57 protein-coding genes and 3 pseudogenes (1 of these 60 running past the window's edge) are annotated in these 57,671 nt (G+C 29.6%); 10 read left to right on the plus strand and 50 right to left on the minus strand.

Annotated elements, in window-relative coordinates:
- Positions 1-102: 102 nt before the first annotated feature.
- Positions 103-738, plus strand: a pseudogene (locus CQA75_RS02480) (glycosyltransferase); the annotation flags it as partial.
- Here CQA75_RS02480 and CQA75_RS02485 read toward each other — a convergent pair.
- The 4 genes and pseudogenes from CQA75_RS02485 to CQA75_RS09380 form a co-directional block, all read right to left on the minus strand.
- The gene (locus CQA75_RS02485; protein WP_137623482.1) at positions 727-1,956 is read right to left on the minus strand and encodes a glycosyltransferase family 8 protein; all 1,230 of its coding nucleotides are present in this window, start codon (positions 1,954-1,956) and stop codon (positions 727-729) included. The pseudogene CQA75_RS02480 and the gene CQA75_RS02485 sit on opposite strands and share 12 nt — an antisense overlap.
- A gap of 225 nt (positions 1,957-2,181) precedes the next feature.
- Positions 2,182-3,393 carry a glycosyltransferase family 2 protein gene (locus CQA75_RS02490; RefSeq protein ID WP_137623483.1) on the minus strand — a complete coding sequence of 404 codons (1,212 nt, stop codon included), beginning with the start codon at positions 3,391-3,393 and terminating at the stop codon, positions 2,182-2,184.
- Positions 3,393-3,803, minus strand: coding sequence for a hypothetical protein (locus CQA75_RS09375; protein ID WP_137623484.1), 411 nt, complete (start codon positions 3,801-3,803; stop codon positions 3,393-3,395). Before CQA75_RS09375 ends, CQA75_RS02490 begins: the two co-directional genes overlap by 1 nt.
- Positions 3,804-3,958: 155 nt before the next feature.
- Positions 3,959-4,267: pseudogene (locus CQA75_RS09380) on the minus strand (glycosyltransferase family 2 protein); the annotation flags it as partial.
- Positions 4,268-4,389: 122 nt separating this feature from the next.
- Between CQA75_RS09380 and CQA75_RS02505 the strand changes: the two are divergent.
- Positions 4,390-5,466 carry a glycosyltransferase family 4 protein gene (locus CQA75_RS02505; protein WP_137623486.1) on the plus strand — a complete coding sequence of 359 codons (1,077 nt, stop codon included), beginning with the start codon at positions 4,390-4,392 and terminating at the stop codon, positions 5,464-5,466.
- Here CQA75_RS02505 and CQA75_RS02510 read toward each other — a convergent pair.
- Genes CQA75_RS02510 through CQA75_RS02520 form a run of 3 tightly spaced genes read right to left on the minus strand, consistent with a single transcriptional unit; the run spans position 5,455 to position 8,057 of the window.
- Positions 5,455-6,378, minus strand: coding sequence for a glycosyltransferase family 2 protein (locus tag CQA75_RS02510; protein ID WP_137623487.1), 924 nt, complete (start codon positions 6,376-6,378; stop codon positions 5,455-5,457). The two genes, CQA75_RS02505 and CQA75_RS02510, sit on opposite strands and share 12 nt — an antisense overlap.
- A gap of 2 nt (positions 6,379-6,380) precedes the next feature.
- Complete coding sequence (locus CQA75_RS02515; RefSeq protein ID WP_137623488.1) at positions 6,381-7,253, minus strand: glycosyltransferase; 873 nt, start codon at positions 7,251-7,253, stop codon at positions 6,381-6,383.
- On the minus strand, positions 7,254-8,057 hold the full coding sequence (locus CQA75_RS02520; RefSeq protein WP_137623489.1) for a glycosyltransferase family 2 protein: 804 nt from the start codon (positions 8,055-8,057) through the stop codon (positions 7,254-7,256).
- Positions 8,058-8,115: 58 nt separating this feature from the next.
- Here CQA75_RS02520 and waaF point away from each other — a divergent pair, with 58 nt between their 5' ends.
- Positions 8,116-9,087 carry a lipopolysaccharide heptosyltransferase II gene (waaF, locus tag CQA75_RS02525; RefSeq protein WP_137623490.1) on the plus strand — a complete coding sequence of 324 codons (972 nt, stop codon included), beginning with the start codon at positions 8,116-8,118 and terminating at the stop codon, positions 9,085-9,087.
- Here the strand turns inward: waaF and gmhA are convergent.
- From gmhA to CQA75_RS02545, 4 genes and pseudogenes are all read right to left on the minus strand, one after another.
- A complete protein-coding gene (gene gmhA, locus CQA75_RS02530) occupies positions 9,043-9,603 on the minus strand; it encodes a D-sedoheptulose 7-phosphate isomerase (protein ID WP_137623491.1) in 561 nt (186 codons plus the stop codon). The genes waaF and gmhA overlap by 45 nt on opposite strands.
- A gap of 1 nt (position 9,604) precedes the next feature.
- Positions 9,605-10,984, minus strand: a complete 1,380-nt coding sequence (gene rfaE1 / locus CQA75_RS02535; RefSeq protein ID WP_137623492.1) for a D-glycero-beta-D-manno-heptose-7-phosphate kinase — start codon at positions 10,982-10,984, stop codon at positions 9,605-9,607.
- Positions 10,977-11,927 (minus strand): ADP-glyceromanno-heptose 6-epimerase, encoded by a 951-nt coding sequence (gene rfaD, locus CQA75_RS02540; protein WP_137623493.1) that lies wholly within the window; start codon positions 11,925-11,927, stop codon positions 10,977-10,979. The genes rfaE1 and rfaD overlap by 8 nt, the downstream gene beginning before the upstream one ends.
- Positions 11,924-12,461: pseudogene (locus CQA75_RS02545) on the minus strand (D-glycero-alpha-D-manno-heptose-1,7-bisphosphate 7-phosphatase). Before CQA75_RS02545 ends, rfaD begins: the two are co-directional and overlap by 4 nt.
- A gap of 137 nt (positions 12,462-12,598) precedes the next feature.
- Between CQA75_RS02545 and CQA75_RS02550 the strand changes: the two are divergent.
- Complete coding sequence (locus CQA75_RS02550) at positions 12,599-12,901, plus strand: c-type cytochrome (RefSeq protein WP_137623495.1); 303 nt, start codon at positions 12,599-12,601, stop codon at positions 12,899-12,901.
- 30 nt (positions 12,902-12,931) lie between these two features.
- On the opposite strand, the gene CQA75_RS02555 is transcribed toward CQA75_RS02550, so the two are convergent.
- Positions 12,932-13,135, minus strand: coding sequence for a cbb3-type cytochrome oxidase assembly protein (locus CQA75_RS02555; protein WP_137623496.1), 204 nt, complete (start codon positions 13,133-13,135; stop codon positions 12,932-12,934).
- Positions 13,128-15,488 carry a heavy metal translocating P-type ATPase gene (locus tag CQA75_RS02560; protein WP_137623497.1) on the minus strand — a complete coding sequence of 787 codons (2,361 nt, stop codon included), beginning with the start codon at positions 15,486-15,488 and terminating at the stop codon, positions 13,128-13,130. The genes CQA75_RS02555 and CQA75_RS02560 overlap by 8 nt, the downstream gene beginning before the upstream one ends.
- A gap of 137 nt (positions 15,489-15,625) precedes the next feature.
- Between CQA75_RS02560 and rho the strand changes: the two genes are divergently transcribed.
- Together rho and CQA75_RS02570 are read left to right on the plus strand one after the other, a co-directional pair.
- Positions 15,626-16,924 carry a transcription termination factor Rho gene (gene rho, locus CQA75_RS02565; RefSeq protein WP_137623498.1) on the plus strand — a complete coding sequence of 433 codons (1,299 nt, stop codon included), beginning with the start codon at positions 15,626-15,628 and terminating at the stop codon, positions 16,922-16,924.
- Between the two features lie 2 nt (positions 16,925-16,926).
- On the plus strand, positions 16,927-18,456 hold the full coding sequence (locus CQA75_RS02570; protein WP_137623499.1) for a DNA polymerase III subunit gamma/tau: 1,530 nt from the start codon (positions 16,927-16,929) through the stop codon (positions 18,454-18,456).
- Here CQA75_RS02570 and CQA75_RS02575 read toward each other — a convergent pair whose 3' ends face one another.
- The 9 genes from CQA75_RS02575 to CQA75_RS02615 all read right to left on the minus strand — a co-directional run bounded on the left by CQA75_RS02575 (position 18,457) and on the right by CQA75_RS02615 (position 26,116).
- A complete protein-coding gene (locus CQA75_RS02575) occupies positions 18,457-20,562 on the minus strand; it encodes a heavy metal translocating P-type ATPase (protein ID WP_137623500.1) in 2,106 nt (701 codons plus the stop codon).
- A gap of 2 nt (positions 20,563-20,564) precedes the next feature.
- Positions 20,565-20,759 (minus strand): heavy-metal-associated domain-containing protein, encoded by a 195-nt coding sequence (locus tag CQA75_RS02580; RefSeq protein WP_137623501.1) that lies wholly within the window; start codon positions 20,757-20,759, stop codon positions 20,565-20,567.
- On the minus strand, positions 20,756-21,700 hold the full coding sequence (locus CQA75_RS02585; protein WP_137623502.1) for a cation diffusion facilitator family transporter: 945 nt from the start codon (positions 21,698-21,700) through the stop codon (positions 20,756-20,758). Before CQA75_RS02585 ends, CQA75_RS02580 begins: the two co-directional genes overlap by 4 nt.
- Positions 21,701-21,782: 82 nt before the next feature.
- A complete protein-coding gene (locus tag CQA75_RS02590) occupies positions 21,783-22,277 on the minus strand; it encodes a threonine/serine exporter family protein (RefSeq protein ID WP_137623503.1) in 495 nt (164 codons plus the stop codon).
- Entirely contained in the window at positions 22,274-23,050 is a 777-nt protein-coding gene (locus CQA75_RS02595; protein ID WP_137623504.1) for a threonine/serine exporter family protein, read from the minus strand. The genes CQA75_RS02590 and CQA75_RS02595 overlap by 4 nt, the downstream gene beginning before the upstream one ends.
- A gap of 129 nt (positions 23,051-23,179) precedes the next feature.
- A complete protein-coding gene (locus CQA75_RS02600; RefSeq protein WP_137623505.1) occupies positions 23,180-23,407 on the minus strand; it encodes a hypothetical protein in 228 nt (75 codons plus the stop codon).
- A gap of 12 nt (positions 23,408-23,419) precedes the next feature.
- A complete protein-coding gene (gene omp50, locus CQA75_RS02605; RefSeq protein WP_137623506.1) occupies positions 23,420-24,835 on the minus strand; it encodes an outer membrane tyrosine kinase in 1,416 nt (471 codons plus the stop codon).
- 81 nt (positions 24,836-24,916) lie between these two features.
- Positions 24,917-25,399, minus strand: a complete 483-nt coding sequence (locus tag CQA75_RS02610; protein ID WP_137623507.1) for a peptidylprolyl isomerase — start codon at positions 25,397-25,399, stop codon at positions 24,917-24,919.
- A 9-nt stretch (positions 25,400-25,408) separates the two neighbouring features.
- Positions 25,409-26,116, minus strand: a complete 708-nt coding sequence (locus CQA75_RS02615) for a YebC/PmpR family DNA-binding transcriptional regulator (RefSeq protein WP_137623508.1) — start codon at positions 26,114-26,116, stop codon at positions 25,409-25,411.
- Between the two features lie 108 nt (positions 26,117-26,224).
- Here CQA75_RS02615 and CQA75_RS02620 point away from each other — a divergent pair, with 108 nt between their 5' ends.
- Together CQA75_RS02620 and CQA75_RS02625 are read left to right on the plus strand one after the other, a co-directional pair.
- Positions 26,225-26,566 (plus strand): DMT family transporter, encoded by a 342-nt coding sequence (locus CQA75_RS02620; protein ID WP_137623509.1) that lies wholly within the window; start codon positions 26,225-26,227, stop codon positions 26,564-26,566.
- The gene (locus CQA75_RS02625; protein ID WP_407920018.1) at positions 26,563-26,877 is read left to right on the plus strand and encodes a DMT family transporter; all 315 of its coding nucleotides are present in this window, start codon (positions 26,563-26,565) and stop codon (positions 26,875-26,877) included. Before CQA75_RS02620 ends, CQA75_RS02625 begins: the two co-directional genes overlap by 4 nt.
- Positions 26,878-26,884: 7 nt before the next feature.
- Here the strand turns inward: CQA75_RS02625 and argS are convergent, their stop codons facing one another.
- The 17 genes from argS to cetC form a co-directional block, all read right to left on the minus strand.
- Positions 26,885-28,477, minus strand: a complete 1,593-nt coding sequence (gene argS / locus CQA75_RS02630; RefSeq protein WP_137623510.1) for an arginine--tRNA ligase — start codon at positions 28,475-28,477, stop codon at positions 26,885-26,887.
- Positions 28,478-28,486: 9 nt separating this feature from the next.
- Positions 28,487-28,726, minus strand: a complete 240-nt coding sequence (locus CQA75_RS02635) for a Sec-independent protein translocase subunit TatA/TatB (RefSeq protein WP_137623511.1) — start codon at positions 28,724-28,726, stop codon at positions 28,487-28,489.
- A 1-nt stretch (position 28,727) separates the two neighbouring features.
- A complete protein-coding gene (gmk, locus tag CQA75_RS02640) occupies positions 28,728-29,345 on the minus strand; it encodes a guanylate kinase (protein WP_137623512.1) in 618 nt (205 codons plus the stop codon).
- Between the two features lie 3 nt (positions 29,346-29,348).
- A complete protein-coding gene (locus CQA75_RS02645; RefSeq protein ID WP_137623513.1) occupies positions 29,349-30,839 on the minus strand; it encodes a hypothetical protein in 1,491 nt (496 codons plus the stop codon).
- A gap of 53 nt (positions 30,840-30,892) precedes the next feature.
- Positions 30,893-31,660 carry a flagellar biosynthetic protein FliR gene (gene fliR / locus CQA75_RS02650; protein WP_137623514.1) on the minus strand — a complete coding sequence of 256 codons (768 nt, stop codon included), beginning with the start codon at positions 31,658-31,660 and terminating at the stop codon, positions 30,893-30,895.
- Complete coding sequence (locus CQA75_RS02655; RefSeq protein ID WP_137623515.1) at positions 31,647-32,282, minus strand: ABC transporter ATP-binding protein; 636 nt, start codon at positions 32,280-32,282, stop codon at positions 31,647-31,649. Before CQA75_RS02655 ends, fliR begins: the two co-directional genes overlap by 14 nt.
- Positions 32,283-32,293: 11 nt before the next feature.
- Positions 32,294-33,367 carry a translation elongation factor Ts gene (gene tsf / locus CQA75_RS02660; RefSeq protein ID WP_137623516.1) on the minus strand — a complete coding sequence of 358 codons (1,074 nt, stop codon included), beginning with the start codon at positions 33,365-33,367 and terminating at the stop codon, positions 32,294-32,296.
- Positions 33,367-34,158 carry a 30S ribosomal protein S2 gene (rpsB, locus tag CQA75_RS02665; protein WP_137623517.1) on the minus strand — a complete coding sequence of 264 codons (792 nt, stop codon included), beginning with the start codon at positions 34,156-34,158 and terminating at the stop codon, positions 33,367-33,369. The genes tsf and rpsB overlap by 1 nt, the downstream gene beginning before the upstream one ends.
- A gap of 115 nt (positions 34,159-34,273) precedes the next feature.
- On the minus strand, positions 34,274-35,437 hold the full coding sequence (locus tag CQA75_RS02670; protein WP_137623518.1) for an SAM-dependent methyltransferase: 1,164 nt from the start codon (positions 35,435-35,437) through the stop codon (positions 34,274-34,276).
- Between the two features lie 122 nt (positions 35,438-35,559).
- Positions 35,560-36,672 (minus strand): c-type cytochrome, encoded by a 1,113-nt coding sequence (locus CQA75_RS02675; protein ID WP_137623519.1) that lies wholly within the window; start codon positions 36,670-36,672, stop codon positions 35,560-35,562.
- Complete coding sequence (locus CQA75_RS02680) at positions 36,672-37,919, minus strand: cytochrome b (protein ID WP_137623520.1); 1,248 nt, start codon at positions 37,917-37,919, stop codon at positions 36,672-36,674. The genes CQA75_RS02675 and CQA75_RS02680 overlap by 1 nt, the downstream gene beginning before the upstream one ends.
- 2 nt (positions 37,920-37,921) lie before the next feature.
- The gene (gene petA / locus CQA75_RS02685; RefSeq protein ID WP_137623521.1) at positions 37,922-38,425 is read right to left on the minus strand and encodes a ubiquinol-cytochrome c reductase iron-sulfur subunit; all 504 of its coding nucleotides are present in this window, start codon (positions 38,423-38,425) and stop codon (positions 37,922-37,924) included.
- Between the two features lie 88 nt (positions 38,426-38,513).
- Positions 38,514-39,779: an arsenic transporter gene (locus tag CQA75_RS02690; RefSeq protein ID WP_137623522.1), complete on the minus strand. Its 1,266-nt coding sequence runs from the start codon at positions 39,777-39,779 to the stop codon at positions 38,514-38,516.
- Complete coding sequence (gene mnmG / locus CQA75_RS02695; RefSeq protein ID WP_137623523.1) at positions 39,779-41,638, minus strand: tRNA uridine-5-carboxymethylaminomethyl(34) synthesis enzyme MnmG; 1,860 nt, start codon at positions 41,636-41,638, stop codon at positions 39,779-39,781. The genes CQA75_RS02690 and mnmG overlap by 1 nt, the downstream gene beginning before the upstream one ends.
- Before the next feature lie 96 nt (positions 41,639-41,734).
- On the minus strand, positions 41,735-42,229 hold the full coding sequence (gene cetB / locus CQA75_RS02700; RefSeq protein WP_137623524.1) for a bipartate energy taxis response protein CetB: 495 nt from the start codon (positions 42,227-42,229) through the stop codon (positions 41,735-41,737).
- Between the two features lie 10 nt (positions 42,230-42,239).
- Positions 42,240-43,616 (minus strand): bipartate energy taxis response protein CetA, encoded by a 1,377-nt coding sequence (gene cetA / locus CQA75_RS02705; protein WP_137623525.1) that lies wholly within the window; start codon positions 43,614-43,616, stop codon positions 42,240-42,242.
- Positions 43,617-43,751: 135 nt separating this feature from the next.
- Positions 43,752-44,246 (minus strand): energy taxis response protein CetC, encoded by a 495-nt coding sequence (cetC, locus tag CQA75_RS02710; RefSeq protein ID WP_137623526.1) that lies wholly within the window; start codon positions 44,244-44,246, stop codon positions 43,752-43,754.
- Positions 44,247-44,491: 245 nt separating this feature from the next.
- Between cetC and CQA75_RS02715 the strand changes: the two genes are divergently transcribed.
- The gene (locus CQA75_RS02715) at positions 44,492-45,868 is read left to right on the plus strand and encodes a cation:dicarboxylate symporter family transporter (RefSeq protein ID WP_137623527.1); all 1,377 of its coding nucleotides are present in this window, start codon (positions 44,492-44,494) and stop codon (positions 45,866-45,868) included.
- On the opposite strand, the gene CQA75_RS02720 is transcribed toward CQA75_RS02715, so the two are convergent.
- A complete protein-coding gene (locus CQA75_RS02720) occupies positions 45,865-46,644 on the minus strand; it encodes an inverse autotransporter beta domain-containing protein (RefSeq protein ID WP_137623528.1) in 780 nt (259 codons plus the stop codon). The two genes, CQA75_RS02715 and CQA75_RS02720, sit on opposite strands and share 4 nt — an antisense overlap.
- A 150-nt stretch (positions 46,645-46,794) precedes the next feature.
- Between CQA75_RS02720 and CQA75_RS02725 the strand changes: the two genes are divergently transcribed.
- Positions 46,795-48,321 carry an inorganic phosphate transporter gene (locus CQA75_RS02725; RefSeq protein ID WP_137623529.1) on the plus strand — a complete coding sequence of 509 codons (1,527 nt, stop codon included), beginning with the start codon at positions 46,795-46,797 and terminating at the stop codon, positions 48,319-48,321.
- A 43-nt stretch (positions 48,322-48,364) separates the two neighbouring features.
- Here the strand turns inward: CQA75_RS02725 and CQA75_RS02730 are convergent, their stop codons facing one another.
- The 10 genes from CQA75_RS02730 to CQA75_RS02775 form a co-directional block, all read right to left on the minus strand.
- Entirely contained in the window at positions 48,365-49,534 is a 1,170-nt protein-coding gene (locus CQA75_RS02730) for a metal-dependent hydrolase (protein ID WP_137623530.1), read from the minus strand.
- A gap of 8 nt (positions 49,535-49,542) precedes the next feature.
- The gene (locus CQA75_RS02735; protein WP_137623531.1) at positions 49,543-50,439 is read right to left on the minus strand and encodes an NAD(P)H-dependent glycerol-3-phosphate dehydrogenase; all 897 of its coding nucleotides are present in this window, start codon (positions 50,437-50,439) and stop codon (positions 49,543-49,545) included.
- The gene (gene gatB / locus CQA75_RS02740) at positions 50,439-51,857 is read right to left on the minus strand and encodes an Asp-tRNA(Asn)/Glu-tRNA(Gln) amidotransferase subunit GatB (RefSeq protein ID WP_137623532.1); all 1,419 of its coding nucleotides are present in this window, start codon (positions 51,855-51,857) and stop codon (positions 50,439-50,441) included. Before gatB ends, CQA75_RS02735 begins: the two co-directional genes overlap by 1 nt.
- 92 nt (positions 51,858-51,949) lie before the next feature.
- Positions 51,950-52,147: a hypothetical protein gene (locus tag CQA75_RS02745; RefSeq protein WP_137623533.1), complete on the minus strand. Its 198-nt coding sequence runs from the start codon at positions 52,145-52,147 to the stop codon at positions 51,950-51,952.
- Positions 52,144-52,824 (minus strand): F0F1 ATP synthase subunit A, encoded by a 681-nt coding sequence (locus CQA75_RS02750; RefSeq protein WP_137623534.1) that lies wholly within the window; start codon positions 52,822-52,824, stop codon positions 52,144-52,146. The genes CQA75_RS02745 and CQA75_RS02750 overlap by 4 nt, the downstream gene beginning before the upstream one ends.
- Positions 52,825-52,912: 88 nt before the next feature.
- On the minus strand, positions 52,913-53,188 hold the full coding sequence (locus tag CQA75_RS02755) for a hypothetical protein (protein WP_137623535.1): 276 nt from the start codon (positions 53,186-53,188) through the stop codon (positions 52,913-52,915).
- Positions 53,172-53,555, minus strand: a complete 384-nt coding sequence (gene fliS / locus CQA75_RS02760) for a flagellar export chaperone FliS (protein WP_137623536.1) — start codon at positions 53,553-53,555, stop codon at positions 53,172-53,174. Before fliS ends, CQA75_RS02755 begins: the two co-directional genes overlap by 17 nt.
- 11 nt (positions 53,556-53,566) lie before the next feature.
- Positions 53,567-55,558 (minus strand): flagellar filament capping protein FliD, encoded by a 1,992-nt coding sequence (gene fliD / locus CQA75_RS02765; protein ID WP_137623537.1) that lies wholly within the window; start codon positions 55,556-55,558, stop codon positions 53,567-53,569.
- Between the two features lie 2 nt (positions 55,559-55,560).
- Positions 55,561-55,923 carry a FlaG family protein gene (locus tag CQA75_RS02770; protein WP_137623538.1) on the minus strand — a complete coding sequence of 121 codons (363 nt, stop codon included), beginning with the start codon at positions 55,921-55,923 and terminating at the stop codon, positions 55,561-55,563.
- A 154-nt stretch (positions 55,924-56,077) separates the two neighbouring features.
- Positions 56,078-57,671, minus strand: the 3' portion of a protein-coding gene (locus CQA75_RS02775) for a menaquinone biosynthesis decarboxylase (protein ID WP_137623539.1). The gene runs 212 nt beyond the window's last position; the window shows 1,594 of its 1,806 coding nt (coding positions 213-1,806); its start codon lies beyond the right edge, outside the window — the gene reads right to left on this strand; its stop codon occupies positions 56,078-56,080.

A 57,671-nucleotide genomic window follows, 5' to 3' on the forward strand; every position in this document is an offset into this window, starting at 1 on the left:
ACAAAATATACTCAAATTTTGCATTAGAAATCAAAGTCGTATTTTTTGACTTTGATTTTAAGTGTCAAATGACTTTGATTTGAAAAGCGGTTTTATACAAATAAACAAATCCATCTTTGGAAACAACATCATAAAAATGTTTTTACCATTCCTAATTTTTTACCTTTTATCTCATCAAAAAATAGCGATCTCTTTCAAAAAAATGTTCTTAGCGTGGGTAGATTTACTCCCAATGATGAGAAAGGATTTTTAAGACTTATAGAAATTTGGGAAATTGTTCAAAAAAATGACACTTATAAAGATTGGACTTTAACCCTAGTTGGCGATGGAGAGTTAAAAGAAAACATTAAAACCTTAATAAAAGAAAAAAATCTTGAAAATTCTATTATCTTAAAACCTTTTACTAAAGAAATTGAAAAAGAATATCTAAAAGCAAGTATTTACGTAATGACTAGCCATTGGGAAGGTTTTGGCATGGTTTTAATAGAAAGTGCAAATTATCAGATTCCTAGTATAGCTTTTGATATCAATACAGGACCTAGCGATATCATAGATAATGAAAAAAGTGGATTTTTGATTAAAGATGGAGATTTAAACGAATTTGCTAATAAACTTTGTCTTTTAATGGATGATGAAAATTTAAGAAAAGAATTTGGAAAAAATGCCAAAGCTAAAGTTGAAGAAAATTTCAGCAAAGAAAAAGTAATGGAACAATGGAATGAAATTTTAAATTCTTGATCTAAAATGATATTTTTTAAAATTATAAATCATCTTTAAGGCTTTTAAATAAACACTAAATAAGTTTTTTTTGTGAGATCTAGCATAAGAAATAGCAATTCCTAATATACAACAAATTCCAAAAAAATCATCTTCAATACTTTCTGCTCTTTGCATATATTTTTCATCATTACTTGTATTTTTAATCAAAAATTTAATTTTTGGAAAATTAAATTTTAAAGCAGCATTAAAAAGTTCTCTACCCAAACCGGCACACAATAAATGATTTGTTATATTTTTTTTACTTTTTAATAATTCTTCATTAAAAATAGGAGTTTTAATAGCCATATCCCACCAATATTCATTTATATTTGTACCCTTGTAATCAAAATAAGATTTTAAAAACCTCCAAGGTTTTTCTCCATAGTGAAGTATTTTTGGATTTTTAATACTTTTATTAAATTCATTTCTTGTGTAGTTTAATCTATTTTTATTTTCATCTTTACAAATTACATAGCAAAATGCAATAGTGCTAAAATTATAAGCAAAGTCTAATTTTAATTGATGTTTATAATGTATTGTAGCATTCAAAAGATCTTGATCGGCTGCTTTTATATAATAGCACTTGCTTGCTAGTTCTTCGCATTTTTGCTCGATACTATGCTTTTTGTATTCTTCTAAATTGATCAGCAATAATCCCGAATTAAAATAATTTTCATCAAAATAAAAAATTTTCTTTTTATCGTTTTCTTTAAATTTTATTTTTGATTTTTTAGAGCCAGGATCCCCTACAACCCCTACTATTTTATCTTTTAAATTTATAGAAAAAAGTTCCCTTATGTCGCACATGCAAAGCATGTCAGAGTCTAGATAAAGGCATTTTTTTATACTTTCATCAAAAATAGAACTCAATCTTAAGCGATAATAAGGCAATTTTAAACTATGTGCAGCACCACTCGTAGGAAAATTTTCAAAATCTTCATCATTTTTTATATGTATGATAATTTTACATGGAAAAATTTCATTTAAAGCATTTTGTAAATTTAAAAGTTTTTCTCTAGTTTTATCGCTTACAAAATTACTCAATATATGAAAAAAATACTTTTCATTTTTTATATTTGAATTTTTATCAAAATCTTGAATTTTTTTATTTTTGTCTGTATTTAAGATAATACTTGTTATCAAAACTGATGTGTATTTTATATAATTTTCATCTGCACTAAAGACTAGATGATACATTTTTTTCCTTTAAAATGCAATATATTTTCTTTTTCTTTAGTTTACCATCTTTCTTTCAATTTTCAATTTAAATTTATACAAAAAGTTTTTTTAAAATATTTATAAACTAATAAACTAAATCGAAATAATGTATATTTAGCTAATGAAATATAAATAAATAATAAAATAAAAATTTATTATCAATCTGATTATTATTATTTCTACTTGCATAATATAATTGAGATTTTAGGCATGATTATCCTTTTTAAAAAGTTTTTTTGGGTGACGAAAGTAAAATCTTATTTTTCTATATATCTTATAAAAAAATAATCTTTTTATAAAAATTTTTACAATCTCATTTACTCTTAAAGGATCGTTATAAAAATTTTGATCAAAATAAGGATTATAATATTCTTTTAAACTTTGACTGATTAATGTATTTTTAAAATTAACATTAAATAAAAATAATTTTTTTGCAATCATTAAAAAACTATAAACTATAAAATATCTTCTAAGTTCTTGATAATTATTAAAATATTTTCTTAAAGGTTCTAAATTTTTAGGCAATTTTTTAGGGACGCTAGTTTCCTTACAATTTATTATAGAATTATCTCTTATCCTATAAATCATTAAAGCTTTTTCCGTATAATATATTTTTTTTGCTAAACAAAATAGTATGGTTCCAAAATCATGATCTTCATGATAAATTCCATGAGTAAAACGAAGAACATAATTATTTAAAATAGCAATATCAAAAGCTCCTTGCCAAGCAAAATAAAAACTAAAAAAACTATTTTCTTGCAATAGTTCTATACCATTTTCATAAAAATCTTTTTTACTCTTACTCATCAAATTTGTGTCAGGATTTTTTATAAATTTGCAATCATTTTCATGAAATTCATCAAAATTATGTATGCAAATATCCAAATTCTTTTTAATCATATTTTCAACACATAATTCTATACAATCTTTTAAAAAATAATCATCAGAATCTAAAAAATGTATTATAGAGTTAGGCAATTCTTGTATTATAAAGTCATTGATATTTTCTAAATTGGTTTTAATATATCTTTTTTGAATTTGTTTAAAATTTGATTTTATATCTTCTTTTTTTATTATTTTTGTTGTTTTTTCAAAAGTATGAGTTTTCTCAAAAGAGATAATATCTTCTTCTTTATTATCTTCAAAAAAAGATCTAAGTTTGGTTCCTTTTATAAATTCTATCCCTACATTTCTAGCTGAACTCAATCCGCCATTTTCTTTTGAAATGAGAAAAATTCTTTCATCTTTTTGTAGATATTCTAAAGCTATTTCTAAACTTTCATCATTACTTCCATCATCAACTAAAATAATATCTAAGTTTTTATATGTTTGATGAATTACGCTCTCAATGCATTCTTTTAAATATGGTGCCACATTATAAATTGGGATAATAATACTTATTAAAGGATTATTCATTATAACTCTTTATTTTTTTTAATTTTAGACAATAGAATATAATATATTCTCTTTGCTTTTTCTTTCTTTTTTAAAAATTTATATTTCAAATAAGAAATTTTATGACTTTTATGTAAAAACCAATATATATTCATCTTAATAAAATAAGAATAATATCTTAAGATATTCTTTTTTAAATTCATTTTTTCAATCACCCTAAGAGCGAAATTTAAATCCTCTAAATAAATATCATATTTTTGATCATTTTCTTTACAAATAGAACTTTCGCAAATCATATAATTATAAAGACAATCTTCAATAAAAACCATTTTTTCATTAATCAAAGAAATGTAAACTAGCATATCTTCAGCATAAACAAATCTACGATCAATTTTTTGAATTCTTTCAATAAAAAAATCTTTTTTAATCATTAAAAAACATAAATTCCAAGGCATTTGACAAAAACAATTAATATTTTTTTAAATTCTTGATAATCTTTTACTCTTGGATTTAAAAAAGAGATTTCATTATTTTCATTTTTTTTGCAACCAAATTGCAATAAATTATTATCTTTTATGTTTATCAAACACACTTCGCAAGCATTTAATTCCAAATAATCATCCGGATCTAAAAACATGATATAAGATGAGTTTGAATTTAAAACTCCTATATTTCTACTTGCAAAGGTTCCTAAGTTTTTTTCATTATGAACAATTTTTATTCTCTCATCTTTTTTAGCATACTCTTTAGCTATATCTATGCTTTTATCATTGCCACAATCATCTACAACTATGATTTCTATATCTTTAAAGGTTTGATTAATGCAACTTTGTAAAGCTCTTTCTATATATGGTTCTACATTATAAGTGGGCAAGATGATTGAAATTTTAGGCATGATTGTCCTTAAAAATGCTTGTTAATAAAATATAAATTACTCTAATTGCAAACAAAATGACTTTTTTTAAGATTATATTTATATTTTTATTATAACATAGAAATAAAAATTCGGCATATATAATGAAAAAAAGTATTTTATTGACTATTTTTGATTTAAGTGTTTTTGGTGGGACAGAAAGAGCGGTTATTAATTTAGCCAAAATGTTTCAAACTTGCAATGTTAATATTACTATTTTAAGCTTTTATAAACAAAATGAAACATTATCTTTTCAAATCCCTGAAAATACACAAATTAAATATATCGGAAACACTCCTCCTTGTGAAAATTCTTTATTTTATAAAAATAAATATTTAAAATTTTTCAAATATGCCTGTTTAAGTTTAAAATGGTCTAAATTTATAAATTCTTTTGATGCGGTTATTTCAAATGATTATGACATTTTAATACCATTATTAAAAAATAAAAAAACTAAATATATTAAAATATTGCATGGAAATTACACAAATACTTATAAATCATGTAAAGCTTTAAACTTTTTTGATACTATTGTGATTTTATGTTCAAAAGAAATTGATTTTTATAAAAAATATTTTCATAAACAAATAGAAATAATTCCTAACTTTTTACAAAAAACCCCAAATATATCATCAAATCTTAATAATAAAATCGTTTTAGCTGTTGGCAGGTTTTCCCACGAAAAAGGTTTTTTAAGACTTATAGAAATTTGGGAGATTTTACAAAAAAAAGAATCTTATAAAGAATGGGCTCTTCACATTGTAGGGGATGGATATTTAAAAAAAGAAATTCAAAAAGAAATAAATAAAAAAAATCTACAAAAATCTATCATTTTAAAACCCTTTACCAAAGAAATTGAAAAAGAATACTTAAAAGCAAGTATTTATGTTATGACAAGTTACTATGAAGGTTTTCCTATGGTATTGCTAGAAAGTTCAAGTTATCAAATTCCCACTATAGCTTTTGATATCAATACAGGACCTAGCGATATCATAGATAATGAAAAAAGTGGATTTTTGATTAAAGATGGAGATTTAAACGAATTTGCTAATAAACTTTGTCTTTTAATGGATGATGAAAATTTAAGAAAAGAATTTGGAAAAAATGCCAAAGCTAAAGTTGAAGAAAATTTCAGCTCTCAACAAATTTTAAAACTTTGGAAATCGGTTTTAAAAATATAATTTTATTAAAATTTTCTTTGTCAAAGTTATCAATCTTCTTTTTATTTTAAACATTTTCTTTTTTACATAAAGCAAAAAAGTATTAGAAATATTTTGCTTATAAAAACTATAAAGATTTTCTTCCTTGTAAAGACATAAATCTAAAAAAATTATAAAATAAAACTTATCAACTAATCCTTTTTTTAAGGTTAAAAAATTTTCTTTTATAAAATTTAAAATTTTTATTTGCTCATTGTATTTTCTGTTATCATAGGATAGAGTCAAAGAGAAAATATTGAAACAATAATAATATCCATAATTTTGAGAGTATAAAAAATAAATTGTTTTTATAAATGATAACAAATAAAGAAAGATAAGCAAATCTTCTCCCATGTTGATTTTTCCAAAATGTTTGGCATGTTGATAAGCTTGTAAATATTTTTCTTTTTTAATAACTTTTCCGCATAAATTCCAATAACATTTTTTAGAATTAGCGCAATGGCTTAAATAATCATCTAAATTAAGTTTTTGAGAAATTTCTTCATCATTTTTAACAAATTGCATTTCTTTATCTTGTTTAAATAATGAATAACAAACCATATCATTTTCGCATAAAATTTCAACTATTTTTTCGCATAAATTCAATTCTAAATAATCATCAGGATCTAAAAACATAATATAAGAAGAATTGCTTGCTTTTACACCCTCATATCTTGCCCTTAATAAACCTAAGTTTTTTTCATTATGAACAATTTTTATTCTCTCATCTTTTTTAGCATACTCTTTAGCTATATCTATGCTTTTATCATTGCCACAATCATCTACAACTATGATTTCTATATCTTTAAAGGTTTGATTGATACAACTTTGCAAAGCTCTTTCTATGTATGGTTCTACATTATAAGTTGGTAAGATGATTGAGATTTTAGGCATGATTATATTTTTTTAAAAAGTTTTTTTGGATAGCGAAAATAAAATCTTATTTTTTTAAAAAATAAGATTTGATTATAAAAACGATCTTTTAGGGAAAATTTATAACCAACATCCAAAACAAGATTGACAATATCATGCTTTTTTAGCAAATCAGAATAAATTCCATTTTTATAAAAATAATTTTTATTCATTTCATATGTATTCCACATCTCTGAAAAAAGATGGATAAAAGGTTGATTTGCATCCAAAACAACGTTTTCTTGGATAAATTCTTTAGCTCTCTCCCAAGGAATTTGGCATGTTTTTTTATAATCCCAAGCATGATTTTTTAGCTGATTTTTTTCAACTTGCTCTGCTAAAAATGAAGGACCTATAACTCCCCAAGGAATTTGTTTTTTATAATCTATAATTTTTTCTGCTTCATTTATAAGAATTTTCCCAAATTCACAATTTTGAGGAAATTTTAAAAAAGAGGTTGTAATTCTTGGAAAATTTTCATCCTCATCAATCTCTTGAGAAAAGATATACTCTTGATCTAAATCAATATTTTTTAAACAAATCATATCAAGATCAACCCAAACTCCTCCTTTGATGTAAAGCATTTTATATCTAAAATAATCACTAAAGGCAGCTACACCAGCTCCTCTATCATCACTAAAATATTCATCAAAAGAAACGATTTCATTAGCATCTCTAAGCTCAAAATCATCAAATATTTCATTGAGTTTATTAAAAATTTTATCATCAAGATTGTAAGTATAGAGTATAAACTTATAGTTATTATCCAAAAAAGATTTTATAGATAATAATTCCATTAAGCCTATACCCTTATATAGGGGGGGGGTATACCAAAAACTACTCACTTCTTGTTTCATTTACAACCTTCCTTCTAAACCCTTAATTTCTTTTTCCAAATTCAAAAAAAACTTTTCGTTAAATTCCCAAAAATCATTTTTGATTGTTTTTAAGATCTCTAAGCTTTTCTTTTTATCTTGATAATTTTGCCATAAAATTTCTTTATTTTTATTTTCATACCTACCTTTTTCATTAAATTCATAATGATAAAGGCATTCTTTAAAAACAGCTATTTTTTCACACAACATAAAATAAAAATAGCAAAAAAGTACATCCTCTCCATAACAAAGTCTTTCAAAAATATCAATTTTTTCAAAAATTTTAAGGATCAGATCTTTTTTAAAAACCTTTGCCCAAACCGACCAACAATAATGCTTTTGATTGGTTAAAAACTCTAAAAATTGCTTTTTGGTAAAAATTTCATCTTTTTTAAAACGATAAAATTGCTTAGTTTTTACCCTATGAACAAAAGCATCAAAACAAAGCAAATCTAACTCAGACTTAATGCTACAAAAAGCCACCTCACAAGCTTTTAAAGGCAAAAAATCATCCGCATCTAAAAACATCACAAAATCAGCACTCGATTTTAAAACTCCTAAATTTCTACTTGCAAAAGTGCCTAAATTTTTATCATTTTTAAAAATTTTTATTCTTTGATCTTTTTTTGCGAATTCTAAGGCTATCTTTAAGCTTTCATCTTCACTTTTATCATCAATAATTATAATTTCTATGTCTTTAAAAGTTTGGTTGATGCAACTTTGTAAAGCTCTTGAAAGAAAATTTTGAGCATTGCATACAGGGATAATAAGACTGATTTTTGGCATAATTTTCCTAATTTTTTGTTAAAATTATAAAAAATTTTATCTAAATTTTAAGGTTTTCATGAAAATTTTCATCCATCTTCCCACTTGGTTAGGCGATGCTGTGATGGCTTCAGTAGCTTTATACGGCATAAAAGAATATTTTAAAGACGCTGAGTTTATCCTTTATGGATCTTTTGCTTCCACCCAGCTTTTTAAAAATTTTTCCCATTCTAAAATCATCATAGAGGATAGAAAAAAACGCTATAAACAAGCCTTAAAACTACGCAAAGAATTTAAAATAGACTTTGCCATCTCTTTTAGATCGGCCTTATCTTCTAAAATCATTTTAAATATATTAAGAGCGAAAAAAAGATATTTTTTTAACAAGCGTAATTTTAAAGAAGAACATCAAGTTTTAAAATACCTTTATTTTGTAGAAAATTCTTTTAATTTCAAAATTCATTCTAAAGAACTGCGACTCCCAATCAAAGCAAGATTTCCACATCCATTGATACTTAAAAATGGTAAAAAAATTCTAGGGATCAATCCAGGAGCTACTTTTGGAAGTGCTAAGCGTTGGGATGCTAAGTATTTTGCCGAGGTAGCAAAAGAATTTTCAAAAAGCCATGAAATTTTAATTTTTGGTGCAGGTAATGGCGAACAAATTCTTTGCGATGAGATCGAAAAGCTTTTAAAAAAATCAAACATTAAAGCTAAAAATCTTTGCAATAAAACAAGCATTCAAACCTTATGTCAAAATATAGCTTTTTGTGATCTTTTTATCACAAACGATAGCGGCCCTATGCACATAGCAGCTGCTTATAAAATCAAAACCATAGCTATCTTTGGTCCTACCAAATTTACTCAAACCTCGCCTTGGCAAAATCCTAACGCAAAATTAGTGCATTTAAATCTAGACTGTATGCCTTGTATGCAAAAAACTTGCCCTTTAAAACATCATAAATGCATGAAAGATTTAAAACCTGAATTGGTTTTAAATCTTTCATCAAAACTTCTCATCAACCATTTGACAAAGTGCATGGATGATTAAAATATGCATTTCTTGAATTCTTGCTGTATCATTACTTGGCACAACAAGATTGTAATCACAAATTTCATTCATTTTGCCACCACTTTTTCCACTTAGTCCTATGCAAAGCATTTTGAGTTCTTTCGCTTTTTTAAAAGCCTCTAAAACATTAGGACTATTTCCACTTGTTGATATTCCCACTAAGATATCTTTTTCATTTGCCAAAGCCTCAAGCTGTCTTGAAAATACAAACTCAAATCCGTAATCATTGCCTATAGCACTAAGTGCTGAAGTATCAGTAGTTAAAGCTATACCCGCTAAAGCCTTGCGTTCTTTTTTATAACGACCGCTAAGTTCAGCGGCAAAATGCTGAGAATCTGCAGCACTTCCACCATTTCCACAAATAAGAATTTTGCCGTGCTCTTTTAAGCACTGACATATCAATTCACCTACTTTTGCAATTTGTCCTTTAAGAATTTCACTCGCTTTTAATACTTCTTGATGCTCTTGCCATTCTTTTTCTATAAGATCAATCATTTTATTTCCTAATTTTTTCTATAATTTTACTCGTGCTAAAACCCTCTTCAAATTCGATCAATTCAACCCTTGAAACAAGATCAGCCCCTACAACTTCCTTACCTTGATAATCAGCACCCTTAACCAAGATATCAGGCTTTAAGTCCGCGATTAATTTTAAAGGTGTATCTTCATTAAAGATCACAACAAAATCCACAAAATAAAAAGCCGCCAACATACAAGCTCTTTGAAACTCTGAATTTATAGGTCTTTCACTTCCCTTTAAACGGCGCACACTCTCATCAGAATTTAGCCCTACTATTAACACATCACCTAGTTTTTTCGCTTTTTGAAGATACTTTATATGCCCAAAATGCACTATATCAAAACATCCATTAGTAAAAACGACTTTTTTATTTTTATCGCTTAAAATTTTCATAAGCTCATTTTTACTAACAATTTTTTTCTCCAAATCACTTCTTTTAAAGCTTTTTATCTCATCAAAACTCACACTCACACTACCCACTTTACTCACAACAACCGCTGCTGCCTCATTGGCAATTTCACAAGCTTTAAAAATATCCACTTTATTTGCTAAACAAAAAGCTAAAACCGCGATCACGCTATCCCCTGCTCCGGTAACATCATATACTTCCAAAGCCTTAGCTGGTGCAATGTGTAATTTTTGATCATACACTGCAATTCCCGCTTCTGAAAGAGTGATCATGGAATATTTTAAATTAAAATCATCTTTTAATTTTTTAATGCCTTTTTCTAAATTCTCTCCATCTAAATTTTCAAATTTTAAAGCCTCTAAAGCTTCTTTTTTGTTTGGAGTGAGTAAAGTTGCGCCACTATATTTGCTAAAATCACTCCCTTTTGGATCGATTAAAATAGGAATGTTTAATTCATTAGCTTTTTGTATAAATGCTTTGCATACCTTAGAAGTTAAAACCCCTTTAGCATAATCACTCAAAACCACTGCTTGAAAATCTTTAATGTATTTGCAAAATAAAGCGATGAGTTCTTCTTCTAAAACTATATCATTTACATCTTCTTCATCAAGCCTTAATACTTGCTGATTATGTGCCATAATACGATTTTTAAAAGGAGTTTTACGTCCCTTTTGGATTAAAAACTCGCCCTTTAAATTTTCTTTTAAAAATTCACTATTTCTATCATCGCCTATCACACCCAATGCAAAAACATCCGCTCCTAAGCTTTTTAAATTCGCATAAACATTTGCAGCTCCACCAAGTCTTTGATCTTGCTTTAAAGTTTTTGCCACTAAAACAGGGGCTTCAGGACTAATACGCGAACAATCACACCAAGTGTAATTATCCACCATAAAATCCCCAATAATAAGAATTTTAGGTCTTTGCTGACTTAAAAATTCAAGCATTCACTTCCTTTTCAAAAAGTCGTTTAATTTCATCTAAATAATCCTTAATTCCTGCCTCAAGACTAAATTTTGGCTGATAAGCCCAATCTTTAGAAAGATCAGCTTGAGTATGAAATTGATAAGCTTTAACATAAGGATTTGGAATATACTCGCAAGGTAAATTTGTGCCTAGTTCTTTTTGCAAAATATCAACTATATCTTGAAAAGTCCTTGCTACACCACTACCTACGTTATAAACACCGCATTTAGAATCAAGTGCAACCAAATTCGCATCAATAGCATCTTTAATATACACAAAATCTCTATAAATTTGATCACTCTTTTCAAATAAACGAGGATTTTTACCTGCTAAAATTTGATGGCCAAATTGCACTACCATAGAGGCGGTTTTATTTTTATAAAATTCACCTTTTCCATACACATTAAAATATCTAAGTCCGACAAGATGGGCTTTATCATAATATTTTCTTGCGATTTTATCCATCATAAGTTTTGAAAATGCATAAGGGTTTTTAGGATCTTCAACCCCAACTTTTTGAGGACTTGATTGATTACCATAAACTGAAGCAGAACTTGCATAAATCAATTTTGCATTGATATCTATACTCAATTCTATAAAATCTTTAAAAGTATTTAAATTTGTTGTTAAAACTTTATTTTGATTATAAACTGTAGTATCTGAAATAGCTGCTTTATGAAAAATCACATCGGGCTTAAAGTTTTTAATCTTTTGTAAAGTTTTTTCATCTTTAATATCCCCAACGTAAAGCTCACCATCAAAATCAAGCAAATTTTTAAAATGTCCAAAACATTCTAAATTTCCATTATCTAAAAGTTCATTGCTTGACATTTTATCAATGATTAAAATTTCATGATCTTTTTGCAATTCTAAAGCAAGTCCAGATCCTATAAAACCTGCTCCACCCGTAATGGCTATTTTCATTTATTTTTTCCTTTCTCAAAAAAACTTAAAACTTCTTTTAAATTTTCAAATTGCTTAAAAAAATTTCCTTCTTTTTTTTCTTGACTAACCAAAATCAAAGTTTTGATGTTTGCATTAAAACCCGCTTGCATATCGCTTAAATTATCCCCTATAAATACAGAATTTTCCATATCTATATCAAATTCTTTTTTAGCCTTTAAAAGCATACCAGGCTTAGGCTTTCTACAATCGCAATCTTGCAAATGCGGACAATGATAAATTTTAGAAAAATGAATTTTTTCCTTTTCAAATTCTTTCAAGAAAAAATCACAAAGCTTAGAAAAATCTTCCTCGCTATAATACCCTCTTGCGATACCTGATTGATTTGTAATGATAAAAAGCAAATAATCCTTTTTTAAAAAATAACGACACAAATCAAAAATACCTTCACAAAATTCAAAATCTTCGATTTTATAAACATATTTTTTGTCGATATTTATAACACCATCTCTATCTAAAAATAACGCTTTTTTCATAAAAAATATTATAGTATATTTTAAAAAAATATCAGCTTTTAAAATAAAAAATATTGCAAAAAATAAAAATATATTCTTTGAAATGATTAAGGAGATTATAAAAATATAAGATATATAATAGCTTTGACATTAAATTAAATTAAGGAGAAGTGTCAAATGAAAAAAATGTTAGTAATCTCTGCATTAGCATGTATCGGTGTTTCAGCTTTTGCTGCTGATGGTGCAACTATATTTAAAAAATGTGCGGTATGCCACGGTGCAAAAGCAGATAAAGTTTATTTAAATAAAGTTCCAGCTCTTAAAACTTTAAGCTTTGAAGAAAGAGCACAAGCACTTAAAGAATATAAAGCAGGCACAAGAAACAAATTTGGCCAAGGTGCTATTATGAAAGTTCAATTAAATAGCTTAAGCGAAGCTGATTTAGAAGCTGTTGATAAATATATTGAAACTTTAAAATAATTTCAAAGCTTTCATTTTTATAATGAAAGCTCAATCTTTTTTATCTTTTAAAGCCTTTTTTTTACGATTTTCAAGCTCTATAGCATCACGTAAAGACTCTTCATCATCATTTAAAGTAACAAATTTGTAATCATCATCAAATTGTTTAGTTTTTATTCCCCAAAGCAAGATAGCTAAAATCACACAAAAACCAAGAATTGAAACAGCTATCATCATCGTAATCACACTATTCATTTTTTATCCTTAAAGCATTTAAAACCACCATTATACTACTAAAAGACATAGAAATCGCTGCAATTAAAGGATTGATAAGTCCTAAAAAAGCCAAAGGTATAGTACAGGCATTATAAAGTAAAGAAAGAGCTAAATTTTGCTTGATGATTTTATAAGTATTTTTTGAAATTTGTATAGCATTTTTTAAAGAATTTAAATCATTTTTTAAAAGCAAAATATCACTATTTTCGATCGCCAAATCACTTCCTTCACGCAAACTTACAGAAACAGCAGCGTATTTTAATGCCAAAGCATCATTAACCCCATCACCCACAAACAAAACTTTTTTATTTTGACTTAGTTGCTCTATGGTTTGCATTTTTTCTTCAGGCAAACAAGCAGCTTTAAAATCTGAAATTTCAAGCTCATTAGCAATTTTTTCAACTGCTTTATAATTATCGCCGCTTAAAATCATCACTTGAGTTTTTATAGATTTAAGATAAGTGATCAAGTCTTTAGCTCCTTCTCTTAAAACACTTGAAAATTCAAAATAAGCCAAAACCTCATCATTTTTAGCAAAAATAAAATGAGAATTATTAAATTCTTTATCAAAAACTATGTTATTTTCTTGTAAAAATTTCAAATTTCCACCTAAAAAAACTTTATCGCTTATTACAGCCTTAATGCCCTTTGCTTGTATATTACTCACTTCTTTAAAATCCAAATTTAAACGTTTAGCGTTTTTATTTTTACTTAAAAATTGCGCGACACTTTTTGAAATCGGATGATTTGAAAGCGAAACAAAGGTATAAATTTCATCAATATTTAATTTTTCATGCAAGAAAAAATCTTTCACCTCTAAATTAGGCTTAGTTAAAACTCCTGTTTTATCAAATACAACCGTATTGCATTTTGAAAGATCTTCAACCACACTTGAACTCTTAAATAAAATTGCTTTTTTTAGTGCTCTACCAAGTGCTACAAGATTGCTAACTGGAGTAGCCAAAGCTAAAGCACAAGGACAAGCTATGATTAAAACTGAAATGGCATTGATTAAAGAAATTTCAATTCCAGCCTTATAATAAAAAAACCACACCAAAAAGCATATCAAAGCAAAACTTAAAACCACGCGAGAAAAATAAGAAGAAATTTGAGAAACCAAACTTTCAAGTTTTGCTTTTTTCATACTTGCAAATTCCAAAAGCTTTATGATTTGACTTAATTTGGAATCATTGTAAATTTTACTCGCCTCATATTCAATACTTCCATCTAAAACAATACAAGCAGAATTGATCACATCTCCTTGCTTAACCAAACAAGGCTCGTTTTCTCCACTTAAGGATGAAGTATCAATACTTGCTTCACCTTTTTTACAAATCCCATCGATTAAAATTTTATCTCCACTTTTGAGTAAAATCCTATCCCCTACACACACTTTTTGCACTTCTTTAGGACTAAAATCTTTTCCATTAAAAACCATAACCTCATTTTGCAAAAAATCATTCAAACCGTCTATAGTGTCTAGAGCGCGTTTTTTGCTAAACATTTCAAGATATTTTCCTATAAATACAAAGCAAATAATCATCGCAACCGAATCAAAATAAACCTCAGAAGATCTTGTAAACATAGCCCATAAAGAATAGCTATACGCCAAAGTAGCGCCGCTAATGACTAAAGTATCCATATTAAGGCTTTTAAGTTTTAAAGATCTCAAAGCACTTTTATAAAAATTAGATCCGGTATAAAAAAGAACAGGAGAGCAAAGAATGAATTCAAAAAAATTCAAAATATCTTTTGTATCTCTATCCATACCGCTAAAAAAACCAGCATATTTTGCCACTGCAATCCACATGATATTCATCACACAAGCAATACCCACTACAAGCTTAGAATAAAATTCCCTTTTCATCAAATCAGCTTTTTTCGAGCTTTTAGCAGGATTATACGCACTTGCTTTATAGCCTATGCTTTCGATTAAATTTAAAATTTGACTCAAAGAAATACTTTCTTTATCGAAAACTATCCTTGCTTTATGGCTTAAATGATTGATATCTAGTTCTAAAATTCCTTGCTGTTTGATTAAAATCTTTTCATTAAGCCACACACAAGCTGCACATTCAATACCATGAATCATAAGATAAATTTCACTAAAACCTTCCTTAGTTTGAGTGATAAATTCATCATAATTTTTATTTGAAAATTCTAAATTTACAGGCTTTAAAGATCGATCTCCTAATCTTTCATAAAATTCATCCAAGCCCGTTTCATGCAAGATTTTCCAAACACTCTCACATCCTTTACAACAAAAAAATTTATCTTTATAAAGAATCATTTGGGATTTTTGATAACTTAATCTACAATGTTCACATTTCATAATTAATCTTTAAAAAATATTTTTTTATAATTATAAACAAATATATGCAAATTATTTGACAAAAAGTATATTTTTTTATTAAAATCACAATTTTAATTTACTACTGCAAATGACTGCATAATTTCTTGCGAGGGCTTATGGAAAAAGAAAAAAAACAACATCAAAGAACCCATATTCCAGTTGAGGGTTATAAAATAGAAGACTTAAAATTACTTGATTTAGAAAATTTAGTCAAAATTGCAAACGAATGCGAAATAGAAAATCCACGCGAATTTCGTCGCCAAGAACTTATTTTTGAGATTTTAAAAGCACAAACTAAAAAAGGCGGCTTTATACTTTTTACCGGAATTTTAGAAATTTCAAGTGAAGGTTATGGCTTTTTAAGAGGTATGGATTCTAACTTAAGCGATAGTGTTAATGATGCTTATGTTTCTAATTCTCAAATCCGTAAATTTGCATTGCGTGTAGGCGATATCGTCACAGGACAAGTTAGAGAACCTAAAGATCAAGAAAAATATTACGCACTTTTAAAAATCGAAGCGATCAATTACATGCCTTTACAAGAAGCTAAAGAAAGGCCATTATTTGACAATCTAACTCCGATTTTCCCTACTGAAAAAATCAAACTCGAATACGATCCTATGAAATTAACAGGACGCGTTTTAGATCTTTTTACCCCTATAGGAAAAGGGCAACGTGGGCTTATTGTAGCGCCGCCTAGAACAGGTAAAACAGAACTCATGAAAGAATTAGCAGCTGCAATTGCTAGAAATCACCCAGAAATGCATTTAATCGTTCTTTTGGTTGATGAAAGACCTGAAGAAGTAACCGATATGCAACGTTGTGTTAAGGGTGAAGTTTTTAGCTCCACTTTTGATTTACCTGCTTATAATCACGTTCGCGTTGCAGAACTTGTTATAGAAAAAGCAAAAAGAATGGTTGAAACAGGCAAGGATGTCATCATTTTACTTGATAGCATCACAAGACTTGCTAGAGCTTACAATACAGCAACTCCTAGCAGTGGAAAAGTTTTAAGTGGTGGTGTAGATGCAAACGCACTCCATAAACCAAAACGCTTTTTTGGCGCCGCTAGAAATATAGAAAATGGTGGATCTTTAACCATCATAGCTACAGCATTAATCGACACCGGTTCTAGAATGGATGATGTGATTTTTGAAGAATTCAAAGGAACAGGAAATAGTGAAATCGTACTTGATAGAAATATTTCTGATAGAAGAATTTATCCTGCAATCAATATCATCAAATCAGGAACAAGAAAAGAAGAACTTTTACAAGGTGTTGGGGAACTTCAAAAAATTTGGGCAATACGCTCGGCTATTTCTCAAATGGATGATGTTGAAGCACTTAAATTTTTATATTCTAAAATGCTAAAAACTAAAGACAATGTCGAACTTTTATCTATAATGAATGAGTAAAAATGCTTCAAGCACTAGCCGTTAAATATAGACCAAAAACCTTTGATGAGCTTATAGGGCAAAAAACTGTTAGCACAAGTTTAAAATACGCACTCAATAACAACCGCCTAGCCCATGCTTATCTTTTTTCAGGTTTAAGAGGTAGTGGAAAAACCTCTAGTGCTAGAATTTTTTCTCGAGCTTTGGTTTGCGATCAAGGGCCTAGCGATACTCCTTGTGGAACTTGTAAGCAGTGTATCGCGGCTTTAGAGGGAAAACACATCGATATCATAGAAATGGATGCGGCAAGTAATCGTGGTCTTGAAGATATACAAGCTTTGATCGAACAAACTAAATACGCTCCTTCTATGGCTCGTTTTAAAATTTTCATTATCGATGAAGTGCATATGCTTACCCCTCAAGCTGCAAACGCACTTTTAAAAACCCTAGAAGAACCGCCAAGCTATGTAAAATTTATACTTGCAACCACCGATCCTTTAAAACTTCCCGCTACGGTTTTATCAAGGACTCAACATTTTCGCTTTAAGCAAATTCCACAAAGCGAAATTCAAAATCATCTTAAAGAGATTCTCATCAAAGAAAATGTTCGTTTTGAAGAAGAAGCTTTAAAATTTCTTGCAAGAAGTGGCAATGGATCTTTAAGAGATACGCTGACTTTGCTTGATCAAGCTATTATTTTTTGTCAAAATGATATTAGCGTACTTAAAATCACTGATATGTTAGGCTTTTTAGATCCAAATAAAATCAAAGAATTTTACCATGCTATTTTGACTAAAAACAAAGAAAAAGTTTTTGAGTTTTTAGATGAGCTTAAAGAATATGAAGCCTCTAGCGTTATAGATGAGATGCTATTTTATCTTAAAGAAAGTTTTTTTGCTAGAAGCACTGAATTTTCAACTCTAATTTATGAAAGATTTTTCCGTATTTTAGCTCGTGCTAAAAATATGATTTGCGATGATGATGGCTTTACGCTTTGTGTGATGGCTTTTATGATGATGGAAGCAAGTTATCTTAAAGAAATTGATACACAAATCAATGAAATGGAGCAAAAAAAAGCTGAAAATATCACTCCAAAAATCACACCGATTTTAGAACAAAAAATTGAGGAAAAACCAAAAGCAAAAAATGCCTATGAATTGCTTTTAGAAGCTATATACGATAGAGATTATGAACTTGGGGAATGTTTTGAAAAAAGCACTCGATTTATCAGTTATGAAGATGAGATTTTAACGATCAGTTCTAATGCAACAGGGGAAAATCGTACCCAACTTAATAAAGGCTTTAAACTCATACAAGAGCTTTTAAAAGATAAATTAGGACAAAATGCAAAAATTGCTGTGCAAAAAGAAATAGTCATTGATGAAAGCAAACTCCAATCCATCACTCAAGAACCTAGCACTCTTTCAAATTCAAAACTCGATCTTAATTCATCTTTTAATGAACTCAAGCAAGGTGCTAAAAAATTTAATCCCGAAGAAGATGTTAAAGAGGCTTTAAAAGATTGCTTTGGAGAGCCTCAAATTCAAGAATAATCAAATATTTTTTAACCGCAAAGAATTAAGCACAACTGTTATAGAACTAAAACACATAGCCAAAGCTGCAAAATGCGGACTTAAAGCTATGAAAGGCACAAAACCTGCTGCGATAGGAATACAAAGTGTATTATAGATAAAAGCCCAAAAAAGATTTAATTTGATTATTTTTCTTGTTTTTTTAGAAAGAGAAAAACAATATAAAATATTTGCTAAATTTTCCTTAATCAAAATAAAATCCCCTGTTTTTTTAGCCAATTCATTAGCTTTTGAAAAACTCATACTCACACTTGCTAAAGATAATCCCGCTGCGTCATTTAAACCATCTCCTATAAACAAAGCTTCTTTAGAATTTTTAATAATTTGAAGTTTTTCTTCTGGTTTTAATTGTGCATAAAAATCATCAATATCTAATTCTTTGGCTATTTTTTCAACACTTTCTTGATTGTCTCCGCTTAAAATAACACTTTTAATCCCTTGTTTTTTTAATCCTACTATGAGTTCTCTTGCACCCTCTTTTAAAGAACTATCAAGCAAAACTCCCCCTAAACAATGAGAATTTTTTGCGAAATACACCTTGATACTGCTTAAATTTTTAAATTGATTAAAAAAATGATCGCATTCTTTAGTATCTACGCCTTTGCTATCTAAAAAATACCGACTTCCTATAAAATACGTATCATCATTTTCTTTATAAATTATACCTGCACCAACGACAATCTCACCCTCGCCTTTTAACTCAACATGGGTATTTTTACTCAAACTTTTTGCAATAGAATGAGAACTTAAAGTCTCTATCTCACAAAGTTTTTGAAAATCATCTTGATTTAGATTGTGCTTAATGATCTCTAATTCTTCTTTAGTTAAAGTTCCGGTTTTATCAAAATAAGCAAGTTTGATTTGGCTTAACTTTTCTAAAGCGGCAGGATTTTTAAGCAAAATAAAATTTTTAGCCGCATTTGAACTTGCTACAACTAAAGCAATGGGCGTTGCAAGCCCTAAAGCACAAGGACAAGAGATCAAAAGCACAGCACAAGCACGCAAAAAAGCTGTATTTAAATTTGCCCTAAAAAGCCAAAATAAAAATACACACAAAGCTAAAATGATGATAGATGCAACAAAATATTTAGAAATTTTATCCGCTAAAGTTGCCAATGGAGTTTTTATATTTCCTGCATAAAAAACTAAATTTTTAATTTGTTCTAAAGTGCTATCCATTGCTTTTTTATTTGCTTTAATTTTTAGCATACCATTTAAAACAATACCACCTGCTTGCACCTCATCGTTTTCTTTTTTTAAAACAGGAAAAAATTCTCCATTTAAAAAGCTCATATCTACTTCAGCACTTCCGCTTAAAATCGCCCCATCAGCAACGATACTTTCACCTTCTTTGACTAAAATAACATCTCCGGCCTTAACAAAGGCGCTAGAAATTTCCTTAACTTCATCGTTTTCAAGCAAAATTCTTGCCTTTTTTGTATCAATTTTTTCAAGATTTTTTTGATAGCTTTCAGCCTTGAGTTTGATTTTATTTTCAAGATATTTTCCTAAAAGCACAAAGGAGATAATCATCATAGCACCGCTAAAATACAAATGCTTTTCATCAAAAATTCTAAAATAAATCAAACAAGAATACACAAAAGCACTCATCACCCCTAAAACAATAAGAGTGTTCATATCTAAATTTTTATTTTTCAATCCCAAAAAAGCATGAGAAAAAAAATCTCTCCCACAATAAAAAATCCCAAAAAAGCTTAAAAACATTTGCATATTTTGTGAAAAAAAACTTTGATCAAACATTTCAAAATACATCACAACAACACTTAAAACTATGCTTAAAAGTAAATTTTTTCTAAGCTCGATGTGTTTTTTTATTTTATACTCTTCCAAGCTTTGCTCATCTTCTAAAATTTCAAAGCCCAAATTTTTTATTTTTGCTAAAATTTCTTTGCGTTTTTCATCCTTTTGGATGAGAAAAATTCCACTCGAATTCACATAAGAAACACTAGCTTCTTCAACGCCTTCTATTTTTTTACATGCTCTTTCTATAGCATTAGAGCAATTGACACAAGTCATCTTTCCTATTTTGACACGAAATTCTTGCATTTTTATATACGCTCTACGATCTCAAATCCTAATTCTTGAAATTCATTTTTAAAATTTTCCAAATTCTCTTCTTGTAAATTTACACTTAAAATTTTATTCTCCAAATCTATATCGATTAAACCATATTCATCTTGCAAGGAATTTTTTATCAAATTGACACAATTTATACAATTGATATTTTTTACTTTAAATTTCATGAGTCTTCCTTTCTTATGATACTTGGTTGTATTGTAATATGTCCTATATTAAAATGCTCTAAAAGCTCACTTGAAAGCTCTTGATAAAGCTTTTCAAATTCTAGCAATTCTTTAATATCCACTTCGATATGTAAAGTTGCCACAAACATTTTATTTGTAATTTCTACGATATGTAAATCCAAAATTTTACTCACTTGATGGTGCTTTAAAATCAACTCTTCAACACTTTTTACATCTACAGGCGAAGTCTCTAATAAAATATTGATACTTTTTCTTAATAACTTAATCGACCACCTTAAAAGTAAAAGAGATAAAATCAAAGCTAAAATCGTATCAATATAAACAATTTGAGTATAATAAACAACGACTCCACCTATAATCACAACTAAAGATCCAAGCAAATCACTCATCATGTGCAAAAAAGCGGACTTCATATTGACATTATCTAAATTTGCACCCTTAAACATCAAAAAAGTATTAAAAGCATTGACTAAAAAACCTAAAATTGCAACTACAATCATAGTTTTTGCATCTATATTTACTGGATAAAATAATTTTTCTATACTTTCATAAATGATAAAAATTGCAGATAATATAATCGTTAAAGCATTGATAAAGGCCACTAAAATTTCTAATCTAAAATAACCAAAGGTTTTTTGCTTGTCTTTAAATTTTTCAATCGCAATGATCGCAAAAAAACTAAGGGCTAAGGCAAAAACATCGGAAAACATATGCAAAGTATCGCTTAATAATGCTAAAGAATTTGAAAGTATAGAATACACAAATTGCACAAGCATCATTAAAAAAGTCATAATAAGGGATATTTTTAAAATTTTCTTATCCACATTACGCGCATCTGAATGATCGTGATGATGGTGGTGATCGTGATGATGATCGTGGCATTTTTTAACTAGAGGTTTGTGCGATAGATACTTTTGCATTTTTATCCTTTTTATTTTTATTGTATAATAAAAGAATAAAAATTTAAGAAAAAACAAGCTTTTTGCAATTATTTTTTAAAATTTAATCCTGATTTGCGTGTCTTGTCATCATGAAACTTTGCTCAAAAAAGATAAGCAAAGTCACACTCACCCCTATAGCCAAAGCTAAAGTTACAGAAACAGTAGTTAAAAAATAATCAAAAAATTGCACCAAAAAATCAGTTTTAGCTTGAAGATCTTCACTGCGTATAAAAGAAATCAGATGCAAAATCGCCTTATAAGCATAAATTCCTGGGATCATCGGTATAAGTGCAGGAAATGCGATAATTTCTGCAGGAGTTTTCATAATCTTAGCCAAAATTATACCCAAACAACCTATACAAAAAGAGGCCATAAAAGTTGCTATTGCTAAAGTTTGAAAGTGAAAATATTCTGTTAAAACAAAACGAAAGCCATGAGCAATAGCCGCTAAGAACGCGGAAGCGATCAACGTTTTTAAAGGAGGATTACAAGCATAGGCAAATCCAAAACCAGCCAAAGCAGCAAAAAACATATCTTTTAAAACAAATTCTATCATTTTAAAATTCCAAAATTTGATAAACTAAGCGTCATGTAAATTCCAAGAGCGATACAAGAAATTAAGATCGCAACGCTAATAATACGACTTACACCCATTAAAATATGATCTTTAAGTATATCAATAACTGAATTAATAAAAAAAACACCAGGGATAAGATACAAAATGCTAGAACCTAAAGCCACATCAGATGTATTAGTATAGCCCATATTAAGCCCTAAAAAAACAAAACCCGAAGAAACAAAAGAGCAAATGATGTATTGAATTCTTAAATCTATTTTGATTTTTGTCAATAAAAATCTTAAAATTAAACCCAAAAAAGTTCCAAAACACACCAAAACACCCGAACCAAAATCCCCTCCAAAAAGCCTGCAAAAAGCCGAATTTGCAATAGAAACCAAAATAAGAGTAACTATAAAAGAACGCTTTTCTTGATGAGTAACTTGATCAAATATAGCTTTTGCTTTTTCAAGATCATATTTATGATCATATATAGCCCAACTTAAAGCACTCAAATCCAAAATGATTTTGAAATTAATATAAGCATGATGATTAGGGATAACATAAGTTCTATGCAAAGAATTATCACTTTTATCAACAATATTTAAAGTGATGTGGTGAAAAAAGAAATTGATATTGATCTCATAACCATAAACTTCAGCGATCCTTCCTACACATTTAGCCACCCTAGATGTATAAGTTCCAGCTCCTAATAAAGTTTTAGTATAGACTATAAGAAAGTTAGTTAAACTTTGTATATCAGGCTTTTGCATATATATTTCTTTGTGATTAAAATTGATCTATTATAACAAATTTTTAAAATAAAAAATATAAATTGTAAGAAAATTTCTAAAATTTAAAGAAGATAAAAGAAAGATAAAAGCGGCTTTAAACCGCTTTTATTATTTACCAGCAACTGAAACTTGATTTGGATTATCTGCTGCACGAGCAACCATGCACTCTTTTAAAACAGCAGCGTCATTTGCGTCTTTAACTTTTTTATTGATCCAACGTTCAATTTGTTTCATTGTTTTTGATTCTGGTTCTGGAGCTTCATATTTTGCCATTAAGCTAGCACAATCAGCTAAAGCAATGATAGGTAATAAACCCAAAAAAAGTAATTTTTTCATATCACTCACCCCTTAAAATTTCACATTATACATTAACATAACATTATCAGCTCTTGATTTTTCTTTCTTAGCTCCACCAAATGGCAATCCACGATTTCCCCATTTGTTTTGGATATTGGTATAGCTTAATCTTAAGAATTGATATCTATCAAGCTGATAAATCACATAGAAATCATTTGCTATACCTCTAGTCATTCTTATATTAAGTGGATCGTTGATGCTTGGACGACTCATAGTGTACCAGTATCTGCTACCCCAGAAGAACTCATAACCTACTTTTAAAGCTTTAGTAAAGTCATAGCGTCCGCCTACATGCACTGCATAACCATCTTTTTCGTTAAATTTGCCATCACCATATCCTTTGCTAATAAGCGCTGTACTTAATAGAGGATTTATTTCATTATCACTTCCTTTAGAATAACCCAAAGAGGCAAACCAATTGAAATTTGTTCCAAAGGTATTATAATTTTCAAAATGGATATTTGCTAAAGTTAAGGTTCCTAAATTAACAACTCCATCATCATCCAATAAATTTGACCCAGGAATTGGCAATGAAAAATCAGTCATACGAGCCGCATTGAAAATAATCAAGTTATTTCCCATGCTACCTAAAGGAAGTTCTCCTTCTACGGCTGCATAGTAAAGATTTGCATCCGCATCTTTTTGATCACTCATCCAATCTCTTACTTTTCCTTCCTCATCCCATTGATAAGCTTTACCATAAGCTGCACGGATCGCTACTTTATGATCTTGTAAGCTTTCAGGTTTATAAGTGATAACCGCAGCATCACCTAAAGTATTGATCGCTAAAGCTGGATAGGTTGATTGTCTTAAAGCATTGTTTCTAAGATTTGTTCCAGGACCATCGGTTCCAGGTTGTCTTCCTATAGTTGCAATCCACTCAGGTGTGATGTAATAATCAAGATAAGCTCTATCTACGTAAAGAGCTGGACCGCTTGTTCTTGTGTTTCTTCCTGCATCTAGCTCAAGTGGGCCTCCAACCCATCCCATTTGAGACCAGTTTTTAGCCATAGACAAACGACCGTAGAATTTAGTTTTTTCATTGATGTCTGCATTCATATTTAAATGAAGTTCCATCATCCACTTGTTATTTGCATGATAACTTGTAGTAGGAAGTTTGTAGTTTGTGTTTGAAACGGCATTTGAGAATTCAAGTCCGAATTTAACTTTGCTTAAAGCAGCTTGGAATTCATTATCATCTGCTCTATCGTTAAGATCAGCAAGTTCAGCATTAACTTCTTTGTTTTGCTTAGCTTGCGCTTCTCTTTCTTTTCTGATTTCTTTTAATTCGGCTTGAATTTTTGCAAGCTGTTTTTGAAGCTTAGTGATTTCATCATCTGTAGTTTGTGCAAAAAGTGATGATGAAAGAATACAAGCACTCAAAATAATTGAAAACTTAGTTTTCATAATAATAACTCCTTGTAAATATTTCATTGAAATAAAAAGGGTTATTTTAAGAAAAAAAAGCTTTAATTTAGATTATATTAATCATTTTTTGCTAGTAATTTCTATATCTAAAATTTTATCGCCTTGGCGTATTGAGTCTAGCACCTCTAAACTTTCTTCATCTTCTAAATCGATTTGCCCAAACACAGTATGCACTCCATCTAAGTGAGGTTGTGGGCTATGACAAATAAAAAATTGCGATCCACCAGTATCTCTTCCTGCGTGTGCCATTGATAAAGTTCCGCGTAAATGCTTATGCTTTTGATCATCGCATTCGCAAGGAATTTCATAACCAGGCCCGCCTATGCCATTACCATAAGGACAGCCTCCTTGCACAACAAAATTTGGAATCACTCTATGAAAGGTTAGATCTTTGTAAAATCCTTCATTGACTAGATTAGCAAAATTGCAAACCGTTTGAGGAGCTTCATCTGCAAAAAGCTCGAGTTTCATTGTGCCTTTTTCTGTTTTGATTAAAGCAAATTTATATTTGTCTGCATTAGTAGTATCGATTTGCTTAAGCATTTTTTCTCCTTATTCTATATTGGTATAAACAGCTTGAACGTCATCGTCTTCTTCAAGTTTATCTAAAAGCTTTTCTATATCGTTAAGTTGCTCTTCGCTAAAACTTAAAGGATTGTTAGCGATGTATTCAAGTCCGGCTTTTTTAAGCACCAAACCTTTAGCCTCTATAGCCGAGCTTAATTCTCCAAAGGCAGTATAATCTCCGCTGATAACTAATTCTTCTTCATTTTGTTCTAATTCTTCAAGACCAGCATCGATTAGATCGAGTTCTAATTCCTCTAAATCTCCTGTAAATTTTTCAAGATGAAAAACCGCTTTTCGATTAAACATAAAGCCCAAAGATCCATTTTGCAAAATTTCTCCACCATTTTTACTGAAAGTTGCTTTTACATTTGCCACTGTTCTAGTAGGATTATCTGTCATGCATTCAACGATCACTAAAACCCCATGCGCTGCTTTTCCTTCATAATGGATATTTTTTATATCCACACTATCTTTACCACTCGCACGTTTAATCGCCGCATCAATGTTATCTTTAGGCATATTATTAGCTTTAGCAGTCGCTATAGCACTTCTTAATTTTGGATTCATATCAGGATCAGGCCCGCCTTCTTTGGCTGCTACTTGTATAGCCTTAGCAAGCTTAGGAAAAAGCTTACTCATCTTATCCCATCTAGCCTCCTTAGAAGCTCTTCGGTATTCGAACGCTCGTCCCATAAGTTTCTCACTTTCTTAAAGATTTTTACGCTTGAAAGTATAAAACAAAAAGGCTGATTAAAGCTTTAAATGATATGATTTCAGCACTTAATTTTAAAAAGGATTGGAGTGATTGCAGAAAAAAAGGGACTTTTAAAAGCTTGGTTTTTTTTAATATGTGCTATTGTTTTTGAAGTTTTGGGCACGAGTTTTTTAAAAATGAAAAACGTGATTTTGGGTTATTTTTTTATGGCTATGTTTATTGCTTTTTCTTATTTTTTTCTAAGCAAAGCCATCACAAAAATTCAAATTGGGATCGCTTATGCGATTTGGGAATTACTAGGCGTGATTCTTATCCTTTTAGTTTCTTTTATCGTTTTTAAAGAGAATTTAACCTTGACTCAAATTTTAGGAATTGTTTGTTCTATTGCTGGGATTATTATGATTAATATCGGAGAAATTAAAGAGTGAAATTTTATTTTTTAATTATTATTTTATCTGCATTTTTAGACATCTTTGCAAATTTATTACTTAAAAAATCTAATGGCTTTAAGTATAAATTTTGGGGAGTTGCTGCTATTTTTAGTGCTATCTTAGCCTTTTTTCTACTCTCTTTTGCTTTAAAATACGTGCCTTTAAGTATTGCTTATTCGACTTGGGGTGCTATAGGGATTATCGGAACGTGTGCTGGAGGGTGGATTTTATATAAAGAAAAATTAAATAAAATAGGAATTTGTGGCGTTTTTTTAACTATAGCGGCTGTGATTTTGCTCAATTTTTAGAATGGATTTAATGATCCATTCTATTTTTTGCTTCAATCCCCATCAAAGCAAAAGCAGTTCTTATGCTTAAGGCAACCATAGCAAATAATTTTAATAAACTCTTCTCGTTTTCAGTGCCCACTACTTTATTTTCATTGTAAAATTTATGAAAACTTGCTGCTAAATTTTTTAGATAATCTGGAATTTTTTGCAAAGATCGACTCTCAAAAGCATCATTTAAAATCGCTTTTAAATTTAAAGCTTCAAAAAGCAAATTAGTCCCATCTTGGTTTAAACTTTCCAAATCAGCCTCAATCACATCTGCGACGCTTTTATTTGCCTTTGCAAAAACTTGATGAATTCTTGCATGGGCGTAATTGATATAAAAAACAGGATTGGAATTATCTTCCTTTTGTAGATCGCTCACATCAAATTCTAAATGAGTATCACATCTTTTACTTAAGAATATATAACGCAATGCATCTGCGCCAATTTCATTTAAAACATCACTCATTAAGATGAAATTTCCTGCTCTTTTACTCATCTTGTAAGGCTCACCATCTTTAAGCAAGGAAACCATCTGTGCTAAAATGATTTCAAGATCATCTGGATTAAAACCTAAATAATCCATAGCGGCTTTCATTCTAGGAATGTATCCGTGATGATCAGCTCCCCAAATATTGATACACTTATCATAAGATCGACTCATTTTATCTTTATGATACACTATATCAGCAGCTAAATAAGTTCCACGACCATCCTCGCGAATAATCACACGATCTTTTTCATCTCCTTTTAAAGAAGAAGCTAACCAAATTTTTCCCTCTTTTTCATAAATACCTTGATGCTCTTTTAAGGCTTCTAAAGTCGCATTTAAAGCATCATAATAAGATCTTTCGCTTACATAATTATCGATTTTGATTTTTGCTTGATCTAAATTTTGCTTGATTAGAATCAGCATTTTATCTTTTGCCCAATCTGATAAAGAAGGGATATTTTCTTCTTTAAAGAATTCTTTTCCAAATTCTTTATAAGCCTCTTCAGCCAAATCGCTGATATAATCGCCTTTGTAGTATTGCTCTGGATATTCTACTTCTTCTTTTAAAATTTTCTCTTTTACACTCAATAAAACAGAAAGTCCAAGAAGATAAATTTGATTTCCCGCATCATTGACATAATACTCTGTATCAAATTTATAACCTAAATGCCTTGCTACTCTCGCTAAAGTATCACCAAAGATAGCTCCTCTTGCATGGCCTATATGCAAAGGACCTGTAGGATTTGCACTCACGTATTCAAGTAAAAAAGTTTGAGTTTTACCCTCATCTTTGGCAAATTCATTTGGATTTTTTAAAGCTTGAGTTACAAGCTCATTTAAAAAGTTTTTTGAAATTCTAAAATTAAGATAACCATTGATGGCTTCAACTTTTTCAAAACAATGATGATTTTGAAATTTTTGCGCCAAATCATTAGCTATAATCATAGGAGATTTTTTTAACTCTTTAGCTAAAGAAAAAGCTAAAGGAGTGGCAAAATGTGCTAAGTTTTTATCCTTAGGATTTTCAAGAATAAAATCACATCCTAAAACTTTTTTAATTTCGTTAAAAATAATACTTTTCAAGAAAAAACCTTAAGCTTTTTTCGTTTCGTCTATATTTGCATCAATGTTTGTATTATTTTCTTTATTTTGCTTTTCTTCGATTTTTTGAGTATTTTTAGCTGTTTCATCATCGCTATTCATCTCATCTTTAAAGGTTTTTATACCTTTGCCTAAACCCTTTGCAAGTTCTGGAATTTTTTTCGCTCCAAAAAGCAATACAACAATTAATAAAATAATCAACCAATGACTAGGACTTGACCAACCACCCATTTTATTCTCCTTTATTCCAAGTATTTTGAATTTGATCTAGATCTTGCCCCTTTGTTCTTAACCTATGGGCGACTAAAATTGCTCGCAATGCTTCATAACTTTGATCGAGTTTATCATTGATGATCAAATAATCATACTCGCAAAGCTCTTTCATTTCATCGCTTGCATTCTCTAATCTTTTTTCTAGTTGTATTATTGTATCAGTATTTCGCTTAATAAGTCTTTTTTTTAATTCTTCTTTATCCTTTGTTGTGATAAAAACGGAAACAATTTTATCTTGCAACTTTTTTTTGGCTATTTTATATCCTTGCACATCTATATCAAGAACGACTATTTTTCCATTATTAAGCGCTTCTTGCGTGTATCGCAATGAAGTTCCATAAAAATTTTCATGCACCTTAGCCCATTCTAAAAAATAGTCATTTTTTATATCTTCTTGAAATTCTTCATGACTAACAAAATAATAATGCTCTCCGTGTCTTTCACCCTCTCTTGGAGATCTAGTTGTAGATGAAATTGAAAAATATAAATCTGACTTAAATTCTTCAAAAAGCTTTTTTAAAAGTGTGGATTTACCCGCTCCGCTAGGTCCTGACACTAATAAAATGAAATTTTTCAAATATTATTCCTCATTAAACGTAACATTAATGTTGATGTTCATATTCATACCCTTAAGAGCTGCTTTTAAGGTATTATCTTTAATACTTGAAGTGATCGCTCCTGCAATACTTTGACTCAATTCATTGACAATTTCTTCATTGTCCGTTTCTGACATCTTAGTATCTTGATCATTAGATGCTAATTCTTCGATCGTTTCTTCTTGCGTTATTGCTTCACCTAAAGCTTGTTGTATATCGCTTTCTTTAATACTATCTAATTCACTCACTGCTAAATTTGGAACCACGACTTCTTCCTCATCAATTTGTAATTCTTTTTCATCAAAAACAGGCTTGTCTTTAAAATCCTCTAAAATTTGAGGGCTATCATCTTCATCAATCTCATATTCAAGCTCATCAAGCTGGGCTAATTCTTCTTTTATCTGATCTTGAGTACTTAAATTTCCAAAATCATTGATTAAATCTTCTTCTGAAGTTTCTTCCTCTTCAATTACAGGTAAAATTTCCTCTTCTGATTCTTCTGCGTCTTCTTTGTTTTGTCCTAAAAATTCCGCATCTTCTGGAATATCATCAAAATCGACTTCTTTTTCTTGTTCTTCAACTATAGGCAATTCATCCTCAAAAGATTCTTCTTGAATATTTGTTTGTTCTGATTCTTCATCTAAATTTTCTTCTTGCGATGAAAGATCATCATCTTGTAAATTTTCATCATGATCTAAATTTTCATTATCATCAATGTTACTTTCTTCTGATGTCTTTTCTTCTTCATCTAGTTCATCGATATTTTCTTCGAGTTTAAAATCATTATCGATTTCTAACTCATCTTGATTTTCTTGCGATACTTGAGAATCCTCTTTAATCTCTTCTGTTTTTTCGCTTGATTCTGCAATTTCATTTTCTTCAAGATTTTCAAAATTTTCTAATTCTTCATTTGAAGAATTTTCTTGATCTTTAACTTCTTCAAGATCATCAAAATTTCCTAATTCTTCTTCATTTATAGAATTTTCTTCCTTTGCTTCTTCAAGATTTAAATTTTCCTCACCTAAATTTTCCTCATCAAAATTCAAATCATCGATTTTAATTTCATCTTCACTAGATTCACTATGAGAATCTAAATTTAAATCGCCTATATCAAGTTCGTTTTTGCTAGTTTCATCATCAGAATCTTCAATAGCTGTTGTAGTAATGGTATCGTCGATTTTTAAATTTTCCCCATTTAATAAATTTAAAAAATCCGTAGGTAAAAAAGGCTTGTATAAAATTTGCGCATCAATATCAACATTTTGATTACGTGGTGCTAAAAATATCAATTTATCACATTTTTCTTTTAAAACCTTTAAAGGAGCTGGAATATCACTATCAACTACAATAACATCATAATGACCTAAATCTTCACTATAAGTATTAAGCTCTTCAAATTCATAAGACATTTTTTTAGCACTCAGACTTATCAATCTTGAAACTACAGAATTCTCATTTAAAAGTAAAATTTTCATCGCTTATCCTTAAAAATAATCACTATTCTACAAAATTTTCATTTATCCTTTGCTTAGACAAAAAAGAGAGTTTGCATATGAGTGATTGCTTCTAATATCAAATCCTTAAAATACTCCATCATCACAATTAAAATAACTATTAAAACAATAATCCCTAAAGCGATTTTAATAGGATAACCAATAACCAAAAGATTAAATTGTGGCATAGTTTTCATCAAAAGTCCAAAAATAGTATCAGTAAGCAAAGAAATTCCAAGTATAGGAAAACTCATGGTAAAACCTATAATAAAAATATTTAAAATACCCGAATTTAAATAATGCATTAAATTTTCTTGAGGATAAAAAGCCCCCAAATCAATATAACCCAAAGAATAACTTAAAAATAAAAGTATCAAATGATGTCCATTAAAAGCTAGAAAAAACAACAAAGCAATTAGATGTAAAATTTGAGATGTGATTGGCATATTTGTACCCGAGCTTGGATCTAAGACATTAGCCATTGTAAATCCCATGATAAAAGCGACTTGCTCACCAGCCATCATAATAATAGCAAAAATAATTTGCAGTATCAAACCTGCGATCATTCCAAAAATCACTTCGCTTAAAAGTTGGATCACAAAAAAAGCATCCAAATGCAAATTTTCAAGCTTTGCTAAAGGATATAAATACATAGTTAAAAATAAAGCTAAAGTTGTTTTAATAACTATAGGAATAGAATTATGAGAAAAAAAAGGAAAAAAAACTATAAGCCCACTCATTCTAGCAAAAAGAAGCATAAAAGTGGCTACATTTTTATCGCCTAGATAATTAACAAATTCCATTTGATTTTAAAGTATAGATTTGATCGCAAAATTTTGCAAGATTGTGATCATGAGTAACAAAAAATAAAGCCGCTTCATTTTCTTTAACATAACTAATTAAAAGTTCTATAACATTTTTAGCATTATCAAAATCTAAATTTCCAGTCGCTTCATCTGCAAAAATAATTTTAGGTTTTTTACAAAGCACTCTAGCTATGCTTACACGCTGTTGTTGCCCACCGCTTAATTTTCCTATTTTTTGATTTAAAAGCTTATCAATGCCTAGTTTTTCCAAAATTTTTTCATCCAATTTTTGGTGCGATAAAACACTAGCAAGTTCTATATTTTCTAAAGCAGAAAAACCCTTAAATAAATAATGTGTTTGAAAAATAATACCAAAATCATAACGACGAATTTTTAATCTTTCATTTTCATTTAAATGATAGAGGTTCTTATTTTTGTAAAAGACATCGCCTTTATTTGGCTGAAGTAAAGAAGAAAGGATATGCAAAAGAGTGGATTTTCCACAACCACTACTCCCCTCTATAGCAATACAATCTTGAGTTTTTAAAGTTAAATTTAAATTTTCAAAGAGCGGATAATCAAAGCTATGACTTAAATTCTCCGCTCTTAAAAGTTCCATTATAATCGCTTTTAAAGTTGCGCAGCTACTTCAGCAGCAAAATCTTCAGTTTTCTTTTCTAAACCTTCGCCAACCTCAAAACGGATAAATTCCACGATTTTAATTTTACCGCCCAATTCTTTTTCCTTTTCAGCGATAACTTGCTCTATAGTTTTTTTATCATCCATAACATAAAATTGTCCCATTAGGGTTAATTTACTATCAAGTTGAGAATTATCCGCTATAAAGCTGTTCATTTTTCCAGGAATGATATTGTCCCAAATTTTTTCAGGTTTTCCTTGTGCTTTAAGCTCAGCTTTAATATCTTCTTCTGCTTGTTTTAAAATTTCTTCACTAAGTTGTTTTCTACTTGCAAATTTAGGTATTTTAAGCTCTGGCTTATTTGGATCTTTTAATCTGCGTCTTTCTTCATTTTCTTTTTCAAGTTCAGCCACCAAAGCTTTATATTCACTCTCAACAAAAGAAAGATCTAATTCTTCATAACTTAAATAGCTTGGTTTCATCGCTGCTATATGCATACAAATTTGTTTTAAAAAATCTCTTGATTTAGAAGCGATTTCAGCACTATCACAAGCAGCAGCAATGATAACACCTATACGTCCATTTGTATGGATATAACCATTAACAACGCCATTAGCACTTGATTTTAAAGTTGCAAATCTTCTTACAACCAAGTTTTCACCAATGGTTGCAATTTGACTTTTTAAATATTCTTCAAATTTTACCCCATTGATCATACTTGAATGAAGTTCTTCAACACTTTGTAAGCTATTGTTTTGAATATGCGCTGTTGTATCTTTAGTTAAAGAAATAAATTGATCATTCTTAGCTACAAAGTCAGTTTCTGAATTGATCTCAGTGATGGTTACACTTGAAAAATCATCATTAACTTTAACACTCACCAAACCTTCAGCAGCAAGTCTATCAGCTTTTTTTGCAGCCTTGCCTAATCCTTTTTCTCTTAAAAGCTGAACTGCTTTGTCAAAATCTCCATCGGTTTCACTCAAAGCATTTTTACAATCCATCATCCCCGCGCCTGTACTTTCGCGGAGTTCTTTTACCATTGCAGCAGTAATTTCAGCCATTATTCTTGCTCCTCTTTAAAATCTTCTTCACTCATAGCTTCATCTAAAACTTCTTTTTTTTCTTCTTCTGTGATTTCTTGCTCTTGTGTAGCTGGAACTTCACCATCTTGTTCTCTTAAATTTTTTCCTTCATTGATAGCTTCAGCTATTTCTTGGCAGAAAAGTTGAACAGAACGAATCGCATCATCATTGCCTGGAATAGGATAAGTTACTAAATCAGGATCGCAATTTGTATCAAGAGGTGCTACAACAGGAATTCTTAATTTATTTGCTTCTTGAACAGCAATTTTTTCTTTAACTGTATCGATAACAAAAATCATATCTGGTTGAGTTTTTAAATGACGAATTCCTCCAAGATAAGCTAATAATTTTTCTTTTTTTCTTGTAAGCATCAAAGCTTCTTTTTTAGTTAAAAGTTTGATACTTCCATCTTCTTCCATTTTTTCTATAACTTCTAATTTTCTAATTGATTGACGAATAGTGCCAAAATTGGTCATCATACCGCCTAACCATCTGTGATTTACATAAGGCATACCGCATTTTTCAGCGTATTCTTTAATCGCTCCGCCAGCTTGTTTTTTTGTTCCAACAAAAAGTATAGTTTTTCCTTCAGCTGCAGCATCACGAACGATATTGTAAGTGTATCTAAAATATCTCAAAGTTTTTTGTAGATCTATAACATAGATACCTTTTCTTTCACCAAAAATAAATTTCTTCATTTTTGGATTCCATCTTCTTGTTTGATGTCCAAAATGAACACCGCATTCTAATAAATCTCTCATGCTAACCATGATTTCTCCTTATAAATTTAGCTTTATTCCTCCGCACCCCTTAACTAAACAAGCTAAAAAGGAAGTTGGTGCGTGCGAAATGAAGTTTCGATTTTACCAAAATTAAGTTTAGTTTTTACTTATAAATATACTCTTTGGTTAGGCTTAATTCATTATTGATTTCTTTTGTAATTAGAAATTGAAACAAATCCACACTGCCCACACGAAAAGCTGAAGCACAAGATCTTAGATATAAATCCCACATTCTGATAAATTTTTCATCATATTTTTCTCTCACTTGTGGTAAAACTTGATTGAAATTTTGGCTCCACATATCTAAAGTTTTAGCATAATGTATTCTTAAACTTTCTGCTAAAAGAAGATGAAAATCCCATTCACTCATAATACTAATAACCTCTCTTAAAGAAGGTAAATATCCCCCTGGGAAAATATATTGATCAATCCAAGCATTAGTTTTTCCCTCAAACATAGATAAAATAGAATGCAAAAGCATCATTCCCCCTGGTTTCAACACTTGTTTAACTTTCATAAAATAAAGCCCTAAGTTTTCTTTACCTACATGCTCAAACATACCCACAGAGACAACCTTATCGAAATAATTTTCAAATTCTAAATCTTGGTAGTTTTGCAATCTTATTTCAACTTTATCTTCAAGATTAAATTCTTTCACTCTTTCTTTTGCTTTTTTATATTGCTCTTCAGAAATTGTAACTCCAACAACATTAACACCATATTGCTGTGCAGCCATAATGGAAAGCCATCCCCAACCACAACCTATATCTAAAAGCTTTTCTCCTTTTTTTAAATCAAGTTTTTTTAAAGTATGATTGATTTTGTTAATTTGTGCTTGATAAAGAGTATCATTTGGATTTTTAAAATAGGCACAAGAATAACTCATAGTTTCATCAAGCCATAATTTATAAAAGTCATTTCCCAAATCATAGTGGCTTTTGATATTTTTGCTCTCTTGTTTTTGTGTAATTTTGCTTAAAGCATCTTCCTTATTTTTTAAAAAATGTTTATTTGAAAAATAATATAATACCCTAGCTATCTCATCATAATTTCCTTCTATATCAAGCTTAGATTCCATATAATGCTTTGCAAAAACTAAACTTGTATCGTTAAATAAATCAAATAAAGGTATTTTCTCTTTAAAAATTAAGGTAAATTGAGAAGGTTTTTTTCCAATGATCAATTCCTCGTTATCCCAAAATATAACTTTAAAATCACCATAATTCCATTTTGAAAGAATCTTTTTAATTAATTTTTTTTCAAACATAAATACTCCAATTTAATAAAAATTATTAAACAGCAGTATTTCTCTTTTAAGTTTAAAATCTAATAAAATTGAAGATAAATTAAAAGATTTTCATCAAAGCCTGATGAAAATCTAAAAAAGGTTTAATGAAGTTTAGACCAAACTGAACGTTTCCAGCCTATAGCAAATACGCTTAAAATCGCGAAGAATATCATGATATAAATTCCTGTTTTTTCTCTTTCTTCTTTTTTGCTATCACCTACTTTTTCAATATAAGAAATAACCTTAGCTTGAGCAGATTCTGTTAAACCAACTCTTGGCATAGCAGTTCCTGGAAGTAGTTTTTGAGTATCATTGATAAAGTCGTGTAGATATTGTTCTCCACGAGATCTAATCATCATAGAAAGATCAGGCGGTATTGAGCCTAAATAAGTTTTCAAATCACTATGTTTTGAAGGAGTGAAGAAATTATCATATTTTACATCATGACAACGACCACAAGCTTCTATAAAAGTAGCCTTATCTTTAGCAAATGCAATGTCTTTATCTATTAAAGCAGTTTTTTCAGGACTATTTGCCATTTTTTGATATTTAGTTTCTATTTCTTTTTTAATTGCAGCATTTTCATTGGCTTCAAATTTAGTTCCCATTTCTTTAAGATAAGCAACCACGTTAGCCACATTAGCATTCATAACTTCTGGAGTATCTTGATAAGGAGGCATTGGGAAGGCATCTCCAAATTTATGATATACCTTTAAAGTTACAGATGGATTCATCACCAAAGCTGCTAAAAATTTATCATCAAAAATAGCCCCAGCAGAACTTAAATCAGGAGGAATAACTCCAAAAGTAGAAGAATCAGCAACTGGTGATGTGATATTATCTTCTTTTAAGCCATGACAACCTGCACAATTTCCAGCAAAAAATTCTTTACCCTTAGCCGCATTACCTTTACTAAGATCTATTTTTGCAACATTATCCCAAAGAGTTGTAACTTGATTTAAATCCTCTTTTGCTTTGTCAAGTTCTTTTTGAGCACTTTCTATTCTTTTAGCATCATTTGCCTTTTTAGCATCAGTTAAAGCTGTTTCTTTTTGAGCTAAAATATTCTTAGCATAATTGATATCTTCTGCAGAAAAATCAAAATTAGCAGGAGCAACATGCGGTTTCATTACAGAATGAGCATAAGGTTCAACACCCCAATACACAATTCCTGCAAAAATTACTACTATTAAAAATATTTTAATTTCTCTCATTATCTAGCTCCTTTTCTTTCCATAATAGTAATTATAGGTAAGATGACTAGAAGTAATAATAAAAATACAACAGAAGCATAAAATCCTACCCAAGCATTTACACCCGTTGGAGGCAACTTGCCATAAATAGTCAAGACGATCATATCTACAAGTAAAATCCAAAACCAAATAAAAAATAAAGGTCTTTCATGAGCTGGTTTTACCACTTCACTTCTATCAAGCCAAGGAAGTAGGAAAAAGATCACTTGAGCCACACCAAAAGCCGCTAAACCGATACTAAAAGCTTTGATACCTGCTATATCAAAGAAAAATCCTCTTAAAACCTCATAACTCCATAAGAAATACCATTCTGGATAAATATGAGGTGGAGTTTTAAGCGCATCCGCTGGATCAAAATTGATAGGATCCATAGCAAATTCGAATTTAAAACAAACCAAATAAAAAAAGAAAATCATGAATAAACAAATATACATAAAGTCTTTAGATAAAAATCCTGGCCAAAAAGGAATTACTTTTGAATTTTTAGTATCGCCTGCCATATATTTTTCAGCTTCTAAATCAAAATCTAATTCTTCAGAAATTTCATTATTTACATGTGGAATTCTTAAAGAATAAAAATGGAAAGCAATGATTGAAATAATCACAATAGGAAGCAAACATACATGAAGCATAAAAAATCTTGTTAAAGTTGGATCAGAAACAGCATAATCCCCACGAATCCAAATTACAAGTTCAGGACCTATAAAAGGAATTCCTCCAAAAAGATTAGTGATAACTTGTGCAGCCCAATAACTCATTTGTCCCCAAGGAAGCATATAACCACTAAAAGCTTCAGCTGAAAACACAACAAAAAGAAGCATACCGCTTACCCAAATCATCTCTCTACCACGTTTATAAGAACCATAATAAATTCCGGTAAACATATGAATATAAATGATTAAAAAGATTACAGAAGCAGCTACACCGTGCATATGACGCCATAACCAACCATAATCAACCTCTTGCATAATTGTTTTATTTACACTATTAAAAGCAAGAGTAGTATCAGGCTTATAATACATTACAAGTAAAAGACCTGTTACAAAAAGTACTGCAAAAAGCGTTGTTAAAATAACACCCATCGCCCAAAGAAAATTAATTTGTTTTGGGATCCAGTATTTTGCCATCAAAACATCAAATAATTTATTGACAGCTAATCTCTGATCAAGCCAATCTATTAAGCCATTTGCTTTTCTAATATGTGCCATAATTAAGCCTCCTTGGTCATTTGTTTATATTCTGGACCCTCTTCGCCTAAAACAAGTTTAGTTCCTTCAATTTTAAAAGGAGGGATATCAAGAGGTCTTGGAGGAGGTCCAAAGATATTTTTTCCACTTGTATCGAATTCCCCACCATGACAAGCACATTTAAAAATTTGCTCACTTGGATGATATGCAGGAATACAGCCTAAATGGGTACAAAGTCCTATAACAACAGTATATGCCGCATTATCAACAACAACATCACGCTTTGGATCTTTCGCCATACTAGCATCTTTTTTTAAAATAAAAATAGGTTTTTTTCTCCACTCTATCGTCCTAAGCTCTCCGGCTTGCATTCCTGATAAATCTACTGTAGTAAAACCTGCAGCTTTAACACTTGGAAGTGGATCCCAAGTTTTTTTCATTGCAACAAGCGAAAAAACACCGCCTACAGCAGCTACGGTTCCAAATGCAACTCCCATAAAGCTTCTTCTGCTTTCAGATGTAGCCATAACTCGTCCTTTCATTTTTATTTAAACAAATCATTAGTTTATCTAAAATAAAATAAATTTTTTCTTTGCTTATTAATCTCTTGTTTACTTATTTCAAAATAAGCCCCAAAAAAGAGAAAAAAAGAACGGGCAAAGTGATAAAAAAGCTAAATTTGCAATACTTTAAAAAAGAAATTTTAATACCTCTTTTTGCCAAAAGTTCTAACCAAAATAAAGTTGCTAAAGATCCTATAGGGGTAAGCTTTGAACCGATATTAACTCCTAAAAGATGTGCATATACCATATCTTTTGGAAAATCTTTCAACGCTAAATCACCGATTAAAGTCATAGGTAAATTATTAAAAATTGAAGATAATAAAGCTGAAATAAAACCTGTGCCAAAAATAGAATTGATTTCATTGTATTTCAAATTCTGATATAAATTGGATAAAATTTCACCTACTCCACATTTATGCAAAGCAAAAACAACGATATAAAGTCCAAAGCTAAAAATAAAAATACCCCAAGGCGCATGTTTAATTACTCTTAAAGCCTCTCTTTTTTTAATCCTATAAGCTATAAACCAAAAAAACAAAGATTCGCATAAAGCGATCAAGCTTTTATCCCATTGATATATTTGAGCGATAAAAAAACTAAGTACAAATAAAATCAAATAACAAATACAAAAAATAAAAAAAGAAGTAGAAAATTTTACCTCTTTGGATAGTTTTATTTCAAGATAGCATGGTAGGGATCTTAAAAAAACAAAACAAACAATAAAAAGGATAGAAAATAAAACAAACAAACTTGGTAAAAACATATTTTTTGCAAATTCTAAAAAATCAAGATTAAAATAATTAGCCGTGATTAAATTAGTTAAATTAGAAATAACCAAAGTATTAGAACTTGCATCACATAAAAAAGAAACACTCAATAAAAAAGTATTTATAATGATACTATCTTTTAAATTTTTAAAAGTGCTAAAAATCGCAATAACAATAGGAGTGATGATCAAAATAGCACCATCATTTCCTAAAAAGGCAGTGATAAAAAATACAAAAACAAGTAAAAAAAGCATTAATTTCTTAGTCGAAATTTTTTCATTTTTATTTTTAGAATAATCCAAAATTTTTCCAGCTATGAAGTCAAAAAAACCTAAAATTTCCAAAGCAAAAGAAAGTATCATGAGTGCTAAAAGGGTTAAAGAACTTCCCCAAACAAGATCAAAAATAAAAACAATATCATTCCAATTTACAAGTTTAAAAAAATAAACAAAAAAAGCCCCGATTAAAGAAATTATCCATAAAGATAAATTCCAAGGCCTTAAAAAAATAAAAACTAAAGTGATTAAAAAAAATAAAACCGCAAGAAACATTAATTTTGTTTCTTTTGGATTTTTATATAAATTTGTAAAATATCTAAAGCCGCAGGAGTGATACCGCTAATCTGACTAGCAGCAAACAAGGTTAAAGGTCTATTAAGTTCAAGTTTTTCAATTACTTCATTGCTTAAACCACTCACACTTTTAAAATCAAAATCTTTAGGAATACGCATATCAATTAAATTTTTCATTTTTTCAACTTGTGCTTTTTGCATGATGATATAATGATAATATTTAGCTTCATTTAAAATTTCTCTTAAGGAATATTCATCCATAGTTTCAAAAATAGGATCTAGTTTTTTTAATTTTTCTATATTAAAGCTAGATCGTGCAACTATTTTTTGCAAATTAACAATAGAACTGATTTTTTCTTCACCCAAATGAGTCAAAAATTCATTATTTTGATTATTAGGTGTCAATTCTTTTTCCAAAAGAAATTTCAATCCTTTATCTAAATTTTCTTTAATATTTTCAATGAATTTATAATCCTCATCCCCTAAAAGTCCAAATTCCTTACCATATTTTCCAAGTCTAATTATGGCATTTTCTTCTCTTAAAAGTAATCTAAATTCAGCCCTTGAGGTAAACATTCTATAAGGTTCTTTTGTTCCTTTAACTACTAAATCATCGATTAAAACGCCTATATAAGCCTCATCTCGTCTTAAAATAAATGGTTCTTTTTCATCAAGAGCTAAAACAGCATTAATACCTGCCATAAAGCCTTGTGCTGCCGCTTCTTCATAACCTGTCGTTCCATTAATCTGTCCAGCGCAATAAAGATTTTTAATCTTTTTAGTTTCTAAAGTATGGTAAAGTTCTGTTGGATCAATATAATCATACTCGATTGCATAACCAAAACGTGTAATTTTAGCTTTTTCAAATCCTTTTATAGAAGAAAGCATTTCTTGTTGAACTTCGTAAGGTAAAGAAGTAGAAAATCCATTGATATAATACTCAGTAGCATCAATGGTTTGAGGTTCTATAAAAAGATGATGGCTTTCTTTCTCTGCAAAACGATTGATTTTATCTTCTATAGACGGGCAATATCTTGGCCCCACTCCTTCAATTTGTCCTGTAAAAAGTGGAGCACGATAAAAATTATTTTTAATAATTTCATGAGTTTTTAAATTGGTTCTTGCTATGTAACATGGTAATTGAGTGGGATTAAAATCTCTAGTTTTAAAACTAAAAGCCTTAGGGTTTTCATCTCCGTATTGAATTTCAAGGGCATTAAAATCGATAGTTTTTGCATCCACTCTAGGACAAGTTCCTGTTTTTAAACGTCCCATTTTCAAATTAGTATGAGATAAATTTTTTCCTAATTTTACAGAAGCAAGTTCTCCAACCCTCCCTGCTTCAAGTTTGTTTTCTCCTATATGAATAAGTCCATTTAAAAAAGTTCCTGTTGTTAAAATAATTTTTTGAGCTTTATATTCATTATTTAAGTTAGTTTTTACTCCAATAACTCTATCTTTGTCAAATATCAACTCGCAAACTTGTTCTTGTGAAATTTCTAAATTTTCAAGCTTTAAAAGTTTGTTACGTGCAACAATACGGTATTTATCCATATCAATTTGTGCTCTACTGCCCCTTACTGCTACACCTTTACTTTCATTTAAAATACGAAATTGTATGCCTGCACTATCGGTAATTTCACCCATTAAACCACCCATGGCATCAAGTTCTTTAACCAAATGTCCCTTAGCAAGTCCTCCAATAGCTGGGTTGCAACTTGCCGCACCGATTTGTTCTATAAGGGTTGTTAAAAGTAAAGTTTTTTTGCCCATTTTAGCAGCAACAGCACTCGCTTCGATACCAGCATGTCCGCCACCTATGACAATAATATCGAACATATTTTTTCCTAAATAAATGAAGTTTTTTAAAAACAATGAATAGAGATTATATAACATCAAGACTTAAAACAAAGATTGTTTTAAGTCTATAAATTTTTATTTGTCTTCTTGAAGAGAGAATATTAATTCATTGTAGCTTTTACCCATGCTTTTACAGAAATCTTTTAACATTTCCACACCTTTATGAATGCTCTGTTTTTCAGCTCTTAATAAATCGTTATAAAGATTTTCTATAGTTTCTAACGCTTTACGATTTGGCATACGCCTAACAGAATAATATCCGATAATATTATTTCTAGTATCTAAAGAAGGTGTTACATTAGCAAAAACCCAATAATAATCATTATTTTTAGTTTTATTCTTTACATAAGCGAAGATTTCTTTGCCTTCTTTCATGTAATCCCATAAAAATTTGAAAACAGTTTTTGGCATATCTTGATGTCTTACTATATTATGCGGTTGATATAATACTTCTTTCATGGTATAATCCGCATATTTTAAAAAATCATCATTTGCATAAACTATTAAACCTTTTAAATCTGTTTTTGAAGTTATCAAACTATCTTTTTGTAAAAAAATTTCTTTTGACATTTAAACTTCCTTAAATTTTTAATTTATCTAAAATCTCAGTACTTTTGTGTTCTAAAACTTTTATATCATTGACAATAGTATCATATACTCTTTGATCAATATAACTTGCTTTTGATTCCTCTATAGCTTTTTTCGCATTTGATTTGATTAGTTGCTTTGTAGAATCTAATTCTTCATCCGATACAAAATGATTAATAATATTTTTGATTCTATCATCAAGACACAAATTAGAAATTGGATCCACGCTAGATAAGTCAAATTCTTGTGCTCCATTGAGATTTAAATATATATTTGATTTATATAAAATATGATCAAGTTTTATAACTGATAATGCTAATCTATTAGCAAGTTCTGAAAAATCTTTACCCAAAGTAGAACTATTTTCCTCTAAACCTCTAAAAGCTTGAGAGAATTTTTGGATTCTTTCTTCTGATTGGCTTACGATATTAAAAACTTGCTCACTGCCATTTTGAATATTGATAAAATCTTGTTGCATAGTTTGAATTGCTATAGAAATTTCACTTGTAGATCTTTGAGTTCTTTCGGCTAATTTTCTAACTTCATCAGCAACCACCGCAAATCCTCGCCCATGCTCTCCTGCACGTGCGGCTTCTATTGCTGCATTGAGTGCAAGTAAATTTGTTTGATCAGCAATATCTCTAATTACCTCAACTACAGAAGTAATATTTTGAGAATTAGCAACAAAAGTTTGAACGGTTTCTTTGCTTGAATTAACCACTTCCATTAAAGAAGCCATAGCATTTTGTAAAGAATCAACCTCACTACCATTTTCTGTTGCTGTATGAGTGATAGAATTAACCACATCATGCACATCTTTCATAACATCAATATCTTTATTTAAAGAGACTGAAATTTGTGACATATCTTTATTTTGATTTCCAAGGCTAAGATCCATCAAAGCTCTTGATAAAGCATTTTTAAAGACAGATTTTGAAGTATTTTCCACATTAACTAAAGCTTTATTGATAAATTCAATATTATGAGCAAAAATACCCTTAAGACCTTCAGGTAAAGCTTTACGATAAAATTCTCCTTTTTGCGAACAAGCTATAGAAGTGCTGATCTCTCTTAAATAAGCTTCAAGATTGTCTAAAGTATTATTAAGATTATCTGAAATTTCTGCGAATTTTTGACTTTTGGTTTTTATATAAACAACCCTATTTTCGAAATTTCCTTCTCTTAACTCCTTGCAAAGATCATATAGCTTATCTATCATTATTTGTTCATCTTTGTAATATATAAAAAGATAAATCATAAGCGCAATAGCAAGTAATATAATCACTGCTCCAACATAAGCATGAACAAAAATCGTTCCAAAGATACTTAAAATACCCAGAAAAATAGCCAAAAATAATCCATTTTTCATTGAATTAGGTCTCCCTTTCTTACAATAAATATTTATTTTTTATGATTTTAAATCAAAAAAAAGATAGAACTAACCTTTGTAAGATAAATTATCAAAGATCTGATATATTCTACAATTATTAATATTAATTTGTCTTTAAATTTCATGCTGTAAATTAAAAATAAGTTCATTATAACTTATTTTATAAGAATTAACAATTTCCATTAAAGCTTTTACACCTGCTTGAATTCCACCTTTTTGTTCTTTTTCTCTTAAAATTTTATAAATTTCTTCTATCATAGGTAAAATTTTACGATTTGGAGCTCTGCGAACTGAATAATAATTAATAATATTACCATGTATGCCATAAGAAGGAGTTACATTAGTAAAAACCCAATAATACCTTCCATCTTTAGCTTTATTTTTAACAAAAGCAAAAATTTCATCGCCTCTTTGTATATAGTCCCATAGACATTTAAATACTGTTCTTGGCATATCTTCATGTCTTACGATACTATGGGGTCGATTTAATAACTCATCAATTGTATATCCTGCATATTTAGCAAAATCATTATTTGCATAAATAATATTCCCTCTAAGATCTGTTTTTGAAGTAATTAAAGCATTATTATCTACTATTATTTCTTCCATGACCCTAAACTCTTTCTATCACTTTTAAAAAAACTTAAAAACAGCATTGGGATTTTAAAATAACCACCAAAGCATTATTTAATCTATGCTAACATAAATATATTTAATTTATTATAAAATGAGAAATTACGTAACATTATAACCCAAATGATTTTTTGTAAAAGCCAAGAATTAAAATATTTAATTTCTATTTTATTCTTTGTTTGTTAAGATGTTACCAATTGAAATAAAATTAAGGAGTTTTTTTGGAAACTTTAAGTCAAACTTTTGCAGAGATAAAACCTCCCTTATACAAAAGAATCCTAAAAAGTTTAGGTTTTTGGGTAATTATAGGAATTATCGCCGGTGTTACACTTGGATATATTGATAAAGAATGGGCAATTGCAAGTAAGCCAGGTGTGGAATATTTTATAAAATCTTTAAAAGTTTTAATTGGACCTATTATATTTGTAACTTTAGTTTTAGGAATTATTAGCCTTGAAAGCTTAAAAAAGGTTGGAAGTATAGGAGCTAAGGCTGTGATATATTTTGAAGTTGTAAGCACCTTGGCTTTAGCTATAGGTATTTTTATGGCTAATATAATGCAACCAGGCCACGGGATGAATCTAAATCCGGATCAATTAGATACTCAAAGTGTGCAAAAATATATTTCACAAACAACAGAAATTAGCGCTGGTTCAGAGATTATGCATATTTTAAAAGATGCTATGCCAACCGATATTATTACTCCTTTTACCGAAGGAAAAACCATACAAGTTTTAGTGATTGCTATTGTTACGGCTTTAATTATTTCTTTAATGAGAACAGAAGATAAACAAGCCATTCAAAGAGTTTTAGAAGTTCTTCAAAATTTTGTTTTTAAAATTCTACAAATTATAATGTATTTTAGCCCTATTGCCGCTTTTTCAGCTATGGCTGTTTTAATTGCACAATATGGCATTGGCTCTTTGATTAACCTTGCTTATTTACTTTTAGTTATGCTAATTTCTTGTTTAGTATTTATATTTGGTATTTTAGGAATAATTTGTTATTTTGCTAAGGTTAATATATTTAAATTTATGAGATTTATAGCTCGTGAAGTTTTAATCGTCTTTGCAACAAGTTCAAGCGAATCTGCACTCGCTCCTTTGATGAGAAAATTAGAAAAAGCGGGTCTTTCTAAAGCTACCGTTGGACTTGTTTTACCAACAGGCTATAGTTTTAATCTTGATTGCACTAATATTTATCTAGCTATGAGTTTGATTTTTTTAGCACAGGCCTTCAATGTTAATCTAAGTCTAGCACATGAAATCAGTATTTTAATCGTTCTTATGATAGCCTCAAAAGGTGCTGTTGGAGTAACAGGATCAGGATTTATAGTTTTAGGTAGCACCCTAGCTGCTTTAGGAAATATGGAAATATCTGAAGCAAATGCTACCTTAGCAGAAGTTCTACCTGTTGCAGCCATAGGAATACTTCTAGGCGTTGATAAATTTATGTCAGAAATGAGAGCTGTGGGAAATCTTTGTGGAAATAGCGTTGCAGCCTTAATTGTTTCCATTTGGGATAAACAAATTGATTGGGAAAAATTCCGTTATGCTATGGATAATCCAGAGAAATTCCATAATGCAGGGATGAATTAATAAATTCTCTCCAAGAAATCATAACGATTGATTTCTTGGAAAATATTATCTTGTTTATGAAGTTGTCTTGAGAAACTTTTATCAAAACTAAAATTAAATCCGATTTGAACTGCGATATCATTTTCATTTGTATTAGCATTAAAAATGCGACGAGATATATTCAAATTTAAAATACTATAAGGAGAATAAATTAACTGGTAATTAGTTTTTTCTTCATCTTTGATCACATCAAATGTAAATTTATTATAAGCAGGATCAATAAAACTAATTCCTAATTGAAAACTTTTATTAATTTCATCTAAAACATAATAATTACTATAAGCTTTAACAAAGTCACCATAACCAAATTCGGCTCCAAAACTTTTAGCATTTTTTTGCTCTTCTTGTTTATCTACAAACCCATTAAAACCAAATAAAAAATTATCTTTTTTATAACGATTGATTAAGCCGCTAGAATAATTATACCCATCTTGAGCGATAAAAAGTTCTTTTTGAAATAATAAGGAATCATTTTCTCCTTCGTAAATTGAACTTAAATTTTTAACGCGGATATTTTCATTTTGAAAATCTAAAATACCATCGGTTGTATCAATACCATTTTCATTTTCTAAAGTATTTGATAATAAACTATTTAAAGCTTTTTGAAAATCTAAATTTTCCTCTTGAATTTTAGGAGCCTTTTTAACAGCTTGAAAATCAAATTGATGCCATGAACAATTTGTTTCACTTGCATTAAGTAAAGAAAATAAGAGAAATATACAAAAAGCATTTTTCATTGAATCAGCTTTTCCTAACTACATATTTAAGTTTAAAAATATTATAAAAAAATAAAATAAATACTATATCAACTCAAGATAAAATATTTGCAATTTTAAAATTATAAGGTATAATTAAAAGCAAACTTAAAAATTTAAAAAAGGGTTTTTATGCAAAAAGATAATATTATAGCTTTTGTTATATTTATCATAAGCGTTGCGGCTTTTATTATTTGGGGATTTGGTTATATATCTCAACACCAATTAATACTTTTTATACTCGCCTCGATTTTTGGTATATTTATGGCTTTCAATATTGGTGGTAATGATGTTGCTAACTCTTTTGGGACAAGCGTTGGAGCTAAAACAGTTACTATAAAACAAGCTCTTCTTATTGCTGCAGTTTTTGAATTAAGCGGAGCTATTTTTGCAGGTGCAGAGGTTACTCAAACCATACGTAGCGGGATTGTAGTTTTTCCTAAAGAATTTAATCCTATGCTTTTTGTTTCCATTATGCTAGCCGCTCTTCTTAGCTCTGGACTTTGGATCTTTATAGCCACTAAAAAAGGTTTGCCAGTATCAACCACGCATAGTATAGTAGGTGGAATTGTCGGCGCAAGTATCATGATGGGGCTTTTAAAATTCGATGGTTCTCAAACTCTTTCTATGGTTAAATGGAGTGAAATTGTAAGAATTGTTATATCTTGGATTGCTTCTCCTTTGCTTGGAGGATTGGTTGCTTATTTGATTTATTCTTACATTGATAAAAAAATACTCAAACCTTCTGAAAAACTAAGTGAAGATTTAAAAAATATAAAAAAAGAAAAAAGAAAATTTAAAGAAAATTATTTTCTAAATCTTAAAAATAAATCAACTGAAGAACAAATCAAAGAACTCTCAGCAATTGCTCTAGATGATGAAGAGCAAGAAAATAATTTTTACAAAAATAAAATTAAAGAATTTAAAGAAAGAGAAAAGAATATAGATATATATTCTGTCTTAAAAACTCACATGCCTATAGTTGCATGTATCAGTGCAGCAATCATTGCAGCGATGTTTTTATTTAAAGGCTTGAATAATGTAAGCACTTTAGATATTTTACAAAATTTTTGGATTATGGGAATTTTAGGAATAATTAGCTATGTTATAACATTTGCTATTGTAAAAATTGTCAAGAAAAATGAGTTAAACAAAACAACCGACAGACTTTTTTCATGGTTTCAAATTTTTACCGCTTCAAGTTTTGCTTTCTCTCATGGAGCCAATGATATAGCTAATGCTATTGGGCCTTTTGCGGCAATTTTAGATGTTCTTAAAAATGCTACCATTAATGCTAATTCACCTATACCTTTTGCAGCAATGGCTATGTTTGGAGTTGCTTTAGTTGCTGGTCTTTGGTTTTTAGGAAAAGAAGTGATCGCTACAGTAGGATCAAAATTAGCCACCATTAAGCCAACTACAGGCTTTAGTGCAGAACTTGGTGCTAGTATTGTTATACTTTTAGCGACTCAATTTGGAATTCCGGTAAGCTCTACTCATATTTTAATTGGTGCGATCTTAGGCATTGGTGTGTATAATAAAAATGCAAATTGGGCTTTAATGAAACCGATAGGCTTAGCATGGATCATCACTTTACCAGCTGCAGGAATTATGGCTGCGATTATATTCTTAGGATTTAAATTTATTTTAGCAATTTAATAAATTGCTAAAATAAAAATTTATTATTTAAAACTAATATTGATTAAAGTTTTGCACCTTTAATTATATGCATTTTAACTTTTGCAAATAATTTATCATTATTATAAAGAGGACTCTTTGGAGTAGAAATTTCTTCATTTTCATCAACAAGTATCAAATTAGCATCTTTTCCTACTTCAATAACTCCGGCATTTAAACCTAACAATTCACTAGCATTTTTACTGGTAAAATTACAAAGTTCTTTCCAAGTTAAAAAACTATTTTTGATGAAAAAAGTATAACAAAGACTTATAAAATCAGATATTCCATCAATTCCAAAAGCCGCTTCATCGAAAGCCAAATCTTTCAAAGAAGAAGATTTAGGGCTATGCATGGAAGTTAAAAATTGAATTTTTCCCTCTTTTAAAAAAGTTCTTAAAGATTCTTTATCTTGGGTACTTCTTAAAGGAGGGTTTAGTTTAGCTGCTGTATTAAAATTTTCACAAGCACTATCATCTTTGATCAAATGATGAATACTCACTAGCTTAAGATCATCTTTATCTAAAATTTCAATAGATCTTTTAAGACTCAATAAATCAAAAACAATCTTAACTCCATAAAATTGAGCAATTTCCTTCATCTTTGCCACTTCGCTTGTTTCAGCAACTAAACTCATTCCTATAAGACCTAAATTAAAGCTAGTTTCGCAATCATTCATCACCCCTCTATCATCAAAATCACTATCATTGCAACGAGTAAAAACGAAACTATCTTTCATTAAAGCATATTGCATAACTACGCGTAAAATATTCGTATCGCTAGAACTTTTAAGCTCTAAAGCATTAGCTCCTTTATTTAAAAGTGTGGCTAAATTTTTAATTTTTCCTTGAGAATCTAAAGCACGTATATTTGGAAAAATTTTTATTTTTTTAGAATTTAGATTTTGTAAAAAAAGTGAAAAAATCTCTTCATCAAAATCCATACAATCACGCAAGACAACAGCGCTAAAACCATTTTCTATACACTCTTGTTCTAAAGATGATAAATGATCTAAGGAAAATTTATCGTCTTTTAAACTAACGCCTAAATCTACAAAAGAAGGTAATAAAGTCATTCCTTTAGCGTCTAAAATTTCATCGCCTTCTAAGTTAGTATCTATTTTTGCGATTTTTCCATTTTGAATTAAAACATCTTGTAATTCTTGACCATAAATTTTAGCATTTTTAATAAGCATTTTAACTCCTATTTTTTAGCTTTTAATAGTTCCTGCACTGCTTTTTTTACATCTTTTCCTTGTAAAATTTGTACAACTTCACGCACTATAGGCGTATAAATCTGATTTTTTAAAGCTATTTTTTCTATAGCATAAGCTGTTTTAACTCCTTCAGCGACTTCACCTAGATCTTTTAAAATATCATCTAATTTTTGATTTTTAGAAAGTGCTAAACCTACACGATAATTTCTAGAAAGCTGACTTGAAGCAGTTAAAAACAAATCTCCTGCGCCGCTAAGCCCTAAAAAAGTTTCTTCTTTCGCTCCAAAAAAATTTCCAAAACGATGCATTTCTATAAGTCCCCTTGAAATAAGTGATGCTCTTGCATTATTACCCAAGTTTAAACCATCGCTCACTCCACTAGCAATAGCTAAAACATTCTTATAAGCTCCACAAATTTCTGCACCCCTTACATCATTGCCTACATAAGTTTTTATAAAATCAGGGAAAAAAGCTGCAAATTCTTCACAAATTTTAAGATTAAAACCACTAATGACTAAAGCACAAGGCAATTTCTCCTCAACCTCTGCTGCAAATGAAGGGCCACTTAAAACGCATACTTGATCTTGACTGACAAATTCTAAAAAAATTTCATCTAAAAATTTACAAGTTGAAGTTTCTATCCCTTTGGAAGCGATTAAAATTTTTTGGCCTTGATTTTTAAAATGTTCTTTAAGCCACTTATGAATTCCTTGAGAACTTAAAGCAAAAACGAGATAATCGCATTTTAAAGCAGTATCTAAATCAACAAAATGAGTTAAATTCCGCTGCGAACGAGAAGTGATTAGGCAAGTATTTTTAACATTGAAAGCATGGTATAAAGCATTGCCCCATTTTCCCGCTCCAATAACTGCAATTTTACTCATTAACCTAGCTTTGATTTTAAGATTTCATTCACTTTTGAAGGATTAAAGGCTCCTTTACCCTCTTTCATCACTTGACCTACAAAAAACCCAAAAAGCTTATCTTTACCGCTTTTATATTCTGCAACTTTATCATCATTTTCTTTTAAAATTTTTTCAATCACTGCTTCAATTGCAGAATCATCACTTACTTGTTTTAAGCCTAATTTATCAATGGCTTCATCAATGTTTATTTGAGTATTTTCAAACACATAGGCTAAAACCTCTTTACCTGCTTTAGCACTAATAACGCCTTCTTCTATGCGTTTTATTAGATTTCCAAGTTTTTGTGCATCTACTGGAGAATTTTCTATAGTTAATTCTCCCTTTAAGAGTCCCATTAGTTCTGTATTTAGCCAATTAACACAAAGTTTAGGATTTAATTTTTGAGTAATTAAATTTTCAAAAAAACGACTCATCTCAAGCGAACTAATAAGAACTTCTGCATCACTCTCTTTAATGCCTAATTCTTGCATATAACGTTTTTTCTTTTCATCAGGCAATTCTGGAATTTTAAGTTCTAAAAATTCATCTTTAAGCAAGACTGGCAAAAGATCAGGATCTGGAAAATAACGGTATTCTGCAGCTTCTTCTTTTCCTCTCATTGAGCGAGTGGTTAAGCTACTTGTATCAAAAAGTCTTGTTTCTTGAACGACTTCTTTTTCATAGGTTCCATCTTCCCAAGCCTCACTTTGACGCTTCACTTCATAATCGATCGCTTTTTGTATAAAACGAAAAGAGTTAAGATTTTTAATTTCAACCCTTGTATAAAGTTTAGTATCTCCTTTAGGACGAATACTCACGTTTGCATCACATCTAAAACTTCCTTCTTGCATATTTGCATCTGAAATATCTAAAAAACGTATGATAGAATGAAGTTTTTTAAGATAAGCGACCGCTTCATCACTGCTTCTTAATTCAGGTTCGCTTACAATCTCAAGCAAAGGAGTTCCTGCACGATTTAAATCCACTTTTGAAAAATTGCTTTCATGGATGTTTTTTCCTGCATCTTCTTCCAAATGTGCCCTAGTAATACCTATACGTTTATTTTCTCCATTTACATTAATAAAAAGTTCCCCATTTTCCACTATAGGAATATCAAATTGAGAAATTTGATAAGCCTTAGGTAAATCAGGATAAAAATAATTTTTACGATTAAAAACACTTTTTTTATTGATAGTGGCATTTACAGCTTTTCCAAAAAAAATCGCTTTTTTAACTGCTTCTTCATTTAAAACAGGTAAAGCACCTGGCAAAGCTAAGCAAGTAGGACAAACATTAGTATTAGGAGTTTCCCCAAAAGAAGTTGCACAAGAGCAAAAAATCTTTGTTTTAGTATTAAGTTGGGTATGAACTTCAAGTCCTATAACTACTTCAAACATTAAATTTCCTTGATACTTAAATTATCTTTGGCATTATTTTAACATTATTTTCTTTCAAAATGACTTTAAAAAATAAAAAGTAAGATTAAATATTAATGAGAAGTATTATTTAACTTATTTTTAAGTTGGTAATTTTCTATCAGTAAAATAAAAATTAGAGTTAAAAGCAAACCCGGAGTAAGCCCTAGGCATAAATATATATAAGAATTAAATTTAAGAAACATCAAAAATGCACCAAAAAGCATTAAAGCTAAGGATGCACCTTTGAAAAATTCTAAAATATAAATCAATGATCTTCCTCTATCTTAACAGCACCTGCTAAATACACATAGGTTAAAATCATAAAAATAAAGGCTTGTAAAAATGCCATAAAAGTTAAAAGTACGTAAGCAGGAAGTGGTGCCACATAAGGAACAAGAGCTAAGATAACCATTAAAAATAAATCATCGCCTTTGATATTACCAAAAAGACGAAAAGATAAAGAAATCACTCGAGAAAAATGAGAAACAATTTCAATTGGAAACATCAAAGGAGCTAGAAATTTAATAGGTCCCATGAAATGAGAAAAATATTTCACCACGCCTTGAGTTCTTATTCCTTCAAAATGATAATAAACAAAAACAATAATAGCCAAAGATAAAGTTAAATTTAAACTTGCTGTTGGTGAATGAAAACCAGGGATAATACCTATAACATTACTAAAAAATATAATAATACCCAAAGTAGCCACTAAAGGAAGGTATTTTCTAGCACTTTTTTCATCTCCTAAAGTATCACGCCCCATAGAAAGAACGCCTTCTAAAAAAGCTTCTCCTAAATTTTGCAAACCACGAGGGATAAATTGCATAGAACTAGTAGCTCTATAAGCAATGATTACTGCGATAAAAGCCACTAAGCCTAAATGAAAAAAATAAGAAAAAGTATGACTTGAATCAAATAAAGAACTGAATAAAAATAAATCTTTCATAATTTCCTCAGAATTTTTTATAAAAGCTTATTCTAGCACTGTCTTGCTTATAATTTAATGAAAATAAATTTTATTTTAATCCTTAAAATTAAGAATTAAAATATTTTAAAGCTTTTTGAAATTTTTGAATATCATGAGCTTTATTGTCTTTTTTTGCTATGATTAAATTTGTAGCTTCTTGCAATAAAGCTTGAATTTGAATTAAAGTATCATTTATATTTTCTCTAAGCTCGTCATCATTTTTGGATTTTTTTGCTGCGTTGATTGCAAAGCCTTTTAGATCTAAATCATCTAAAAGGCTTTCTAAATTTTCTATATTTTCTTGTATTAAAGCGAGTTTAAAATCATCAAGCCATTTCTTCATTGCTATGCACATCTCTCCAAGCTTCCAATAAGCCTTTGGTTACATTGATAACCTCATCGATTCTTGCTTCATTATTTTCTAAATTTGCCAAAGATAGAAGTTGAATTTCTCTCGTATAAAGCCCACTTAAATAATGTGCCACTTCTCCGCCTTTTTCATAATCTAAGGTGTTGATTAGTTCTATAAAGATAGCTGTAGTTCTTTTAATAAAATAAACTCTTTGCTCTATATCTTCATTTTTAATAGCTACTTTAGCTCTAGCACAAAAACGTAAAATGCCCTCATAGAGCATTTCAATCAATTTTTGAGAAGATTCTATCCCTACTTGATTTTGGGAATAAGCATTATAAGCTAAACTATTTTGCATCGATCTTTTCCTTAATTATTTGAATTATTTGCAGCATTAATCATATTTGTAACTGTGGTTAATTGCTGATTAAGTTTATTTAAAATACTTTCATATTGCAACCACTGATTTGCCATAGTATCATATCTTGCATCAATCATATCTTGAGCTGATTTTTTTGACTCATTTAGAGATTTAGTATCATTAGTCAAACTTTCATCATATTTAGTTAATGAACCATTTGTTCCTGTCATTCCTTGAAGAGTTGCCTTAAGTTGAGAAAAAATACCCTTACCTTCGATAGGCTTTGCAGCAATCGTTGTCTCGCTTAAACCAAACATCTTAAGAAATTCTTTATCTCCTTTGATAGCAAAATCAGATCCACCATCGCCGCTAAAATTAAGTTTAAAACCTTTTTCATTATTTTTATCATATTCTTCAACTTTAACTTTTAATCCATCAATATTAAGACTATTGATATGACTGGCCAAATTTTTAAGCATTTCTTCTTCAGTGTTACCTGTAAGTACAAAATTTGTCCCATCTGTTGTTTTTGATAAATCATAGGTTTGACCATTATAAACTATGCTAAATTTTCCAGATTCGAATTTAATCCCTTGATTTTCTTCTCCATCTCTTGTTTCAGCATCTTCTTTAGTTAAATATTTATCTAAACTACCTTTTTTAATCAAATCTCCAGTATGAGAAATATCTTGATATTGCGTGATACCTGAAAAAAAGCTTTCCGCAAAATCAGGATTTTCTTTTACCTTGCTTTCAAATTTAGAGGAATCAAAGCTTAAAGTTCCAGCATCATTTAAAGTTAAACCAAAATCTTGCATAGAAAGCATAACCGTAGTACTAACTTTATTACCATTTTCATCTTCAACAGTTCCACTAACTGATTGAGAATCAAATAAAGCTGAAATGATACTTGAGCGTATAGAATTAACTTCAGTTACACCTTGTAAAGTTCCTTTAGTTCCTGTTTCAGCATTGTAATCTGTTGCAGCATTAAGATTGGTTACTAAATCATTATAAGCATCAACTAATTCTTGCATAGCTTTAGTTACAGCTTCATTATCTTGCTGAACATCAAAATCAATTTCTCCTGTTTTATTTAAAGTCAAAGTTAAACCAACGCCTAGATCGGTTACGGTATTGCTTTGACGTATCATTTTGATTCCATCAAGGGTAAATTCAGCATTTTGTGCTTTTTGTATATGTAAAGGATTATCTTTATCATCCTTAATGCCATATCCTTTGAAAGTTTCTGGATCAAGAGTAAGAACATAGTTTTCACCATCTCTACCCGCAGTATCCGATAAAGGTTTATCTAACTCCCATCCAAGATTTGAAAAAAGTTTAGAGGCATTTTGATCAACTACATATCTTCCTTTATCATCTTTATATCCATCAAAGAAACTAATAGCACTATCTTCTCCGGTTTCTTTACTGGTTAAGGTTAAACGATAAGGAGCATCTTTTTCTCCCGTATTTACAATCTTTGCAACGATCTCACCACCCGTAGCTTCATTGATCTTATCGGCTAAGTCCCTATAGGTTGTGTTTTTATTATAAGTAATAGTATATTGCTTTCCATTTTGCATAAGAGTAAAAGAAGCATCACCCTCTAAGTTAGAATCAACATAACCTCCATCGTTTGCCAAACCTTTACTTTGATAAACATCTTTTTGTGCGAGTTGAGTTACATTGATCTTCATACTTTGTAAAGATACCCCACTATCAGCAGTTAAACTTGCTGGAGGATTTGTAGTCACACTCGCACTTACTTTTCTCTTTGCAAAAGCTGTTGCATCCGCCAAAGAAGAAACTGCGGTTTGGAATGTAAGCAATTTTGTTTTTATTTCAGTTAAATCTTTTTGTTTAGTTGTATTTTCTTCGATTTTTTTTGTATAAGGATCTACTCTAGCTTTTTCCTCTGCCTGTTTTAACTTATCCAAAGTATCTTGAGTTAAAACTCCAGATCCAAAACCCAAACTTGATAAACTACCTAACGCCATTTTCAACTCTCCTTATCAAAAATCATACCGATTACATCTTTAAAATATTCTGCTAATCTCATAGCCTCTTCACTAGGAATTTTACGAATTTCTCTTCCTGTGCTTTTTTCAGTTACGCTGATATACATTGAACCGGTTTTATCACTATAACCAAAACGAACATTGGTATCCAAAGAATCCATTTGTTCATTTAATTTTTTCGTAACATCTGCTAATTTATCATTCAAATTTTGCTGATTATCATCGCCTCCTTGGCTTTGTTTTTCAGCGTGAATATCCGAACTAGCTTTTTGCGCCTTATCTGTTCTTTGACTCATTTGAGTCAAAACCATATCCATTTTTTCATTTGCCTTCGAAATTTCCATTTTAAAATCCTTTTTAAAATTTCTTCTATTGCTAGTTAAACTCTACATCGGCAAAAAAATAATTTTATGAATACTTTTTTAATAAAAATTTTAAAATTTTTACTTAATTTTTTATAAGCAAAAAGTGTGCCAAGTAAAAACAAACTTATTTTTCTTAACCCATAATTTCAAATTTTTTAAATAACTGCGGATCATTATCTAAAATATTACGCAAAATTAGATCTTTTATAACATTTTCATTGCAATCAGTTTGCCGAGGCCAAGCTCTTGTATAACCTTCAGTTTCATTTTTAGCACTCGCATCAATAGCCAATCTATCCTCTTTTATAAATAAATCTCTTTTTGCATCGATATTATTTACTACTCGCCACACTAACATGTATGGATTTTCTAATTTATTGTTTGTATCTAAAAAGACTAAAATTCTAAAATGCTTTTTAAATTTCAATAATCTTTCAAAAACTTGAGAATTTCTTTCTTTTTTATCAAGTAAAATACAAACTATAGGACTTTTACATTCTTTATAAAACTGCTTTAAAGCAAAAAGCTCTACTTCAGAATTAAAAAGTTCAAATAATTTTTCATCCTCTAAAATTTCAAGCTCTTCTATCTCATTTTTATCACAAGCATCAAGTCCTGCTTTTCCACCAAAACAAGAATTAGGCGACGCATGATCAAGCTGATCGCAAATTCCTTCGCTTATAAGTAATTTTTGCACACAAAAACGATTGAGAATATAAGGAATTAACGCATCATAATCATCTAAACTAGGCGCATCTTTATCAACAAAAATCGCATGTTTAACAAAACTCATTTGCCCCACACCCCACAAAGCATGCATGATCTGCTGTGCATGTGCGGGGTATTTTGTATCAATTTTAGCTAAAATTAGATTGTGAAAAACTCCATTTTCAGGCATTTTATAATCGATCAAATCCGGAACAGAAGTTTGCAAAAGAGGCAAGAAAATACGTTCAGTTCCAAGCCCCATAATCCTATCCTCTAAAGGAGGCTTTCCTACAACGGTTGCTTGATAAATCGCGTCTTTTTTAGCATAAATTTTTTCAACTTTCATGACAGGAAAAAGTTCTGCAGGAGTATAAAAACCCGTATGGTCGCCAAAAGGACCTTCTATTTTAAATTCCTCCAAATCCACATAACCCTCTATAACAATATCGCTATCAAAAGGGACAAAAACACCATTATTGCAAGGTGTCAATTTAGCGGGAGTTTTTTTGATAAAACCATAAAGTAAAAGTTCAAAAATTCCTTTTGGTAGTGGAGCTTGAGAACACCAAATATAAAGTGGATCTCCACCAATAGCTACACTAACAGGCATTTTTTTAAAACCTGCTTTTTTATACTCATGATAAAAATTAGCACCATCTTTATGGATTTGCCAATGCATTAAAAGTTCATTTTCACCGCTTACTTGCAAACGATACATTCCAAGATTATTTTGAGTTTTATCTAAATTATGAGTATAAACTTGCCCCATAGTGATAAATTTACCTGCATCATCCTCCCAAGTTTTAAGTATAGGAAGCTCTTTAAGAGAATTTAAAATTTCATAATTATAAAGTGCCTTATTTACGCCTAATCTTTTAGGTGGAACATTTTTAAAACTCAATAAATTCATAAAAAAATCAATTTTGGCTCTAAAATTAGTAGGAATATGAAGTTTGGTTAATTTTGAAATTTCATCAGCCACTTCATTAAAATCTCTTCCAAAGGCTAAATTTAAAGCT

Origin of the sequence: Campylobacter taeniopygiae, assembly GCF_005406225.1 — a bacterium.
GTDB classification, from domain to species: Bacteria; Campylobacterota; Campylobacteria; order Campylobacterales; family Campylobacteraceae; genus Campylobacter_D; species Campylobacter_D taeniopygiae.

What these genes read in the sequence shown, in the direction of transcription:
- CQA75_RS02485 (WP_137623482.1), bottom strand. Translation starts at nt 1,956, where the DNA reads ATGTATCATCTAGTCTTTAGTGCAGATGAAAATTATATAAAATACACA.
- CQA75_RS02490 (WP_137623483.1), bottom strand. Translation starts at nt 3,393, where the DNA reads ATGAATAATCCTTTAATAAGTATTATTATCCCAATTTATAATGTGGCA.
- CQA75_RS09375 (WP_137623484.1), bottom strand. Translation starts at nt 3,803, where the DNA reads ATGATTAAAAAAGATTTTTTTATTGAAAGAATTCAAAAAATTGATCGT.
- CQA75_RS02505 (WP_137623486.1), top strand. Translation starts at nt 4,390, where the DNA reads ATGAAAAAAAGTATTTTATTGACTATTTTTGATTTAAGTGTTTTTGGT.
- CQA75_RS02510 (WP_137623487.1), bottom strand. Translation starts at nt 6,378, where the DNA reads ATGCCTAAAATCTCAATCATCTTACCAACTTATAATGTAGAACCATAC.
- CQA75_RS02515 (WP_137623488.1), bottom strand. Translation starts at nt 7,253, where the DNA reads ATGAAACAAGAAGTGAGTAGTTTTTGGTATACCCCCCCCCTATATAAG.
- CQA75_RS02520 (WP_137623489.1), bottom strand. Translation starts at nt 8,057, where the DNA reads ATGCCAAAAATCAGTCTTATTATCCCTGTATGCAATGCTCAAAATTTT.
- waaF (WP_137623490.1), top strand. Translation starts at nt 8,116, where the DNA reads ATGAAAATTTTCATCCATCTTCCCACTTGGTTAGGCGATGCTGTGATG.
- gmhA (WP_137623491.1), bottom strand. Translation starts at nt 9,603, where the DNA reads ATGATTGATCTTATAGAAAAAGAATGGCAAGAGCATCAAGAAGTATTA.
- rfaE1 (WP_137623492.1), bottom strand. Translation starts at nt 10,984, where the DNA reads ATGCTTGAATTTTTAAGTCAGCAAAGACCTAAAATTCTTATTATTGGG.
- rfaD (WP_137623493.1), bottom strand. Translation starts at nt 11,927, where the DNA reads ATGAAAATAGCCATTACGGGTGGAGCAGGTTTTATAGGATCTGGACTT.
- CQA75_RS02550 (WP_137623495.1), top strand. Translation starts at nt 12,599, where the DNA reads ATGAAAAAAATGTTAGTAATCTCTGCATTAGCATGTATCGGTGTTTCA.
- CQA75_RS02555 (WP_137623496.1), bottom strand. Translation starts at nt 13,135, where the DNA reads ATGAATAGTGTGATTACGATGATGATAGCTGTTTCAATTCTTGGTTTT.
- CQA75_RS02560 (WP_137623497.1), bottom strand. Translation starts at nt 15,488, where the DNA reads ATGAAATGTGAACATTGTAGATTAAGTTATCAAAAATCCCAAATGATT.
- rho (WP_137623498.1), top strand. Translation starts at nt 15,626, where the DNA reads ATGGAAAAAGAAAAAAAACAACATCAAAGAACCCATATTCCAGTTGAG.
- CQA75_RS02570 (WP_137623499.1), top strand. Translation starts at nt 16,927, where the DNA reads ATGCTTCAAGCACTAGCCGTTAAATATAGACCAAAAACCTTTGATGAG.
- CQA75_RS02575 (WP_137623500.1), bottom strand. Translation starts at nt 20,562, where the DNA reads ATGCAAGAATTTCGTGTCAAAATAGGAAAGATGACTTGTGTCAATTGC.
- CQA75_RS02580 (WP_137623501.1), bottom strand. Translation starts at nt 20,759, where the DNA reads ATGAAATTTAAAGTAAAAAATATCAATTGTATAAATTGTGTCAATTTG.
- CQA75_RS02585 (WP_137623502.1), bottom strand. Translation starts at nt 21,700, where the DNA reads ATGCAAAAGTATCTATCGCACAAACCTCTAGTTAAAAAATGCCACGAT.
- CQA75_RS02590 (WP_137623503.1), bottom strand. Translation starts at nt 22,277, where the DNA reads ATGATAGAATTTGTTTTAAAAGATATGTTTTTTGCTGCTTTGGCTGGT.
- CQA75_RS02595 (WP_137623504.1), bottom strand. Translation starts at nt 23,050, where the DNA reads ATGCAAAAGCCTGATATACAAAGTTTAACTAACTTTCTTATAGTCTAT.
- CQA75_RS02600 (WP_137623505.1), bottom strand. Translation starts at nt 23,407, where the DNA reads ATGAAAAAATTACTTTTTTTGGGTTTATTACCTATCATTGCTTTAGCT.
- omp50 (WP_137623506.1), bottom strand. Translation starts at nt 24,835, where the DNA reads ATGAAAACTAAGTTTTCAATTATTTTGAGTGCTTGTATTCTTTCATCA.
- CQA75_RS02610 (WP_137623507.1), bottom strand. Translation starts at nt 25,399, where the DNA reads ATGCTTAAGCAAATCGATACTACTAATGCAGACAAATATAAATTTGCT.
- CQA75_RS02615 (WP_137623508.1), bottom strand. Translation starts at nt 26,116, where the DNA reads ATGGGACGAGCGTTCGAATACCGAAGAGCTTCTAAGGAGGCTAGATGG.
- CQA75_RS02635 (WP_137623511.1), bottom strand. Translation starts at nt 28,726, where the DNA reads ATGGGTGGTTGGTCAAGTCCTAGTCATTGGTTGATTATTTTATTAATT.
- CQA75_RS02645 (WP_137623513.1), bottom strand. Translation starts at nt 30,839, where the DNA reads ATGAAAATTTTACTTTTAAATGAGAATTCTGTAGTTTCAAGATTGATA.
- fliR (WP_137623514.1), bottom strand. Translation starts at nt 31,660, where the DNA reads ATGGAATTTGTTAATTATCTAGGCGATAAAAATGTAGCCACTTTTATG.
- CQA75_RS02655 (WP_137623515.1), bottom strand. Translation starts at nt 32,282, where the DNA reads ATGGAACTTTTAAGAGCGGAGAATTTAAGTCATAGCTTTGATTATCCG.
- tsf (WP_137623516.1), bottom strand. Translation starts at nt 33,367, where the DNA reads ATGGCTGAAATTACTGCTGCAATGGTAAAAGAACTCCGCGAAAGTACA.
- rpsB (WP_137623517.1), bottom strand. Translation starts at nt 34,158, where the DNA reads ATGGTTAGCATGAGAGATTTATTAGAATGCGGTGTTCATTTTGGACAT.
- CQA75_RS02670 (WP_137623518.1), bottom strand. Translation starts at nt 35,437, where the DNA reads ATGTTTGAAAAAAAATTAATTAAAAAGATTCTTTCAAAATGGAATTAT.
- CQA75_RS02675 (WP_137623519.1), bottom strand. Translation starts at nt 36,672, where the DNA reads ATGAGAGAAATTAAAATATTTTTAATAGTAGTAATTTTTGCAGGAATT.
- CQA75_RS02680 (WP_137623520.1), bottom strand. Translation starts at nt 37,919, where the DNA reads ATGGCACATATTAGAAAAGCAAATGGCTTAATAGATTGGCTTGATCAG.
- petA (WP_137623521.1), bottom strand. Translation starts at nt 38,425, where the DNA reads ATGGCTACATCTGAAAGCAGAAGAAGCTTTATGGGAGTTGCATTTGGA.
- CQA75_RS02690 (WP_137623522.1), bottom strand. Translation starts at nt 39,779, where the DNA reads ATGTTTCTTGCGGTTTTATTTTTTTTAATCACTTTAGTTTTTATTTTT.
- mnmG (WP_137623523.1), bottom strand. Translation starts at nt 41,638, where the DNA reads ATGTTCGATATTATTGTCATAGGTGGCGGACATGCTGGTATCGAAGCG.
- cetB (WP_137623524.1), bottom strand. Translation starts at nt 42,229, where the DNA reads ATGTCAAAAGAAATTTTTTTACAAAAAGATAGTTTGATAACTTCAAAA.
- cetA (WP_137623525.1), bottom strand. Translation starts at nt 43,616, where the DNA reads ATGAAAAATGGATTATTTTTGGCTATTTTTCTGGGTATTTTAAGTATC.
- cetC (WP_137623526.1), bottom strand. Translation starts at nt 44,246, where the DNA reads ATGGAAGAAATAATAGTAGATAATAATGCTTTAATTACTTCAAAAACA.
- CQA75_RS02720 (WP_137623528.1), bottom strand. Translation starts at nt 46,644, where the DNA reads ATGAAAAATGCTTTTTGTATATTTCTCTTATTTTCTTTACTTAATGCA.
- CQA75_RS02725 (WP_137623529.1), top strand. Translation starts at nt 46,795, where the DNA reads ATGCAAAAAGATAATATTATAGCTTTTGTTATATTTATCATAAGCGTT.
- CQA75_RS02730 (WP_137623530.1), bottom strand. Translation starts at nt 49,534, where the DNA reads ATGCTTATTAAAAATGCTAAAATTTATGGTCAAGAATTACAAGATGTT.
- CQA75_RS02735 (WP_137623531.1), bottom strand. Translation starts at nt 50,439, where the DNA reads ATGAGTAAAATTGCAGTTATTGGAGCGGGAAAATGGGGCAATGCTTTA.
- gatB (WP_137623532.1), bottom strand. Translation starts at nt 51,857, where the DNA reads ATGTTTGAAGTAGTTATAGGACTTGAAGTTCATACCCAACTTAATACT.
- CQA75_RS02750 (WP_137623534.1), bottom strand. Translation starts at nt 52,824, where the DNA reads ATGAAAGATTTATTTTTATTCAGTTCTTTATTTGATTCAAGTCATACT.
- CQA75_RS02755 (WP_137623535.1), bottom strand. Translation starts at nt 53,188, where the DNA reads ATGAAGAAATGGCTTGATGATTTTAAACTCGCTTTAATACAAGAAAAT.
- fliS (WP_137623536.1), bottom strand. Translation starts at nt 53,555, where the DNA reads ATGCAAAATAGTTTAGCTTATAATGCTTATTCCCAAAATCAAGTAGGG.
- fliD (WP_137623537.1), bottom strand. Translation starts at nt 55,558, where the DNA reads ATGGCGTTAGGTAGTTTATCAAGTTTGGGTTTTGGATCTGGAGTTTTA.
- CQA75_RS02770 (WP_137623538.1), bottom strand. Translation starts at nt 55,923, where the DNA reads ATGGAAATTTCGAAGGCAAATGAAAAAATGGATATGGTTTTGACTCAA.